This window comes from Apibacter sp. B2912, from assembly GCF_009827835.1.
In the GTDB taxonomy this organism is placed as follows: Bacteria; Bacteroidota; Bacteroidia; order Flavobacteriales; family Weeksellaceae; genus Apibacter.
In genome coordinates this window covers 289,970-347,640 of record NZ_WINV01000003.1, presented here as the reverse complement: position 1 = coordinate 347,640, position 57,671 = coordinate 289,970, and the positions used below count along the sequence as shown (strand labels likewise).

General features: G+C 30.9%; 44 protein-coding genes and 2 tRNA genes (1 of these 46 cut by a window edge). 35 read left to right on the top strand and 11 right to left on the bottom strand.

Annotated elements, in window-relative coordinates:
- From GFV01_RS07535 to GFV01_RS07520, 4 genes are all read left to right on the top strand, one after another.
- Positions 1-5,209: the 3' portion of a leucine-rich repeat protein gene (locus tag GFV01_RS07535; RefSeq protein WP_370513738.1), read on the top strand. 272 nt of this gene lie to the left of the window's left edge; 5,209 of the gene's 5,481 nt are visible here — the last part of the coding sequence; its start codon lies beyond the left edge, outside the window; it ends in the stop codon at positions 5,207-5,209.
- A gap of 796 nt (positions 5,210-6,005) precedes the next feature.
- Entirely contained in the window at positions 6,006-6,584 is a 579-nt protein-coding gene (locus tag GFV01_RS07530; protein WP_160566040.1) for a GNAT family N-acetyltransferase, read from the top strand.
- 583 nt (positions 6,585-7,167) lie between these two features.
- Positions 7,168-7,743 (top strand): GNAT family N-acetyltransferase, encoded by a 576-nt coding sequence (locus GFV01_RS07525; RefSeq protein ID WP_160566037.1) that lies wholly within the window; start codon positions 7,168-7,170, stop codon positions 7,741-7,743.
- A gap of 404 nt (positions 7,744-8,147) precedes the next feature.
- Complete coding sequence (locus GFV01_RS07520; protein WP_160566034.1) at positions 8,148-8,606, top strand: helix-turn-helix transcriptional regulator; 459 nt, start codon at positions 8,148-8,150, stop codon at positions 8,604-8,606.
- Between the two features lie 570 nt (positions 8,607-9,176).
- Here GFV01_RS07520 and GFV01_RS07515 read toward each other — a convergent pair.
- Positions 9,177-9,260 (bottom strand) — tRNA-Leu (locus GFV01_RS07515).
- A gap of 34 nt (positions 9,261-9,294) precedes the next feature.
- Positions 9,295-9,367: transfer RNA gene (locus GFV01_RS07510), tRNA-Gly, on the bottom strand.
- A 277-nt stretch (positions 9,368-9,644) separates the two neighbouring features.
- Here GFV01_RS07510 and GFV01_RS07505 point away from each other — a divergent pair.
- From GFV01_RS07505 to GFV01_RS07490, 4 genes are all read left to right on the top strand, one after another.
- A complete protein-coding gene (locus GFV01_RS07505) occupies positions 9,645-10,619 on the top strand; it encodes an MlaD family protein (RefSeq protein WP_160566031.1) in 975 nt (324 codons plus the stop codon).
- A 44-nt stretch (positions 10,620-10,663) separates the two neighbouring features.
- Entirely contained in the window at positions 10,664-11,983 is a 1,320-nt protein-coding gene (locus GFV01_RS07500; protein ID WP_160566028.1) for a (Fe-S)-binding protein, read from the top strand.
- A gap of 32 nt (positions 11,984-12,015) precedes the next feature.
- Positions 12,016-12,798, top strand: coding sequence for a (Fe-S)-binding protein (locus GFV01_RS07495; protein ID WP_160566025.1), 783 nt, complete (start codon positions 12,016-12,018; stop codon positions 12,796-12,798).
- Between the two features lie 305 nt (positions 12,799-13,103).
- Complete coding sequence (locus GFV01_RS07490) at positions 13,104-14,873, top strand: mechanosensitive ion channel family protein (protein ID WP_160566022.1); 1,770 nt, start codon at positions 13,104-13,106, stop codon at positions 14,871-14,873.
- Between the two features lie 53 nt (positions 14,874-14,926).
- Here GFV01_RS07490 and GFV01_RS07485 read toward each other — a convergent pair whose 3' ends face one another.
- From GFV01_RS07485 to fmt, 3 genes are all read right to left on the bottom strand, one after another.
- Entirely contained in the window at positions 14,927-15,646 is a 720-nt protein-coding gene (locus GFV01_RS07485) for a hypothetical protein (protein WP_160566019.1), read from the bottom strand.
- A gap of 194 nt (positions 15,647-15,840) precedes the next feature.
- Positions 15,841-16,650 carry an HAD family hydrolase gene (locus tag GFV01_RS07480; protein WP_160566016.1) on the bottom strand — a complete coding sequence of 270 codons (810 nt, stop codon included), beginning with the start codon at positions 16,648-16,650 and terminating at the stop codon, positions 15,841-15,843.
- A gap of 8 nt (positions 16,651-16,658) precedes the next feature.
- Positions 16,659-17,621 carry a methionyl-tRNA formyltransferase gene (gene fmt / locus GFV01_RS07475; RefSeq protein ID WP_160566014.1) on the bottom strand — a complete coding sequence of 321 codons (963 nt, stop codon included), beginning with the start codon at positions 17,619-17,621 and terminating at the stop codon, positions 16,659-16,661.
- A gap of 148 nt (positions 17,622-17,769) precedes the next feature.
- On the opposite strand from fmt, the gene rplU reads away from it, so the two are divergent.
- On the top strand, positions 17,770-18,162 hold the full coding sequence (gene rplU / locus GFV01_RS07470; protein WP_105297179.1) for a 50S ribosomal protein L21: 393 nt from the start codon (positions 17,770-17,772) through the stop codon (positions 18,160-18,162).
- A 20-nt stretch (positions 18,163-18,182) separates the two neighbouring features.
- Complete coding sequence (rpmA, locus tag GFV01_RS07465; protein ID WP_160542760.1) at positions 18,183-18,452, top strand: 50S ribosomal protein L27; 270 nt, start codon at positions 18,183-18,185, stop codon at positions 18,450-18,452.
- Positions 18,453-18,626: 174 nt separating this feature from the next.
- On the opposite strand, the gene GFV01_RS07460 is transcribed toward rpmA, so the two are convergent.
- From GFV01_RS07460 to GFV01_RS07445, 4 genes are all read right to left on the bottom strand, one after another.
- Positions 18,627-19,574, bottom strand: a complete 948-nt coding sequence (locus GFV01_RS07460) for an acyltransferase family protein (protein WP_160566011.1) — start codon at positions 19,572-19,574, stop codon at positions 18,627-18,629.
- 80 nt (positions 19,575-19,654) lie between these two features.
- Positions 19,655-20,425 carry a TatD family hydrolase gene (locus GFV01_RS07455; RefSeq protein WP_160566009.1) on the bottom strand — a complete coding sequence of 257 codons (771 nt, stop codon included), beginning with the start codon at positions 20,423-20,425 and terminating at the stop codon, positions 19,655-19,657.
- A gap of 29 nt (positions 20,426-20,454) precedes the next feature.
- Positions 20,455-21,450, bottom strand: a complete 996-nt coding sequence (locus tag GFV01_RS07450) for a GSCFA domain-containing protein (protein ID WP_160566007.1) — start codon at positions 21,448-21,450, stop codon at positions 20,455-20,457.
- A 5-nt stretch (positions 21,451-21,455) separates the two neighbouring features.
- Positions 21,456-22,427, bottom strand: coding sequence for a polyprenyl synthetase family protein (locus GFV01_RS07445; RefSeq protein ID WP_160566005.1), 972 nt, complete (start codon positions 22,425-22,427; stop codon positions 21,456-21,458).
- A gap of 165 nt (positions 22,428-22,592) precedes the next feature.
- On the opposite strand from GFV01_RS07445, the gene GFV01_RS07440 reads away from it, so the two are divergent.
- The 19 genes from GFV01_RS07440 (at position 22,593) to ribB (ending at position 49,084) form a co-directional block, all read left to right on the top strand.
- Complete coding sequence (locus GFV01_RS07440) at positions 22,593-24,029, top strand: ATP-binding cassette domain-containing protein (RefSeq protein WP_221411120.1); 1,437 nt, start codon at positions 22,593-22,595, stop codon at positions 24,027-24,029.
- Between the two features lie 1,654 nt (positions 24,030-25,683).
- Entirely contained in the window at positions 25,684-27,174 is a 1,491-nt protein-coding gene (locus tag GFV01_RS07435; RefSeq protein ID WP_105297171.1) for a 2-isopropylmalate synthase, read from the top strand.
- A 37-nt stretch (positions 27,175-27,211) separates the two neighbouring features.
- Positions 27,212-28,606 carry a 3-isopropylmalate dehydratase large subunit gene (leuC, locus tag GFV01_RS07430; protein WP_160566001.1) on the top strand — a complete coding sequence of 465 codons (1,395 nt, stop codon included), beginning with the start codon at positions 27,212-27,214 and terminating at the stop codon, positions 28,604-28,606.
- Between the two features lie 17 nt (positions 28,607-28,623).
- On the top strand, positions 28,624-29,220 hold the full coding sequence (gene leuD / locus GFV01_RS07425) for a 3-isopropylmalate dehydratase small subunit (protein WP_160565999.1): 597 nt from the start codon (positions 28,624-28,626) through the stop codon (positions 29,218-29,220).
- A gap of 81 nt (positions 29,221-29,301) precedes the next feature.
- Complete coding sequence (locus GFV01_RS07420) at positions 29,302-30,813, top strand: alpha-isopropylmalate synthase regulatory domain-containing protein (RefSeq protein ID WP_160565997.1); 1,512 nt, start codon at positions 29,302-29,304, stop codon at positions 30,811-30,813.
- Between the two features lie 210 nt (positions 30,814-31,023).
- Entirely contained in the window at positions 31,024-32,094 is a 1,071-nt protein-coding gene (gene leuB / locus GFV01_RS07415; protein ID WP_160542774.1) for a 3-isopropylmalate dehydrogenase, read from the top strand.
- Between the two features lie 586 nt (positions 32,095-32,680).
- Entirely contained in the window at positions 32,681-34,507 is a 1,827-nt protein-coding gene (ilvD, locus tag GFV01_RS07410; RefSeq protein WP_160565995.1) for a dihydroxy-acid dehydratase, read from the top strand.
- Between the two features lie 30 nt (positions 34,508-34,537).
- Positions 34,538-36,244: a biosynthetic-type acetolactate synthase large subunit gene (gene ilvB, locus GFV01_RS07405; RefSeq protein ID WP_160565992.1), complete on the top strand. Its 1,707-nt coding sequence runs from the start codon at positions 34,538-34,540 to the stop codon at positions 36,242-36,244.
- Between the two features lie 9 nt (positions 36,245-36,253).
- The gene (locus GFV01_RS07400) at positions 36,254-36,925 is read left to right on the top strand and encodes a class I SAM-dependent methyltransferase (RefSeq protein ID WP_160565989.1); all 672 of its coding nucleotides are present in this window, start codon (positions 36,254-36,256) and stop codon (positions 36,923-36,925) included.
- Between the two features lie 8 nt (positions 36,926-36,933).
- Positions 36,934-37,488: an acetolactate synthase small subunit gene (ilvN, locus tag GFV01_RS07395; protein WP_105297163.1), complete on the top strand. Its 555-nt coding sequence runs from the start codon at positions 36,934-36,936 to the stop codon at positions 37,486-37,488.
- A gap of 13 nt (positions 37,489-37,501) precedes the next feature.
- A complete protein-coding gene (gene ilvC, locus GFV01_RS07390; protein WP_105297162.1) occupies positions 37,502-38,548 on the top strand; it encodes a ketol-acid reductoisomerase in 1,047 nt (348 codons plus the stop codon).
- A gap of 76 nt (positions 38,549-38,624) precedes the next feature.
- On the top strand, positions 38,625-40,355 hold the full coding sequence (locus GFV01_RS07385) for a hypothetical protein (RefSeq protein ID WP_160565986.1): 1,731 nt from the start codon (positions 38,625-38,627) through the stop codon (positions 40,353-40,355).
- 68 nt (positions 40,356-40,423) lie between these two features.
- Complete coding sequence (gltX, locus tag GFV01_RS07380) at positions 40,424-41,932, top strand: glutamate--tRNA ligase (RefSeq protein ID WP_160565983.1); 1,509 nt, start codon at positions 40,424-40,426, stop codon at positions 41,930-41,932.
- 12 nt (positions 41,933-41,944) lie between these two features.
- Entirely contained in the window at positions 41,945-42,376 is a 432-nt protein-coding gene (gene rpiB, locus GFV01_RS07375; protein WP_105297159.1) for a ribose 5-phosphate isomerase B, read from the top strand.
- Positions 42,377-42,485: 109 nt separating this feature from the next.
- A complete protein-coding gene (locus GFV01_RS07370) occupies positions 42,486-43,217 on the top strand; it encodes a Bax inhibitor-1/YccA family protein (RefSeq protein ID WP_105297158.1) in 732 nt (243 codons plus the stop codon).
- Between the two features lie 149 nt (positions 43,218-43,366).
- Entirely contained in the window at positions 43,367-45,847 is a 2,481-nt protein-coding gene (locus GFV01_RS07365; RefSeq protein WP_160565980.1) for a DNA translocase FtsK, read from the top strand.
- A gap of 19 nt (positions 45,848-45,866) precedes the next feature.
- The gene (locus GFV01_RS07360) at positions 45,867-46,490 is read left to right on the top strand and encodes an outer membrane lipoprotein carrier protein LolA (protein WP_160557490.1); all 624 of its coding nucleotides are present in this window, start codon (positions 45,867-45,869) and stop codon (positions 46,488-46,490) included.
- A gap of 3 nt (positions 46,491-46,493) precedes the next feature.
- A complete protein-coding gene (locus tag GFV01_RS07355) occupies positions 46,494-47,957 on the top strand; it encodes an LptF/LptG family permease (RefSeq protein ID WP_160565977.1) in 1,464 nt (487 codons plus the stop codon).
- 2 nt (positions 47,958-47,959) lie between these two features.
- A complete protein-coding gene (gene ribB, locus GFV01_RS07350) occupies positions 47,960-49,084 on the top strand; it encodes a 3,4-dihydroxy-2-butanone-4-phosphate synthase (protein ID WP_160566077.1) in 1,125 nt (374 codons plus the stop codon).
- 46 nt (positions 49,085-49,130) lie between these two features.
- Here ribB and GFV01_RS07345 read toward each other — a convergent pair whose 3' ends face one another.
- Both GFV01_RS07345 and GFV01_RS07340 read right to left on the bottom strand, forming a co-directional pair.
- Complete coding sequence (locus tag GFV01_RS07345; RefSeq protein ID WP_160565975.1) at positions 49,131-50,198, bottom strand: helix-hairpin-helix domain-containing protein; 1,068 nt, start codon at positions 50,196-50,198, stop codon at positions 49,131-49,133.
- 240 nt (positions 50,199-50,438) lie between these two features.
- Entirely contained in the window at positions 50,439-51,146 is a 708-nt protein-coding gene (locus tag GFV01_RS07340; protein WP_160565972.1) for a histidine phosphatase family protein, read from the bottom strand.
- Positions 51,147-51,578: 432 nt separating this feature from the next.
- Between GFV01_RS07340 and GFV01_RS07335 the strand changes: the two genes are divergently transcribed.
- The 6 genes from GFV01_RS07335 to GFV01_RS07310 all read left to right on the top strand — a co-directional run bounded on the left by GFV01_RS07335 (position 51,579) and on the right by GFV01_RS07310 (position 57,634).
- The gene (locus GFV01_RS07335; RefSeq protein WP_160565969.1) at positions 51,579-52,241 is read left to right on the top strand and encodes a GNAT family N-acetyltransferase; all 663 of its coding nucleotides are present in this window, start codon (positions 51,579-51,581) and stop codon (positions 52,239-52,241) included.
- 13 nt (positions 52,242-52,254) lie between these two features.
- Positions 52,255-53,442 (top strand): argininosuccinate synthase, encoded by a 1,188-nt coding sequence (gene argG / locus GFV01_RS07330; protein ID WP_185150336.1) that lies wholly within the window; start codon positions 52,255-52,257, stop codon positions 53,440-53,442.
- Between the two features lie 65 nt (positions 53,443-53,507).
- Positions 53,508-54,488 carry an N-acetyl-gamma-glutamyl-phosphate reductase gene (gene argC / locus GFV01_RS07325; RefSeq protein ID WP_160565966.1) on the top strand — a complete coding sequence of 327 codons (981 nt, stop codon included), beginning with the start codon at positions 53,508-53,510 and terminating at the stop codon, positions 54,486-54,488.
- Between the two features lie 190 nt (positions 54,489-54,678).
- Positions 54,679-55,473: a pyrroline-5-carboxylate reductase gene (gene proC / locus GFV01_RS07320; protein WP_160565963.1), complete on the top strand. Its 795-nt coding sequence runs from the start codon at positions 54,679-54,681 to the stop codon at positions 55,471-55,473.
- Between the two features lie 63 nt (positions 55,474-55,536).
- Complete coding sequence (locus GFV01_RS07315; RefSeq protein ID WP_160565960.1) at positions 55,537-56,661, top strand: aspartate aminotransferase family protein; 1,125 nt, start codon at positions 55,537-55,539, stop codon at positions 56,659-56,661.
- A gap of 22 nt (positions 56,662-56,683) precedes the next feature.
- Positions 56,684-57,634, top strand: coding sequence for an N-acetylornithine carbamoyltransferase (locus GFV01_RS07310; RefSeq protein ID WP_160565957.1), 951 nt, complete (start codon positions 56,684-56,686; stop codon positions 57,632-57,634).
- Positions 57,635-57,671: the final 37 nt, after the last annotated feature.

Genomic DNA, 57,671 nt, shown 5'->3' with positions numbered 1-57,671 from the left:
GTTACAAGTTCCTAATTCTTCTCGTCAACTATACGCAAAAGCCGATCAATGGAAAGATTTTCAATTTAAAGAAGCTAATTTATTTATTTCTTTAAATTTACCCGATTCAGATTTCCCTGTTAATACCCCTTTTTTAGTTTCCACTACTCTTGAAAATAAGGGTAAATCCGAAGCTAATAATAATGGTGAAGTAGCTTATTTTTTATCTGAAGATGATCGTTGGGATGATAACGATTATTTACTTGCTAAACATTCTATCTCTGAAACTATACCTGCTAAGGATAAAATCTCTTTTACTACCTCAATATCTTTCCCTGATAAATTAGGTAATTTTTTCTTACTTGCTGTGATCATTCCTAAGGACTCAGCGGATATCCCATTGGAAGATTACTCAAGCTTTGCAGGAAAAATACATTTATCACCTGAATATAAAGTGAGCATAAACCCCTTAGATAAATCCATTTATTCCAGAGGGGAAAAAATAATTTTTAATGGTAAAGCCCGGTTGGCTGATAAAAGCCCTGCCATTGATAAAAATATTAAAATTAATTTAGTTACTGCAGGTACAAAAAGGGAGTTTTTTGCTAAAACTAATACCAAAGGTGAGTTTACCTACACTTTCACCCCTTTTGATGAAGAATTCGGTTTTTATCAAGTGGGAGCTTCTCATCCTGATATCTCTAATTCTGCATCGCAGACTGATTTTACTATTCTTGGTATAGACATTATCGACAGCGATATTATATTTAAAGGTATAGTAAACAATACTGTAGAAGGATCTATTGAAGTTAAAAATAAAACCCATCTTACTTTACATACTGTTACTGTCCATCCTATAGTTAATTCCGATAGTTATTCTATTTCTTTTGAACCATTGACCGTTTTAGAACCGGGTAAATCAGCTTTTTTAAAATACAAGCTTAACGCTAAAAAGGTTACATTGACTGATAATTACGAGTCTGCAGCCTTCGACATTAAAGCAGAGGAAGGTAATTTGGCTGAATTCTCCGCTAAATTTACCGCTACTACAGGTAAAGCTTATTTGGAGGTGAAAAAGTTTCCTAAAGATATTACTGTAACTAAAGGTAAAAAACGTTTGGTTGAATATACTCTTTTTAATTCCGGAAAAGAAAATACGGGCAAAATCTCTCTTTCTTTACCTTCTGAGGATTGGTTCAGAATTTTAAGTCCGGCCACTGCTTCAATTGATAATTTACCGCCGGGACAAACTGCTACCTTTACTATTGAGCTCACAGGTAGGCCGGATCTTCCTTTGAATTCACCATTCAAAGGCTCTATAGCCGTAAATACCGAAAAAGCCAATTCAATATTAATTCCTTTTGACATTGAGCTTGTTTCTGAAAATGTTGGATCTTTATGGGTGGATGTGGTTGACGAATATTCTTATAATACACCAAGTAAACCTCATGTTAAAAATGCTAAAGTGGTTATTTCACATCCATTTTCCGGTAAGGTGTTGAGCGAAGGATTAACCGACCAAAATGGATTGTATAAATTGGATAGTATTCCGGAAGGGTATTATACCGTTTCTGTTTCTGCTGATAAGCATGAAAGTTATAAAAATAATATTTTAATAAACGCCGGTAAACTCAATAATCAACGGGTGTTTATTTCTTACATGGGGGTTTCATATACCTGGGAGGTAACTCCAACAGAAATTGAAGATGAATATGATATCGATTTAAAAGTTGATTATGAAACCAATGTTCCTCAACCGGTGGTTATTATGGAATTCCCTAAACCCTTACCGGATCTTAAACCGGGTAATACGTACAGCTTTATGGTTACTTTAACCAATAAAGGACTTATCGCGGCAGAAAATGCTAAAATTCAATTTGATTCATATAATAATTACGTATTTACCCCTTTAGTTAATAAAGTAAACATTCCTGCTTTAACGGCTATACAAATACCGGTAGTAATGAGTATGAATAATTCAAATAATAATAGTTCCAATGGAAATAGTGAAGACAACAATAACAACAATGGTTCCAATGGAAATGGTGAAGACAACAATAACAACAATGGTTCCAATGGAAATGGTGAAGACAACAATAACAACAATGGTTCCAATGATAATAACAATAATTCAGATAATAATAATAGTAATAAGGATAAAAACGATGATAAGGTTAACAAAAATAATGGCTGCATAAGTTATGTTAAAGTTTTTTATGAATACAAGTGCGGTAACACTACAGTTAAAAAATCTTCTTACAAGATATCTCATATTAACCCAGGTTGCAATAACAATAATTCTTCGGGGCATTTGGATTTATCCAATGGAAGCGTGAGTACTGGAAGTGGTGGGTTTATTCCTATTGTTATATCGGGTGGCTGTACCCCTTTACCTCCATGCCTTATTGAAGCTGGTGGAGCAATTATAAGTTGTAACCCACTTCCTCCATATATAGGCTGCGCCTATAGTTTTATAACTTCAGGAGTAAATACTAAAAATATAATACTTTGCCTGATAGGTTTCTTAGAAAAAAAACCGAGTAAATTTGGTATAGGTATAAGCTGTGTTGTAGCTTTATATGACTTTTTTAATTGTGCGTTAGAAGATATTATAAATAAGTTTCAAAAATCTGGCTCAGACAAGATTCAGATTAATGATATGGAAGCTATACTTAATTTTATAAACACTGTAAATAGTTATTATGCTGAATATTATGGTAATTCAATTATGAATTCCTCTTCTTTTTTACAATTCGCAAATGCAACTGCTGCTCACTTAGGTGACAATAAACCTTTTACACCTCAAGATATTGCCAATATCAAAAGCCTTTTTGCTAATTCTGATATAAGCTCTTCTACCATGGATTACTTTTTTACTCGATGGAATTTAACTCTTCAAGCTTGGGATAATGGAGTTTATACTCCTAATGATAATTATCCTGACATAGTAAATAAAACTAAACTTAATGAATATTTGAAAACTATGATTTCTATAAAAGAATATGTAAGTTCCAGAGGATATGATTCTATAGATGAATTATATGCAGACAGGCTTAAAGAAGCTAAAGAATATTTTACTCGCAAACAAAATTCCGTTTGTGCTAAAGTTTCATTAGACATTAAGCAAAAAATGGTTATGACAAGAGAAGCTTTTGAAGGGAATTTTACTCTAACTAATGGTAGCCAACAAAAAGAGATTACTAATATTAAGCTTGATATAGAAATTAGAGATGATCAAGGCAACTTAGCTAATGACCTTTTCCAAATTAATATTAAATCACTTACAGATTTATCAGCCATTGATGGTACCGGATCTTTAGACCCGGGCAAAAAAGGTTTTGCCTCCATTTTATTTATTCCTACCAAGAAGGCAGCTCCTAATAAAAAGAAATCATATTCTTTTGGCGGTACTCTTTCGTATACCAATCCTTTGACTGATGAAGTAACTACGGTTAAATTGTTCCCATCTATTTTGGATGTCCATCCTAGTCCTGAAATTTATCTAGATTATTTTATGCAGAGAAACATTTTCGGGGATGATCCGTTAACTGAAGACATTGAACCTATCATCCCGGCTGAATTGGGTCTTATTATTCACAATAAAGGAATGGGAACGGCTAAAAATGTACATGTTAGTTCAGCTCAACCACAAATTGTTGATAATCAAAAAGGATTAGCTATTGATTTTGATATTATTGGTTCCAACTTAAACGGTAAAAAACGTCAATTGGGAATTACCAATATCGATTTCGGAACTATAGAAGGTGGTAAAACTGCGGTTGGACAATGGTGGTTTACCAGCTCCCTTTTAGGTCATTTTATAGATTTCGAAGCAAAAATTTCTCATTCTAATAGTTTTGGTAATCCGGACCTTAGCTTAGTAGGTGGTATTAAAATTCATGAACTGATCAAAAGTGTCCGAGTATATGGAAATCAGGATGATGGTATTAATGACTTCTTAGTTAATGATAGTAAAGATATTAGAGATTTCCCTGACTCGTTATTTTTATCTAGCGGTGGAACTAAGCCTGTGTTCCGTACAAAAAATATAGTAATTATAGATAAAAATCCCGATTCTATTGTATCTCAAATTGAAATTACCCCTTCCAAAGAAGGATGGAATTATGGTTTAATCAATGATCCTTGGAACGGTAAATATTTGATTACTAAGATAGTTCGTAATGATGGTGTGATTATTCCGTTGGATAACTTCTGGTTAACCCAATGTACACTACATGATAATGCGGATCCTGTTTATGAAAATAAGTTACATGTTATCGATAAATTTGAATCTATACATAGTGCTATCTACACCGTTTATTGGGAAATCAATAAAAATAATGCGGTGAGGGTAGAGGCTATTACTCATGTTCCTGAAAAAACTATCTTTGAAAGCTTGAATTATGTAGATGTTAAATTCAATACTCCTATTAATCCTGCAACTTTTACTTACAAAGATCTTTATTTGTCTTGCCAGGGTGGTAAAAATTTAATCGACTCAAGCATTACAATAAATAAAATCGATGAAAGAAACTATCGCGTGTATATTGGATCTAAAACTATGAAGTTTGGGTATTACAGATTCCGTGTATTAACCAATAATATTGAAGATGCTAACGGAAATAAAGGGACAACAGGAAAAGAAGCCAGTTGGACTCAATCTCCCAAAATTAATGTAATTAACGTTTCAGGTATTCTTAATGACGGAAAGCCTGTGGATAAAGTAACTATTCAATTTAATATGCCGGTGAATTTTACTAAGGAGGCCATTTATCTTAGAAAAGGTAATTCTGAAACAATACTTTTAGATAATGTAACTATATCCTATAGTGAAGATAAAACTATTTTTACTGTTCAAGGCTTAAAACAATATAATTATATGGATGGTAACTATTCATTAGTTATAGACCTGTCTAAAGTTACGGATACTAACGGCAACAAAGGTAGGGATAATCATTCTGAAAAATGGATGGTATATCCTGCTAATGCTAGCATTAAATTATATCCTAATCCTGTATTATATAACCTTACCCTTGAATCTAATATTCCTTTTAAGTGGTATCATATTGTCTCTCTTTTTGGTAAATCTGAATTTTACCAAACTTTCCCGGATCATACTTACAAGGCTATTATTGAAACCAATAATTCTTGGAATAAAGGAATTTATTTGATTTTCATTTATGACAGTAACAATAAATTAATTGCAGTTAAAAGATTTATTAAAATTTAACTGATTTAATCTATTTTAAGTATTTTATTTTTATATTATAAATCACGAGGAGAATTAACGTTCTCCTCGTGATATTTATAACTCGTTTTAAATTTATATCTAATTTATAATATGTTTTGAGTTTTTTATCTATGAAGAGAAAGATATATAAAATATACAATTTGACAATTTATTGATATGCTACGTTAATTTTAAAAAAGCAACTATACAATTATTCATTAAAAAAATAAATGCCAAAAATGTATTTTTTTGGCATTTGAAATTTATTTACTCATTGAATAAGTAAATCATTATAGAATTTTAGTGTTAATAAACCCTGATAACGAATTTATTACATCAAATGTAAGAAATTTAACCTTTGGCTGTTACCGAAATTCCATAATTAAAATAATTATCACATAATAGATAAATTATTCACAATACAAATCTTATATTATTTTTTATCTCTTAAAAAATAAGCAGAAAAAATATTAAGTACCAATAAGTATAAAATTTAAATTATTTATATTAAATAAATATTATGTTAAAATTTATTATTTTAAAAATAAAGCCAACATTTTATCCTTCATTTTGTTGAAAATCATTGTTTTATCCACCCATACAAGTTGAAACATGAGATTTTTAGCTTACTATTTCTTATATTTTTATGAAAATATATATTAATAAAATTTGTTAAAACTAAAATAAACTTAAATGAAAATTTGAGTTAATTTTAGTTTTTATCTTAAATTAGCTATCATGTTTATAAGTAATAATTAGTTTTCATTAAATATTAATTTTATGCTATTATAATAGAATGATAAAAGTAACAAAACAAGAAAAAGATATAGCTCTTGAAATATTACATAGTGCTTTCTTTAATGTACTTATTCCAAATTCAATTAACTTCACGATAAAAAAAGACCATAAGAGGCATGAAAGATTAATGGCTCTAATGGATTATCAATTTAAAATGTCAATGAAATATGGAGAAGTTTTTATTAGTGATGACAAAAATGGTTGTGTATTATATGTTGATAAAATATATTCCAGTTTACAAAAGATTAATTGGGAAATTAAACTTCTTTTTAAATGTATAGGCATTGAGAATACTTTTAAAACCCTGAAAAGGGAAAATCTTTTAAAAAAGTATCATCCTAAAGAACCTTTTAAGCATTTATGGTTAATGGGAGTTCGACCCAAATTTCAAGGCAAAGGGATAGGAAGTAAATTAATCAATGAAACCCTTAAAAGATATAAAGGAGATTTAATTTATGTGGAAACAACCATTCCCGAAAATATAAAATTTTATAAAAATTTAGGATTTACCGTTTTCCATGAAACACATGAGCTCAATTATCCACTTTATTTCCTTAAATTAAGAAATCAAATATAATTTTTTTTATTATACTTTCCAGTTCAAAAATACTAACTAACTATATAATTATTTAAAAATTATTCTAAGCTGCAAAATTTAAAAACCTATATTCTTAATGTTTTTAATAAAGATAATACTGAAGAGAAAAATATTGACACAGATTGGCTAAAGGAAAAAATTTATTTATTTTTTCAACGATCTAACTACAATGAAGCAGACAAAAAAGTATTTTTAAAGGACTAGCTAAATACAATTACAAAGAAGCTATCAAAGTAAGAGCTGGACCCTTAGACTATACCTATCAAATAACAAAGTTTATTTATAGTGCAAGAAATGAAGCCTATATTCAATTATTAGATAATGTGGGATGGTTGGTTTTAATCCATTCATCATTGAATTTTAAAACACAGTTTTATCCATAAAGTCAAAATAGAAAGAGAGTCACAGATATCTTTATACTCACAACTTTAGAAATATTAACTTCCTTAGAGTTTTACTAAATCCCAATAATAAACTTATTAATAAAATAAAATTCAAATAAAATAAAATTTATCTTAAATTAGCCTCTTATATTATTCTAATCATTTATAAAATTTGATTTATGAAAAAAGCAGTAAGTGAAAATTATACTAAAATTAACCACATACTAACAAAAGCTTTTGTAAATAATAATTCTGTAAATTTTGTTTTAAAACAAAAAAATGAAAAATATATTTCAAGTTTGATGGATTATTCTATATATATGGGTAAAAAATTTGGGGATATATTTTTAAATGAAAAAGAAACCGCCTGTGCAATACTCATAGATCATAAAAAAAAGAAAACTACATTAGGAACCCTTATACGGGATATTAAATTTGCCTGTTGTGTGAGTGGATTAAAAAATGCCTATAAAGTAGTGAAAAAAGAAAAGATTACTCATGAAACACTGCCTAAAAACATTGATTTTATTCAACTATGGTTTCTGGGGGTTGATGTTTTACAGCAGGGAAAAGGGAAAGGTACTGATTTTCTACAAGAGCTTATAGAATATTATAAAGGAAAAAAAGAAGCTATTGTATTAGAGACATCAACAGTAAAAAATATTAAATTTTATGAAAAAAATGGGTTTGAAATATATTGTGTGAATAAAGAAGATTTTGGATTTGATTTTTATTTTTTTATATATAGATATTAACAATGTTCGGAACTGAAATTCATTTTTGTACATTCATTTATATATGTATCGCTTTTATTAATTTATTTCCTGTATTACTAAACATTACTAAAAGAAAATATAAGAAATATCATATAAAATTTTTTATACTATCAGTATGTATCCTATTAAATAATTTATCATCAGGACTTCTGCCAGATAATAATTTGAAAATAAATATCCTTTCCCAGAATATATTGGCATATGTTATAGGATTAAGCACAACAATATATTATTTTTATTATATATACACTGAATATGATATTAAAGTCATTGAGTTTATAAATTTCTATTTTATACTAATAGTTTCAAGTCTTAGTTTAATACTTCTTTTTATACTTCCCTATAATATTACAAATAATCTTGTTTTATCCAGGAAAATATTTTTGATAATTCCACTAATTATTATTACAATAATTTTCTTCAATACCAGTCATCAGGAATTAAAAAAATGGAAAGTTACTTATGATAAAAAAAGTAGATTTAGAATTATTTCAGGAATAATAGGGTTATTCAGTATATATTCATTACCTATTGTTATGTTCATATTAGGAGACAATCAGGATGTAGAACAGAGTTTATACACTTTTGGATTTTTATTTTTAATGATTTCTTATTATTTATATGATAAAGATTTATCTTCTAATGGTAAAATTCTGAATTTAACCCCTAGAGAAAAAGAAATTTTTACAATTGTCGTTGAAAATCCTGATATAAAATATGTAGACTTAAGCGAACAATTGCATATTTCAGAAAAAACTTTTTCAGCTCATATGTCAAATATTTATAAAAAATTAAATATAAGAGGTAAAAAAGAACTATTGAAAAAATTTACAACAAGGTAATATTTTTTTTAGTTTATCTTCTTTAAATTCAGGATTATAAAAAAACCTTAGATTAAACCCTTAGACCATTTAAAGCCTTTTTAAATGCTTATTTCTTTTTTTATTTTAGCTTATTACTAATCTTTTAACATTTTTAGGTTTAAAGATTATGGATAATTTAAAATATCAGATTTTTACTAAATATAAAAAAGTTCTATTCTTATTTCAGTCCTTTTATTATATCTCATTCAGTAGAAAGTTTTCAATATTTTTTAAAAGCTATATCCAAACTAATACAAAATTACATTTTGATAAAAGGCATGTATCCAAAGAAGAGATTTTGTTTATTGAAATTATAGATAAAATTACAAAAACAAAATGAAATTTATCCTAAATTAGCCTTATTGTTTCTAATATGGAATACAAAATACATACTGTAAATGGAGAAGAAAAACTTTTTTCTATTGCTGAAAATATAAATGATTAATTTAGAAACTGATAATATTAAACTATTTCGAGGGATATATGGGGAATATTAAAAATAAAAAACCGCTAATCTTTTGAATTTCAAAATGATTAACGGTATTTGAGTACCCCAGACGGGACTTGAACCCGTACAGCCTAATGGCCACAGGATTTTAAGTCCTGCGTGTCTACCAATTCCACCACCGGGGCATTAGTATTTTTAGTATTTTAATTATCAAACCTGAGCGAAAAACGGGACTCGAACCCGCGACCCCGACCTTGGCAAGGTCGTGCTCTACCAGCTGAGCTATTTTCGCGCTTCAATTAACGTCTTTCTTGTAAATTGGTTTGCAAATATAGAATTGATTTTTCTTATCTGCAAACTTTTTTTTCATTTTTTAAACTATTTTTAATCTCTAATTATTTATACCATTAGAACTCAACCTATTAAAAAATTACTAATTTAGTAATGCTAAGGCTAAAAAGGTTTCAAAACTTCTATTTATATCTGATTTATGCATCTTCAACTTAAAAAAAAGAATAGAATTTTTATTAATTGTTTATATTTGTCGAAAAGTTATTCAAAATTTAAAAGTGAAAGCAAGAAAGGAATTTATAGCGGGTATAATAGTAATTGTAACTTTATTAGCCTTTTGGTGGTTGTTTAAATTTTTAAAAGCGCAAAACGTTTTTACAAATCAAAACACCTATTATGTAAAATATAATAAAGTAGAAGGCTTATCTAAATCCAAAAATGTAAATATAAACGGCTTAAAAGTCGGAATGGTGGAATCTATCATTCCTGTACCTACCAAAACAAAAAATATAAGCTTTATTGTAGCAATAAATGTTGATAAAGATTATCAATTTTCTAAAAATTCTGTAGCTCAAATAGTTACCAGCTTTATGAACGGTGCAGAAATTAACTTGGTTCTGGCTGAAGATCAAGCAGAAATAGCAAAAACTGGGGATACTTTGAAAGGAAGTTTATTGCCGGGCTTAATGGATTTAGCCGAAGAAAAGATAAAACCAATTAGTGATAATGCCAATAAAGTTTTATTAAGACTGGATTCTACTCTAGCTTCAACTAATAAACTTCTTAATGAAAAAAATCGACAAAATATAGAATCTTCTTTAGCAAATTTAAATCAAGCTATAGCAGAATTCAATAAATTAGGTAAAGGGGCTAACCAATTACTGGCTAATAATTCTTCAAAAATTAATTTAGCTATTGATAATGCCAATAAAATGATGGTAACAACCAATACTACGGTTGAAAAATATGGAATGATGGCTGATAAGATCAATAAAGCAGATTTAGATGTTGCCGTTAAAAAATTAGAATCTACATTAAATAATCTTAACGAAATATCCGGTAAAATAAATTCGGGAGAAGGCTCAATGGGCAAATTAATGAATGATCCCGGTTTATATACTAACTTAACTCAAGCTTCTAAAAATTTAAGCGTTTTATTGGATGATTTAAAAACCAATCCAAAAAGATATGTTCACTTTTCAATTTTCGGAGGTGGCGGAAAAAAGAGTAAACAAGAAGGAACAGCCAAATAATTATAGTATGTTATAAGGGTTGAATATCCACTAATACACTATTTATGGATTACATACAGAGCATCATATTCTTACTTCTTGCATTTGCAGGAATTGGATTGTTTGTTCGTAATATCCTTAAAATAAAAAGAAATATATTATTAGGTAAAGCAGAAAACCGTTCGGATAATCCCTCCAAAAGATGGAAATTAGTTTTACGTATTGCCGTTGGACAAGGGAAAATGATAGCCCGTCCAGTTGCCGGAATTTTACATCTTGTTGTATATATAGGATTTGTCATCATAAATATAGAATTAATTGAAATATTTGTTGATGGTATATGGGGAACCCATCGGTATTTCGGAAAAATTCTTCCCTCTCCTCTTTATAATTTGACAACCGGAACGGTAGATATTCTATCATTTTCTGTTTTAATTGCGGTAACCCTATTTTTTATACGGAGAAATATACTCAAAGTTCCAAGGCTTAATTCCAAAGATTTGCTGGGTTGGCCGCATATGGACGGAAATCTTATTTTGATTATTGAGTTCTTAATGATGCTTTCTTTGCTCATTATGAATGCTGCCGATTTTACTCTTCAAAAAAAAGGTATTTTATATTCTTGCGGATTTTTTCCTGTAAGCAATTTCATATTTAATAATGTATTTTCGACCTTTTCAGTTGAAAGTTTGTATATAATGCAAAAATCAGCCTGGTGGTTTCACTACATCGGAGTTCTCTTTTTTTTAAATTACTTATATTTTTCCAAACACTTACATATCCTATTTGCTTTTCCAAATACTTATTTTGCTAACCTTCACAATCAAGGTCAACTTAATGATTTGGACACTGTAACTAAAGAAGTAAAATTATTATTAGATCCCAATGCTGATCCTTATCAAGCATCAACGGAAGAATCAGTACCTGAAAAATTCGGAGTCAGTGACGCTACTGATTTATCTTGGATCCAATTATTGAATGCATATACCTGCACTGAGTGTGGAAGGTGTACATCAAGTTGTCCGGCAAACTTAACCGGAAAAAAATTATCTCCAAGAAAAATCATGATGGATGTTCGTGATCGTATCGAGGAAATCGGTAGAAATATTGACAAAAACGGGAATTTTTTAGATGATGGCAAACAACTTTTAGGTAACTATATTACTCCTGAAGAGATTTGGGCTTGTACAACTTGTAATGCTTGTGTGGAGGCTTGTCCATTATTGATAAACCCTCTTTCCATACTAATTGATTTGCGCAGATATTTAGTAATGGAGAAAACTGCTGCTCCTAGCGAATTAAATTCTATGATGAGCAATATTGAAAATAATAATGCCCCTTGGCAATTCAGTCAAAATGATAGAGCCAATTGGACTAAAGAATAATTTTAATTTATTTTTGTAAATAAACGTAAAATATGGATCGACCTATTAAAACTATGGCAGAATTTAAGGCAGAAGGAAAATCCCCTGAAATACTTTTTTGGGTGGGATGTGCCGGAAGTTTTGATGATCGAGCCAAAAAAATAACAAAATCATTTGCTTCTTTACTTCAAAAGGCCAATATTGAATTTGCTATTTTAGGGCAGGAAGAAGGTTGTACCGGAGATCCGGCCAAAAGAGCCGGAAATGAATTTCTATTTCAAATGCAGGCCTTGATGAATATTGAAGTTTTGAATTCATATGAAATAAAAAAAATTGTTACCGCTTGTCCTCATTGTTTTAATACTCTAAAAAATGAATATCCTCAATTAGGAGGAACATATGAAGTTTTACATCATACACAGTTTTTAGTTTCTCTTTTAAATGAAGGAAGAATAAAAGTTAAGGGAGGAATTTATAAAGGAAAAAAGATAACTTTCCATGATCCCTGTTATTTGGGAAGAGCTAATGATGTGTATGAAGCTCCTCGTGAATTGTTGGCCCAATTGGAAGTTAATTTGTTAGAGATGAAAAGATGTAAACAAAACGGTTTATGTTGCGGTGCAGGTGGAGCACAAATGTTTAAAGAACCGGAACCCGGTATCAAAGATATCAATGTTGAGCGAACAGAAGAGGCTTTACTACTTAATCCCGATATAATAGCAACGGGATGTCCTTTTTGCAATACGATGCTTACAGACGGTCTTCAATCAAAAAATAAAAAATCTCAAATCTATGTTAAAGATTTAGCAGAGTTGTTAAATGAAAATTTAAGCTAATCTTATCCACCTCTCCTACTTATAAATCTTTTTTTATTATAACTGTATCTTATTCAGCTAAATATATCATAATCTGTCTTAAATATTTATTTTTTATTTTGAAATATTATTAGTTTATTTGCTTTAAAATAAAATATTTATTCCATTAATTACTATTTATATTATATAACAAATTTGAAAAAAACTATTATATTGTATTAAAATTATAGTTCTTGAATAGTAATCTTTAGTAGATCAATTTCTTTAAATTTATCATAAATCATTTAAAAATTAATTACGTACACCAAGCCAATAAAAACCACCTCATGAGAAAAACTAACCGAAAAATATATTTTGTTATCCTATATTTATTTACAGCGATAGGTATATATGCTCAACATATTAATGAAAAGAATAACATACACGAAGATTCCCTTTTATCCAAAGAAAAAAAAGATTCGCTTAAGATTCAAGAACTTAAAATGCAAGTTCAGGAATTAAAATTAAGCCAGATTGCCCTTCTGAATGAAAAGAAAAATATGGGAAAAACTGATTCCCTAAAAAAAGCATTACAAAAAAAACAAATTGATTCATTACGGGCGATCACCAAAGGGTATCCTGTTGTAATTGATAATGACACTTTATTCAATTTATATGCTCGGAGAGGCGGCGTTATGCCCGCAGACCGGGCAAGTAAGGTAAAGGAAGTTATAATAGCAGAAGGAAAAAAACTAAAGCTTAAGCCCGATTCCATATACATGTTTGAAACCGAATACGTTACAGATATTATGTCCGGAGACAAGGTTATAATTACTTTATCGGATCAAGATGGTTTATGGCAAAATACCACTCGTCAAGATCTTGCCAAAAAATATACAGCAATTATTTCCAAAAAAATATCTGAATTACACTCCAAATATGGTCTTCAACAAAAAATTAAGTCATTTTTAATTTTATTTTTAGTCATTATTGCTCAAATAATTGCCATATACTTTACCCAAAAATTATTTATAAAAATTAAAAGTCGCCTCAAGAAAATAATTAATGAGAAATTCAAAGCAAATAAATTTCTTACGAATGATCGACAGGAAGTTTTATTAGTTTCTATTACAAAAGTTACCAAATACTCATTTATCATTGTCCAATTAATTATATCTATTTTTATCATATTTTCGATTTTCCCTGAAACAGAAAAATATGTATATCACATGTTTACTTTTATGGGAAATCTTGCTAAAGACATGGGTAATACCATTATACATTATATTCCCAATTTAGTTAAGATAATTTTTATATACTTAATTTTCAAATACATAATAAAAATATTAAAGTATTTTTCAGGAGAAATAGCTGAAGAAAGAATTAAAATCAAAGGTTTCTATCCGGATTGGGCGCATTCAACATTCAACATACTTCGATTTTTACTTTATTCTTTTATGTTTATTATGATTTGGCCTTTACTTCCTAATTCTAATTCTCCCGCCTTTCAAGGGATTTCCGTATTTATCGGTCTTATTATATCATTAGGATCTACTACCGTAATAGGAAACTTAATGTCCGGATTGGTTATTACTTATATGCGTGCATTTAAAATCGGAGATCAGATTAAGCTGAATGATACGATTGGTAATGTCGTAGAAAAAACACCTTTTGTAACGAGAGTTAGAACTTCAAAAAATGAATTGATTACTATTCCTAATTCTTTTATTCTTTCTTCTCAAACAGTTAATTATAGCGCTTCGGCAAGAAATTACGGGATTATTATATATTCAGATATTACGGTGGGTTATGATATTCCCCGCAAACAAGTAGAAGATTTACTTATTGAAGCGGCTACTAATGCAGAAGGAGTGTTAAAAAATCCTGCTCCATTTGTATTGGTGAAAGAATTGGAAGATTTCTATTGCTGTTATCAGATTAACGCCTATACGGATCGGGATTTGGCTATGCCTAAAGTTTATTCAAATCTTCATAAAAATATTATGGATCGTTTTCATGAAGAAGGAATTGAAATTTTATCGCCTCATTTTTATGCAGAACGCGATGGAAATGAAATTGTAATGCCCTCCCAATATAAACACCAATCCAATGATTGAATTGATACAATATAATAAAAAAGGCCTTTTTAAGGCCTTTTCTTCTTTTATATTTATAGTTTAAATTGGGAATCGTCTAGTTTAGGATTTATTTTATAGCTGGTTATCGTTTGAACCGCTGTTTGACCGGGTACTTTGGTTTTTATTTTGGTGGAGAACTTATATCCTTCAAAATCTTTGTAATCTGAATATTCTTTTGATACAACTTCATTTTCTTTAATAGTTTCTTCTTTTACTTTAAATCCCGTTTCAACATCGAAATAAAGAATAGTTTTAATGGTTCCTTCTGTAACCGTGATTTTATAAACTTCTTTACCGTCTAAATTTTTCTTACCGTCTAACACCGCATTATCTTTGGTAATATACAATTCTGAAAAAATCCCTTTCTTAACTTTCATTTCATTTAATTCATCTTTTTCACCGGTTGCAGGTAAATTTGAAAATAATTTTTTCCCGTCAAAACCTTTAATAATGGTTTGACCCATGATTGATATTTTAGATACAAATTTATTAGGTGCTTTATATTTAATTTCTAAGTCAGCAGGTTCCGGCAACTGAGCAAATGTTATTTTGCCCTCAGAAATCAAAGTGGTTATTTGTTGTAATTTTTCTTTACTGCCGGCCACAGCAACGTAATAATGATTTAAAACGGATTCCAACGTTGGTTCTTTTTCAATCTTTTCGGATAAAACTGTACAATGGGTACCGGTTACTACATTTGCTTTCGCTATAAAAGAAATAACCAGTAATAAGGTAAGTATTTTTCTTTTCATTTTATTTAATTATTTAAAAAATTAATATGTATTATTAAAAATTGATAATTTACAGAGTTACTAATAAAACAGCCATTGAATTCGACCGGTATATTCAACTGTTTTCTTATTCATAATTTCTTTTCAGAATTATTCTTAAATAACGATCCTATTTCCAAATATTCGTAACAATTAGAGATTTAGGCTTACATGTATTATCTTTCCCTTTGTGCTATTACTTCCTTTAAAATATTTAAAACCCCATCTTCATCATTGGAATCTGTTTTAAATTTGGAAATTTCTTGTAATTTAGGATGTGCATTTCTCATTGCATAACTAAAATAACTTTCCTGCATCATTCCTATATCATTTAAAAAATCTCCAAAAGCCATAGTTTCTGCTTTAGATATGTTTAATATTTCTTGAACTTCTTTTAAAGCAAATCCTTTATCGGCATTTTTAACAGAAATATCCAACCAAAATTTACCTGATACAACTACTTGGTAATTTTCGCTAAGGTGTTTCACATAAGGTAAAATATTTTCTTCCGAACCTACACTGTTGTATATCGCCATTTTAACAATTTGATCATCAATAGGCTCCTGAAAGCTCGGAATAATTTTTCTTTTAGGATAATAGGGAGCTATTTGTTTTTCAAATTTCGAAAATCCTTCTTCAATATATGCACTTTTTATACCGCATAAAAGCATCTGAGTATCGGGTAAGAGACGTATCAGTTGGGCTACTTCATGGATAACATTTTGATCCAATTCATGGATAAATAACTGCCTTCCTCTATGTACTACGTTTCCTCCATTTTCAGCAATAAAATATATTTCATTCTTAATTTTTTCAAAAACCCCTAAGAGACTTTCATATTGTCTTCCACTTGCTACTACAAATTTTATATCCAACTTTTTCAGTTTTTCATATATTGTAAAGAACTCTTGATTGAGTGTATAATCTGAATGAAGCAGTGTTCCATCCATATCTGTAACTACCAGTTTTAACTTACTATAGTCCATATATTATTTTAGTTAGCTTTTAAATTATGTTTTATTGTTAATCCGTTTATAAAATCTGAAATTCCCATTCTTTTCTTTCCTTCTAATTGAACTTCAGTTAAAAAATAGAATCCATCGGCGGCTGCAATTTTAAATGTTTTTTTGCCTTCAATACATACAGTTCCAATATCTAGAATATGTTTTTCAATTTTATAATGTCCCTTGTAAATTTTTAATATTTTAGACTCTCCATTTATCGACAAATGGGTGAAAGCAGCAGGATAAGGACTTAAACCTCTTATTAAATTGTGTATATTTTCTAAAGGTGCATCCCAATGTATTTGACAATCTTCTTTAAATAATTTAGGAGCATATTTATATTCAACCCCCTCTTTTAAAATTTGTTTTTGAGGTTTTAATGTTCCTTCTGAAAGGCCTTCAAGAGTTTTTACTACTAATTGTTTTCCTAAATTTTTTAGTTTATCATGTAAAATTCCGGCGTCATCGGAATCATTAATTTCTGTCTTAGCTTGCAACAAAATTTCACCGGTATCAATTTTATCATCAATAAAAAATGTGGTAACCCCCGATTCTTTATCCCCGTTGATAATAGCAAAGTTAATAGGTGAAGCTCCTCTGTACTGAGGCAATAAGGATGCATGTAAATTAAAAGTTCCTAATTTTGGAATAGACCAAACTTCTTTAGGCAATAAACGAAAAGCTACAATAACGATTACATCCGGATTTAATTGTTGAAGCTGATTTATAAATTCGGGATCATTCATTTTTACGGGTTGGAACAAAGTCAAATCTTGACTTACTGCATATTTTTTAACGGCTGATTCAGCCATTTTTTGTCCTCTTCCTGCCGGTTTATCTGGGGTAGTTACTACTCCCACTACTTCATATCCGGATTTTATTATTTCTTCTAAAGGAGCTACAGCAAACTCCGGAGTTCCCATGTAGACTATTCTTAGAGCTTTTCTTGTCATGTAAAATTCGCGTATAAATTTTGTATAATACAAAGGTAAACATTGTATTTTTTGTATTGTACATTTATCACTTTTTTATATTTATACATTTTACATTTTTGTTCTGAAAAAAATCATTATATTTGCAGTTCAAAAAAACGAAAATTTTATGTATGCAATTGTAGAGATAGCAGGGCTTCAATACAAAGTTGAGCAAGACCAAAAATTGTTCGTAAACCGTTTAAAAGCAAATATTGACGACGAAGTAACTTTTGACAAAGTATTGCTTACCGATAATGGTTCTGTAACAGTTGGCGCCCCGGTTATTAATGGAGTGACAGTAGTCGCTAAAGTTTTAGATCAAGTAAAAGGAGACAAAGTAATTGTTTTCAAAAAGAAAAGAAGAAAAGGTTACAAAGTAAAAAACGGTCACAGACAACAATTTACTCAAATTCAAATTGTTTCCATAGGTGGTGCAGAAGCTCCTAAAAAGGCTGCAAAAAAAGCAGCTCCTAAAAAAGAAAAAGAAGCGGAAGTTAAAGAAGTAAAAGCAGAAGATTAATTTAATAAAGTAATTAAAGCATGGCACACAAGAAAGGAGTTGGTAGCTCCAAAAACGGTAGAGAATCACATTCCAAAAGATTAGGAGTAAAGATTTTCGGTGGTCAAGACGCCAAAGCAGGTAACATCTTAGTGAGACAAAGAGGAACAACTCATCACCCAGGTGATAATGTTGGAATGGGAAAAGACCATACTTTGTTTGCTCTTACAGATGGGGTAGTAGTTTTTAGAAAAAAACAAAATAATCGTTCTTATGTTTCAATACAACCTAGTACTGAAGCTCAAGCTTAAAATTTAATACGATTATTTTAAAAATATGAAAATCCGGTAATAACTACCGGATTTTTTTTATTTACTAACTTTTAAATAAAAATCGAATTTATTGGTTTAACTTTAAATCAACAACAACCAAAAATTATGAATAAATAACCCTTAGGATTGATTTTTTAATTAGTTATCAATTTACTATGATTTTTTTAAATAATCTAATGGGGACATTATAAATTTAACAATTTTAAATGTTGCCAAATATAAACAAGTAATAACAATTATAGCTGTAACACCTAAATTTAATAGTATGTCAGGGTTAAAATTCAATAGAGGAAATAATCCAACATATAAAAAATTTAAAATAATGTGATGCATCAAGTAAATTTCCAAAGTTTTAGAACCATATTTACCCAGGGTATCCGGTATTATATTTATAATTCCAATTGAAACCGTTATTGCTAAAACATACGCTAAGATCCTATATAAGAACCCTTCATATCGGGTATTATAATTTTTTATGTAGGGATCTTCCCCAAATAAAGAAATCAAAAATTCTCTATTTACAATGAAGTAAATACTAATAAGTATTATAACCAAAAAAATTATTGTATATAATTTATTGATATTTCTTATCCTTACAATACTGACTTCCTTACAAAAGGCGCCGAGTAAAAAATAAGGAAAAAAGGTAAGTATTCTGAACATGAATATTTCGGAATCTAAGAATCCTATGCCCAAAGGGAATAAAAAAGAGATTAGTAAAAAAGAACCTTTTGAAACCTTATCTTTTCCAATTAAAAATAAAAAACGCCATACTAATAATCCAATGATATACCATCCTTTGGGTTTAATAAAAAAAATTATCCAATTTTTAAATCCTGTAAAAATTATAGGAAATGAATAAATAAATTGGAATATGGTAAAAGTAATTATTAATGATATAAAAGATTTTTTATATTTTTCCCAAGTAATATTTTTTGAAAAATAACCGGATATAAAAATAAATAATGGCATATGAAAGGTATAAATAAAACCAAAGATCGTATCCGCCATATGCCCGCTATTATATTGCAAGGTATGTCCATAAACCATTAAGAAAATTAATACTAATTTTAATGAATCAAAGAGCTTATTTCTTTTCATAAGAACTATATTTCATTTCCGAAGAATGTTATTATCTTTTAGTAACCATAGCAGTTATATTAATAGAGTTTTATTTATTGTTATAATTTAAAAATTTTTCTGGCATTTTCAGAGGTTATAGTTCCTATTTTTTCAGGCAACATCTCATAGATATCTGAAAGTTTATCGGCAATAATTTTTAAATAAGATGATTCATTCCTTTTGCCACGAAAAGGAGAAGGTGCCAAATATGGAGAATCTGTTTCCAAAACAATCTTTTCTATAGGAATTTCTTTTAAAAACTGATCTATTTTTCCGTTTTTAAAAGTAACAACTCCTCCGATTCCTAAATAAAAGCCTAAATCTACAAACTCTTTTGCCTGTTCTAAGTTACCCGTAAAACAATGAATTATCCCATACAAATTTGCATCTTTTTCTTTTCTTACGATTTCCAATACTTCATTAAAAGCTTCTCTAATATGAATAACGATCGGAAGTTTATATTGTTTAGCTAATTGAATTTGTTTTATAAAAGCATACTTTTGAATTTCCAAAGTCGAAGTATCCCAAAATAAATCCAATCCTATTTCTCCAATAGCCGCAAATTTTTCCTCGGAAAGTTTATTTTCAATAAAGGCTAACTCCTTTTCGAATGAATCTAATTTTACATCGCAAGGATGAAGCCCCATCATTAAAAACATGTTTTCAGGATATTTATTTTTAAGTTCTTCCATCTTAGGGTAATAAGATGAATTTATTGAAGGTAAGTAAAAACGTTGTACTCCATGACCCAGGGCTCTTTGAATCACTTCTTCTCTATCGTGATCAAACTGTTCAGAATATAAATGGGTATGACTATCTATCAATAGCATTATTTAATTTGGATATTTTTTAATTAATCTTAATAAGAATCATTCATTTTTTTTCTTAATTCTTGATATTCTTCTTTAAAAGCACCCGGTGGTAAAAGAGGCTCTAAATTCTGAATATTTTTTGCGATGCTATATAAAAATTTTTTATAGGCTATCGTGTGAGTATTTTGAATTTTGTGTTGTAAAGAAGTGTTTACTTTTTTCACCATTTGCATGGTTGAAAATTCATCAGGTGAAATATGGGCATTTTTAAATTTCTCCCATATATATTTTATAGCTACATCATTTGGATGTATTAAATCTTCTTTATAAAAACGATAATCCCGTAAATCATCCATCATAAATTCATACGATGGGAAATACTCACAATTATCATATGATTCGACCACCGAATGGATGGCACATAAAAGTTTGGATTTACTTATATTATTTTCAACCATACCATCTTTACTATGTCTTACCGGACTTAATGTAAAAAAAATCTTCATGTTTTTCTTTCCCATATCCGTCAACATTTCAATGATGTTTTTCAAAGAAGTTTTTATTTGATGTTCTGCCAATAATAATTTAGAAAAATGTGTATTTGGAATTTTATGACAATTAGCTACTATTATATCAAATTGATTTAATTTGTATACAAATGAAGTTCCTAAAGTAATTATAACCATATCGGTCTCTTGAAGAAACTTATTAGCTAAATTTATGTTCTGATTGATATGAGATAACACCCTATCTTTTGATATATCATTAAAAGAAGAATGATGATCCCAACTTAAATATAATTCTTCATATTTGAAAAGTTCTGATGATTGATATTCTTCCTGGGAATAAATTCTCATGATTGCATTTTCAACAGCTAAAGGATGAAATATAACACCAAAAGGATTATGAAATACTGAAAACTTATACTGAGATAATTTATTGGAAATTTCGGTAGCGAAACAGGAACCTATAGTAAATATTTTACTTTTGTAATCAAGTTTAATTGAATTAGGATTATATGGTAATTCTGTTCTAAATATCATCTTTATTAACTTTCCCTAACTAATAAATAATCGATCAGTTTATAAAAAAACTGTTTTTTGGTAGCATCTGCTTTAACTTTATCTAAATAGTTTTTTGATTGATCTGAATAGGTTTTAATTAATTCTAAACATGAATCCCCTACATTCAAATCATTAAAAATAGCTAAAACTTCATTTACTTTGTTTATATTTTCTCCTGTAATAGTATACCAACCATTTAATTTTTGTCTCTGTTCTTCATTTGCTTTTTGTCGAGCTAAGATGTATAAGATCGTTTTCTTATTTTCAACAATATCTCCTGCATGTTTTTTTCCTACGGATTCTTGATTTCCAAATACATCCAAATAATCATCCATTAATTGAAAAGCAATCCCCAACGATTTGCCAAATTCATACATATTTTTTGAATCCTCTTCATCTGCTTCTGCTAATAATGCGCCCATTTGAAAAGCACAAGCACACAATACAGCCGTTTTACCGGTAATCATGTTTATGTATTCTTCATATGACACATTCGATTGTTTTTCAAAATTCATATCATACTGTTGTCCTTCACAAACTTCTAAAGCAGTTTGGGAAAACAAATGAAAACATTTTTTAAATAATTGAGGTTCTAAGTCCTCTAACATTTGAAAAGACTTAACCATCAACGCATCTCCCGATAGAATTGCTACATTTTGATCATATTTAACATGAACGGTTTCTTTGCCTCTGCGTAAGGAGGCTTTATCCATAATATCGTCATGCATCAAAGAGAAATTGTGAAAATACTCTATCCCTAAAGCAGGTTTTTCGGCTCTTTCAATACTTCCTTTAAACAGATCACACGACATTAATAAAAATATAGGACGTAATTGTTTTCCGCCTATTGATAAAATATAATTGATGGGGTCATAAAGTTGATGGGGAGGATTTGTTAATTTATGTTTATTTATAGCATCTCTAATAATTGATCTATATTTATCTAAAAAAGGCATTTTTTCGTATTTTCCTATATATATTGTTACAAAGATAAGGTTTTGTAAAATATTCTTCCTACCCTTGTGAATAAATTTACTGTCAATATTTTACATTTGATAGGAATAATTAATTTTTTTATAGATTATAAATATAAATAAATAGGTATTTTTAAAATGAACACTATGGTAGAATTGGATAACATAATCCCACAAAAAGAATTTGCTAAATTTTCTACTCCTATAAATTGGAAAATAACACCTGCCCAACATTGGGCTGTCATTGGGCCAAATGGAGCAGGAAAATCATTATTAATTGATATTTTATTAGGTAAATATGCTTTACAAGAAGGTAAAATTAGTTATACTAAAAAATTTAATCATCTCTCTGATTTTATAAAAATAGTTGCTTTTAAGAATATTCATGCCTTTTCCAAGACTCAAAACAGCTACTACCAACAAAGGTGGAACAAAGGGTTGGAAGATGAAACGCCCAAAGTTAAGGATCTATTATTCAAGAATACTGATTTACAATGGATGGAATACCTCATTTCCATTGTTGGAATTGAAGACTTAATGGAGAAAAATATTGATCTCCTTTCGAGCGGAGAACTCAGAAAATTTTTAATTATTCAATCTTTATCTACTAAACCCGAGATTCTAATATTAGACAATCCGTATATTGGCTTAGATACTAAAGCCAGACAAGTTTTAGATCAGGTTTTACTCAACCTTAAAAATTTACAAAACTTACAGGTGATAATACTCATCTCAAACTTTGCAGATATTTCTCCAATTATTACTCATGTTTTACCCATAAACAACAAAACATTATTCCCAAGTAAAACCTCTCAAGAATTTTTTGAAGATAAAAAACTGCAAAATGAATTGTTTCCTCATTTTAATTATGAATTAAAAAAACTTCCATACCCCTCTAATCAACCAAAGGAAATTAGTTATAACTATGCTTTACAATTAAATAATATAAATATTCAATATGGCAACCGAACCATTTTGAAAAACATATCTTGGAAAGTTAAAAAAGGTGAAAAATGGGCTTTATCCGGTCCTAATGGCTCCGGAAAATCAACTTTATTGAGTGTAATTGCTGCCGATAATCCTCAAGCGTATGCCAATGACATTCTCCTTTTTGATAAAAAAAGAGGAACAGGAGAAAGTATTTGGGATATTAAAAAGCATATAGGATATATATCACCGGAAATGCATTTATATTATCAAAAAAATGTAACATGCTTGGAAGTAGTTGGATCGGGATTTTTTGATACTATTGGTTTATACAGAAAATGTGATCAAGAGCAAATAAAAGTATCCTTGCAATGGATGGAAATTTTAGGAATTGAAAAACTTAAAAATTCTTCTTTTCTCTCTATTTCGACAGGAGAACAACGTTTAATTTTATTAGCTCGTGTATTTATTAAAAATCCTTCGCTTGTTATTCTTGATGAACCCCTTCATGGACTGGATATAAATAATAAATTTCGTGTTCTGCAAATTATCGAAAAATTTTGCGATTCAAGCAAAGCATTGATCTACGTGACCCATTATAAAGATGAACTACCCTCTTTAATAAATCACGAACTCTCCCTAACTAAAATACAATAAAATTCTATTTCCAAAATCAAAAAGGTATTTTATAGGCATAGTATATATAAACTGTGTTGGAGACCAGCTGCCCCCTAAGGGCAACCCAATAAATAAGATAATATATTTATTAGCAGAATATATCCTATTCGGTAATTCAAAATTTATTCTTGTAAAAAAACTGTTAGATGATTTCACATAAATTAATGTAAATATAGTTATCATATTGGATAACCAAAACCATCTAACATAATCAATAGCAATCAAGCTTATTAAAAGAATAGCTATATATTGACATATTAAAAATGAAAATATATTATTTGATTTAAATCGAAAATTTTTTTTCAAATAAATAAACATACATAAAAAAATTAAACATGCATTTAAAAAAAAGCCTAAGAGATAAATTGGATGTTTTTTAAAAATTGGAATTTTCCACATAATTATTTCATCAGTTGATTTATATACCCAATACATATCACTTATAGTTTTCATATGTTCTATTCCAAATTCTTTCCAACTATTAATAATAATATTTATATCCATATTACGCCCATTAAAACATATCCCTACTATTATAAATACTATAAAAGAGGGTAGAATTAATACTATTTTTTTCAAATTTTTGGCTTTCAAACTACTTATATTAAGCAAATAAAGCAAAGGGAAAAATGTAAAAACAAAGTATGCCTCATGAATAAGTATCATGAAAATACTCATCAAATTACATATCAAAATTTTTAATCTAAAAGTTTTTATTTTGCTAATAACATATAATTGGAAAAGAAAATAAACAATCAACAAAACATCTAATGTAAAAAACATTCTACGAGCAATAATATTTATAAGCATAAAGCTACCAAATAAAATATAAGGTTCTAACTTATTTTTGTAAAATTCCTTTATTATAAAATATACTAAAAGAATTATTAATATAATTTCAAAAATAATTTGAAATTTAAATGGATTAATAGGTGTGTTATTAGCTAAAAAAAATAAAATACTCCCAAATAATCCTCTTCTAATAAAACCTGCTTCATAATTTATATAAAACCCTTTAATAATCAACCACTCATTTGTATAATAGCCTATAAATCTTAGTATAACTTCAATTAAAATAATTAAATATACTAATAAAAGAATTTTCTTTATCATATTCATATATTTAAATTAATTATATAAATGAACAAAAAAAACTATAAATATAATTTATTTAAAGTAAAAATACAATATATATATATTGTATTGTTCGCTAAATTTAAATAACTAATTAAAAATATTATACGATTATTAGTTTAATAATGTTTTGAATAATGGATAAAACAATAAGATATGAACTCGTTTTTTATTACATTTTGATAAATTTCAGATTTATAATTTCACAAATCCAAAGAGTAATGCCTTAAAAAATTACACAAATCAATATAAAGTAAAAATATTTTTTATTAAATTTATTTTGGCAATTAAAAAAATTATCATAATTTAGCGCCCAATTATAATTAATACAAAGAATGTCATTGTTTACTAACATAATTAGCATTGTTCTGATTCTGGGTCAAGCTCAGGGTGAGTAATGCTTGTGTTGTAAATTATACAAAATATAAAAAGCCTTTCTCACTCTAAGGAGAAAGGCTTTTTAATGTTTTTTAATCACAAAAAGAAAACGATATCAAGGATGGATAAATTATTCATTTTCGACACTACTTTAAGGGATGGAGAACAGGTCCCGGGGTGTCAATTAAATACAATTGAAAAAATTGAAATTGCTAAAGCATTAGAAGAATTAGGAGTGGATGTTATAGAAGCCGGTTTTCCCATTTCAAGTCCGGGAGATTTCACTTCTGTAGAAGCTATTTCCAAAGCTGTAACAAACCCTACCATCTGCGCTCTAACCCGTGCTGTAGAAAAAGATATAGAAGTAGCTGCCGATGCTCTCAAATATGCCAAGAAAAAAAGAATACATACAGGAATCGGAACTTCTGATTTCCACATTAAATATAAATTTAACTCTACCAGAGAAGAAATCATAAAAAGAGCCGTTGCCGCAACTGCATATGCAAAAAAATTCGTTGAAGATGTTGAGTTCTATGCTGAAGATGCGGGAAGAACTGACAATGAATACTTAGCCCAAGTGGTCCAGGCAGTTGTAAATGCAGGAGCAACAGTTATCAATATCCCTGATACCACTGGATACTGTTTACCTACAGAATATGGCGAAAAAATAAAATACTTAATTGACCATGTAGATATGAAAAATGCCATCTTATCTACTCATTGCCATCAAGATTTAGGAATGGCAACAGCCAACTCACTTATGGGAGTTATCAATGGTGCCAGACAAGTAGAGGTAACCATTAACGGAATTGGTGAGAGAGCAGGAAATACATCACTTGAAGAAGTTGTTATGGCTATAAAAAGTCATAAAGAATTATCTATTGACACAAATATTAATACAAAGAAAATATACCCGGTAAGCAAAATGGTTTCCAGCTTAATGAATATGCCTGTTCAACCTAATAAAGCAATAGTAGGTAGAAATGCTTTTGCCCATTCTTCCGGAATTCATCAAGACGGAGTATTAAAAAATCTCTCAACATACGAAATCATTGATCCTAAAGAAGTTGGAATAGATGACAATGCTATAGTGCTTACTGCCCGTAGTGGTCGTCATGCCCTTAAAAGCAGACTGAACTTACTAGGAATTAAAGTAGAAGCGAATGAATTAGCCAATATATACGAACGATTTTTAGAACTTGCTGATAAAAAGAAAGATATTAATGACGATGATCTTTTAATATTAGTAGGAAAAGAACCTAATGAAAGTAACCGTATAAAACTCGATTACTTACAAGTTACTTCCGGAAAAGGAATTAAAAATGCTGCAATTGTTACCCTAAATATAGCCGGCGAAAAGTTCACTTCGACTTCTTTCGGAAACGGACCTGTAGATGCAGCAATTAACACCGTAAGAGATATTCTTAAAAAACAAATGACTATTCATGAGTTTTTAATTCAGGCTATTAACAAAGGAAGTGACGACTTAGGAAAAGTTCACATGCAAGTTGAATATAAGGGTAAAAATTATTACGGATTTTCAGCAAATACAGATATTGTGACTGCTTCCGTTGAAGCTTATCTTGATGCAATAAATAAATTTACCGTTTAACACTATATACAAAACCAATTAAAAAAGAGAATATACCATGAAAACACTTTTTGACAAAATTTGGGATGCTCATACGGTTACGTCTATACAAGATGGGCCCACCCAATTATATATAGATAGGCATTTTTGCCATGAAGTAACCAGCCCCCAAGCCTTTAACGGACTAAGAGAAAGAGGATTAAAAGTTTTTAGACCTTCTCAAACAACGTTAACTGCCGACCACAATACGCCCACTTGTAATCAAGATCAACCGGTAAAAGATCCTATATCCAAAAAACAATTAGATACTCTTTCTAAAAATGCGGAAGAATTTGGTCTTACCCTTTATGCTCTTGGAAATGAGAGAAACGGAGTGGTTCACATTATTGGTCCTGAAAACGGCTATACCCAACCGGGGATGACCATCGTTTGTGGAGATAGTCACACTTCTACACACGGTGCCTTCGGAGCTATTGCATTTGGAATCGGAACCAGTGAGGTTGAAATGGTTTTGGCTACTCAATGTATTCTTCAAAGCAGACCCAAAACAATGAGAATTAATTTTAACGGAGCCCTAAGTGAAGGAGTAACGGCTAAAGATTTAGCATTATATATGATATCTACCCTTACCACAGGAGGAGCTACCGGTTATTTTGTTGAATATGCAGGAGAAGCTATTCGAAATCTTAATATGGAACAACGAATGACTCTTTGTAATTTAAGTATTGAAATGGGCGCACGAGGCGGATTAATTGCACCGGATGAAACTACATTTAAATATCTTAAAGGTAAAGACTTTGCTCCTAAAGGAGATAAATGGAAGGAAGCAGTTGAATACTGGAAAACGTTGAAAACCGACGAAGGAGCCCAATTCGATAAAGAATATACTTTTGACGCTACTAAGATTGAACCTATGGTTACCTACGGTACTAACCCGGGTATGGGAGTATCTATAACCGGATCTATACCTACTTTAGACGGATTGGATGAAACCGGTAAAATATCTTTCAAAAAATCATTGGATTATATGGGCTTTAATCCGGGAGAAAAAATGGAAGGAAAACCTATTGACTATGTATTTATTGGAAGTTGTACTAACGGAAGAATTGAAGATTTTAGAACCTTTGCGAATTTTGTAAAAGGCAAGAAAAAAGCAGAAAATGTAACCGCTTGGTTAGTTCCCGGAAGTCATCGTGTAGCTCAACAACTTATCGACGAAGGATTATATAAAATATTAGAAGAAGCAGGATTCGAAATTCGTCAACCGGGTTGTTCCGCTTGTCTAGCTATGAACGATGATAAAGTTCCGGCCGGGAAATATGCCGTTTCCACCACTAACCGAAACTTTGAAGGAAGACAAGGTCCCGGAGCCAGGACAATTTTGGCCAGTCCTTTAGTAGCTGCTGCTGCTGCTGTAACCGGAAAAATAACCGATCCTAGAAAACTAAACTAATCCTCTAAAAAAACAAAATGGAAAAATTTAAAACGATAACATCAACCTATGTTCCACTACCAATTGAAAATGTGGATACAGACCAAATCATACCCGCACGTTTCTTAAAAGCTACTAATAAAGAAGGTTTCGGAGATAATTTATTCGCTGATTGGAGATATGATAAAACCGGAAATCCAAAACCGGATTTTGTATTGAATAATCCAACATACAGCGGGAACATATTAGTTGCAGGAAAGAATTTCGGAAGCGGTTCCAGTAGAGAACATGCTGCTTGGGCAGTTTCCGGATATGGCTTCCGTGCAGTGGTTTCCAGCTATTTTGCTGATATTTTTAAAAATAATTCCCTTAACAACGGATTACTTCCGGTAGTAGTAAGTCCTGAATTTTTATCGGATCTTTTCGAAAATGTACATTCAGATCCTAACAATACTATTACTATTGATCTGGAAAAGCAAACAATCACCAATAATAAAACGGGAAAAACGGAAATTTTTGACATTAACTCTTATAAAAAAGAGTGCCTTCTTCATGGGCTTGATGATATAGATTACTTATTATCTAAAAAAGATAAAATTGAAGAATATGAAAAAAACCGTGTTTTTCAATACTAAATTAGATACGATTTTATCATCTCATTTTTCTAAGTAAAGGTCCCATTGGGTCTATCACGTATCATTAATAAAAACAACAGTATGATAGAAATTATGGATACCACTCTCCGCGATGGGGAGCAAACTTCCGGGGTTTCATTTTCCATGCAGGAAAAGCTAAGCGTTGCCCGTCTACTCATAGATATGGGATTAAATAGATTGGAAATTGCTTCTGCTAAAGTTTCTGAAGGAGAATTTTTAACTGTTCAAAAAATAGCCTCTTGGGCAGAGAACGCCGGACACTTAGATAAGTTAGAAATATTGGGATTTGTTGACAAGGGGGTGTCCTTAGATTGGATAAAAAGAGCCGGGTGCAAAACAATCAATTTATTAACCAAAGGCTCTCTTAAACATGTAACAGAACAATTACGTAAAACACCCGAACAACATGTAAAAGATATTAAGCATGATATTTCACTTGCTGAATCCATGGGGATTTCGGTGAATATATATTTGGAAGATTGGTCTAATGGTATGATTCATTCAAAAGACTATGTTTTTTTTATGATAGATCAATTGAAAGACCTTCCTATCCAACGTTTTATGCTTCCTGATACTTTAGGAATTCTTAACCCCCTTAACACAAAACTTTTTTGTACGGAAATAATTCATCGTTACCCGAATATTCACTTTGATTTTCATGCGCACAATGATTACGATTTGGCTGTTGCCAATGTAATGGCCGCAGTAGATTCCGGAATTCAAGGAATTCATGTTACCATGAACGGATTAGGAGAAAGAGCAGGAAACGCTCCATTACCCAGTGTAATTGCTGTTCTCCATGATCAGATGAAGATAAAGACTTCCGTAAAAGAATACATGTTAAATAAAGTAAGTCGAGTGGTAGAAACCTATTCAGGACTGAATATTTCATCCAATCAACCGGTAATCGGAGAAAATGTTTTTACCCAAACAGCTGGAATACATGCCGACGGTGACAATAAAAACAATTTGTATTACAATGATTTACACCCGGATCGATTCGGTAGAGTTCGAGAATATGCCCTGGGTAAATTATCCGGAAAAGCTAATATTAAAAAAAATATTGAAGCTTTAGGAATCGAATTGGATGAAAAAGATATGGTTAAAGTAACCAACCGAGTGATTGAATTAGGAGACAGAAAAGAAATTATTACACAAGAAGACCTCCCATTCATCATTTCGGATGTTTTAAATACCAATGAAAATGAAAAGAAAGTGAAAATACTTTCTTATGCTTTAGTTTTAAGTAAAGGTTTGCATCCAACAGCATCCATCCGTATGGAAATTGACGGAAAAATGTATGAACAAACAGCATCAGGTGATGGACAATACGATGCATTCTCTGAAGCTATCAGTCTCATTTATGAAAAATTGAACAAGGCTAAACCTATTCTTACTAATTATAAAGTAATTATTCCACCCGGAGGACAAACGGATGCGCTTGTACAAACGGTCATATCTTGGAAGTTAAATGATTACGAATTTAAAACCAGAGGACTGGATGCTGACCAAACAGAAGCTGCTATAAAAGCGACTGAAAAAATGCTGAATATAATTGAAAACCTTCATTAAAATTGGTAATTATTTAAGGAAATCAGGTTTTCAACTTATTTTATTTAAAAAATTTAAATCGTTTATATAATTTTAATGAGGAAATTATTTCCAAACTAAAATGTACTAACGCTTTAAATTCAGGTATGATGAAAACTTTTTAATCCTAAACTGGTATAAGGATTAAAAAAGCATAACAAATAAAGAATATAAATATAAAGAATATAGAAAATGAAATTAAATATAGCCGTATTACCCGGAGACGGGATAGGCCCTGAAATCATAGCTCAAGCCTTAGAAGTAACTAAAGCTATATGCACAAAATTTAATCATGAGCTTACTTTTAAAGAAGCTTTAGTTGGAGCAATAGCTATAGACAAAACCGGAAATCCATATCCGCAGGAAACCCATGATTTATGTATGGATTCAGATGCCGTTTTATTTGGAGCTATCGGAGACCCTAAATATGATAACAATCCATCTGCTAAAGTTCGTCCGGAACAAGGTCTATTAAAAATGAGAAAAGAACTTGGGTTATACGCAAACCTTCGTCCTATAAATACCTTTCCATCCTTACTACATAAATCTCCGCTTCGTCCTGACCTTGTGGACGGTGCAGATTTTATGTGCGTAAGAGAATTAACCGGAGGTTTATATTTTGGTCGTCCTCAAGGAAGAAGTGAAGATGGTAATACCGCATACGACACTTGTGTATATACCAGAGAAGAAATTGAAAGAATTGTTAGGCTGGCTTATAAACTAGCAGGACAAAGAAATAAAAAACTGACTATAGTTGATAAAGCAAATGTACTTTGCTCTTCTCGCTTATGGAGACAGGTATCTCAAGAAATTGAAAAAGAATTTCCCGATATCGAAACTGAATATATGTTTGTAGATAATGCTGCGATGCAAATTATTCAATGGCCTAAGCGTTTTGATGTTTTAGTTACAGAAAATCTTTTCGGAGATATCCTTACCGATGAAGCTTCCGTTATAACCGGATCATTAGGAATGTTACCTTCTGCCTCAATAGGTATTCATACTTCCGTTTTTGAACCCATACATGGTTCCTACCCGCAAGCTGCCGGAAAAAATATAGCAAATCCACTAGCTACTATACTTTCTGCGGCATTAATGTTTGAATATGCTTTTGATTTAAAAGAAGAAGGAGCTCTAATCAGAAAAGCGGTGGACGCTTCAATGGAACAAAAAATAGTTACCGAGGATATCGCATTCGATGGTAAAGCTTATTCAACTTCTGAAGTTGGTAATTGGATTGTAGAATATATTAAAAATTCATAGTTTAGTTAATATAAAAGGGCTTTCATATAATGAAGTCCTTTTATTTCTTATTTGATTTATAAAACTTTAAAATCTAGTTATAAGCAAAAGAAATTCTACTTTAAAGAATAACTGCCTTTTTCAATTAAAAATTACCTGTTTACCTTACTAATTAGATGAATTAAATTATTTAGATTACTTGTTTTTTAATTAATTATTATAAAAAGATTTATAAATTTCAGAGTATATCCAAAATACAAAAAAAATCACCATTGAATAAATCAATACAATATAAATAGCAAACTTTAATTTATGTTTTTAACATTAAATTATAATTTAATTTCATCAAATATTATTTTATTTACAAATAATATTTGGACATAACAAAAAACAATCTTAATTTTGTCCCATTATTATAAAATTTATACTTAAAACCAATGTATCAACATAACTACATACTATTACTTCTTCTCGTTCTGGTCAATATATATTAATTAGAGAAAGGGATATACGTAAAATCAATTGTAGTTATTAAAAATATTCATAAGCCCTTTCTCTTATTAAGGAAAGGGCTTAAATTTTATAAAAAATAAAATAAACTAAAAAAATGAAATACCAGTTAAGAAGTCACACCAGTACACATGGTCGAAGAATGGCTGGAGCCCGAGCTCTATGGAGAGCTAACGGTATGCGCGAGGAACAAATGGGGAAGCCTTTAATCGCAATTGTCAATTCATTTACTCAATTTGTACCCGGACACGTGCACTTGCATCAAATAGGTCAATTTGTAAAATCAGAAATAGAAGCTTTAGGCTGTTTTGCTGCCGAATTCAATACCATTGCCATTGACGACGGAATAGCCATGGGACACGATGGAATGCTATATTCTCTTCCTTCCAGGGATTTAATTGCCGATAGTGTTGAATATATGGTAAATGCGCATAAAGCAGATGCCATGATTTGCATAAGTAACTGTGATAAAATTACTCCGGGTATGCTAATGGCCTCCATGCGCCTGAACATACCGACTATATTTGTTTCCGGAGGTCCTATGGAAGCCGGAGAATTAAATAATCAACATTTAGATTTAATCGATGCTATGATTAAATCTGCAGACTCGACGGTTTCAGATAAAGAGGTGAATGCCATTGAACGATCTGCCTGTCCAACTTGCGGTTCATGTTCCGGTATGTTTACGGCTAATTCCATGAATTGTTTAAACGAAGCAATTGGATTAGCACTTCCCGGAAATGGAACTATAGTAGCTACTCATGCAAACAGAAAAAAATTATTCAAGGATGCAGCTGCCCTAATTGTCAAAAACGCTTATAGATATTATCAAGAGGGAGACGAAACGGTTTTACCTAGAAATATTGCAACGAAACAAGCTTTTTTAAATTCAATGGCGCTAGATATAGCAATGGGTGGTTCTACAAACACTATTCTTCATTTATTAGCTATCGCCAATGAAGCTGAAGTAGATTTCACTATGGATGATATTGATGCATTATCAAGAAAAACACCATGTCTTTGTAAAGTTGCTCCTAATACAACTAAATATCATATACAAGATGTAAATAGAGCGGGAGGAATTATGGGTATTTTAGGAGAATTGGCTAAAGCTGATTTAATAGATACATCTACCCACCGTATCGATGGTTACACTTTAAAGGAAGCAATAGATATATACGATATTACTAAACCAAACCCTACTCAAGAAGCATTGGATTTATACCAATCGGCACCGGGGAATAAATTTAACTTAGTAATGGGATCACAAAATTCAACCTATTCTACTCTGGATACCGATCGTTCCGAAGGATGTATTCGAGATTGGAATCATGCCTATACTAAAGATGGTGGTTTAGCAATATTAAAAGGAAACATTGCCCTAAACGGCTGTGTTGTTAAAACCGCAGGTGTGGACGAAAGTATATTTAAGTTTACAGGAACTGCCAAAGTATTTCAATCTCAAGATGCCGCTTGTGAAGGTATTTTATCGGGAAAAGTTCAATCGGGTGATGTAGTAATTATTACTTATGAAGGACCTAAAGGAGGACCCGGCATGCAAGAAATGCTCTATCCTACTTCATACATAAAATCTAAGCACTTAGGAAAAGAATGCGCCTTAATTACAGATGGTAGATTTTCGGGAGGAACTTCCGGTTTATCTATAGGGCACGTTTCTCCAGAAGCTGCAGCCGGAGGAGCCATCGGTTTAGTTGAAGACGGAGACATCATTGAAATCGATATTCCTAATCGAACCATTAATGTTAAAATATCCGATGAAGAATTGAAATTCCGAAGAGATCAAGAAATTTCCAAAGGATCAAATGCATTTAAACCGCAAAGAGATCGAAAAATTTCGAAAGCTTTAAAGGCTTATGCTAGTATGGTTAGCTCTGCTGATTTAGGTGCAGTAAGAATAATATAATAAAATGACTAAACAATAAGAATAAAGACTATGAATACTAATATTTCAGGAAGTGAGGCTTTAATACAATCCTTGCTTAAAGAAGGGGTAGATACCATATTCGGATATCCGGGAGGCGCTATTATGCCGGTATTCGATGCTTTATACGATTATAAAGATAAAATCAATCATATTCTTGTACGTCATGAACAGGCGGCGGCGCATGCTGCACAAGGCTATGCCCGTGCAAAAGGCAAACCCGGAATTGTTTTGGTAACTTCCGGTCCGGGTGCCACTAACACAGTAACCGGGATAGCAGATGCCATGATTGACAGTACTCCCCTGGTAGTAATTTCGGGACAAGTATTTTCCGGTTTACTGGGAAGTGATGCTTTTCAAGAAGCTGATGTAGTAGGAATAACTAAGCCGATCAGCAAATGGACGTATCAGATACGAAATGCTGAAGATATTCCCTGGGCTGTAGCCAGAGCTTTTTATATAGCCGGTAATGGTCGTAAAGGTCCAGTAGTTTTAGACATAACCAAAGATGCTTTGCAAGGACAAATCGAATATGCCCCTGCAAAAATCAATTTTATAAGAAGTTATCAACCCATTCCGGATTTAAAACCGGAAGAAATCCGTGAAGCTGCCAAACTTATCAATGAAGCTAAAAAACCGTTAGCGTTAATCGGTCAAGGAGTTATCTTAAGCGGAGCGGAAGAAGAACTTAAAAAGTTTTTGGAAAAAGCTGATATTCCCGGCGCATCCACGATGTTAGGTTTATCAGCCATTCCTACTGACCACCCTTTAAATGTGGGACTTTTAGGTATGCATGGTAATGTAGCCCCTAATGTGAAAACTAATGAATGTGATGTTTTAATAGCTATAGGTATGCGATTTGATGATCGGGTAACCGGTGATTTAAAAACGTATGCTAAACAGGCAAAAATTATTCATTTTGATATTGATCCTTCCGAAATTGATAAAAACGTAAAAACTCATGTAAAAGTTTTAGGTGATGCTAAAGCAACTTTAGCTGAGGTAACCCAATTAGTAAACGAAAATAAACACACCGAATGGTTAGACAGTTTTAAAGAATATTACGAGAAAGAATACGATGCTGTAATTGAAAAAGAATTGTATCCTGAATCCGGGAGCTTAAAAATGGGAGAAGTCGTAAGAAAAGTATCGGAAGCTACCCATCATGAAGGTATTTTAGTTACCGATGTTGGACAAAACCAAATGATGGGCGTTCGGTATTTTAAATATAAACAAAGCCGAAGTGTTATTACTTCCGGAGGACTTGGTACTATGGGATTTGGTTTGCCGGCTGCCATTGGTGCAAAAATTGGTGCACCCGATCGAACCGTTTGTTTATTTGTAGGCGATGGCGGAATTCAAATGACGATTCAAGAATTGGGAACGATCATGCAATATGACATTGATGTAAAAATTATCATATTAAACAACCATTTTCTAGGTATGGTGCGTCAATGGCAAGAATTGTTTTTTGACAAAAGATATTCTGAAACTCTTATGAAAAATCCAAATTTTGAAGCTATTGCTAAGGCCTACAATATTAAATCTAAAACCATAAGTAAAAGAGAAGAGTTGGATCAGGCAATTGAAGAAATGATTAATCATAAGGGATCTTACTTGTTAGATGTTCAGGTTGAAATTCAGGGTATGGTATATCCGATGATTCCGGCCGGTTCGTGTGTAACTAACATTTTATTAGGAGAAACTAACCAAATATAAATCTATGTTATGGAAACTATTGAAACTCAATTTAACTCTGTCGCCCAACAATACGATAAACAGCGAAGAAAATTAATTCCCTGTTTTCAAGATTTTTATAAAATAGCGGTTGAAAATATAAACCTTACATCATCTTCTCCTAAAATTTTAGATTTAGGGGCCGGTACCGGATTATTATCCGAATTTGTTCTTCAAAAATATCCAAATGCTCAAATTACTTTGGTTGATCTGTCAGAAAAAATGTTAGAAGTTGCTAAAAATAGGTTTGAAACTAATACCTCTATCCATATAATTCGACAAGATTTTACCACATATACATCGACACAACCATTTGATGCCGTCGTGTCCTCATTGGCTATTCATCACTTGGAAGATTCGGATAAAATTAAACTATATAATTCCATTTTTTCTTATCTTAAAGAAGAGGGAACATTTATAAATGCAGATCAAGTTTGCGGTGAAGATGATTATTTTTCAAAATTTTATGATACTCGTTGGAGATATCAAATTGAAAACAGCGGACTTACCGCTGATGAAATTAATGCTTCGTATGAAAGAATTAAATTAGACAAAAGAAGTCCCATACTTGCCCAATTAAAATGGCTGAAAGATGCGGGTTTTAAACATGTTGATTGTCTTTATAAATATTATGACTTTGCTGTTTTATATGCTAAAAAGTAGAAATAACCATGAAAAATAAAACGTTATATACTGTAACTATATTTTCTGAAAATACTGTAGGACTTTTAGGTCAAGTAACCAGTGTTTTTACCAGAAGATTTTTAAATATTGAAACTTTATCGGTATCGCCGTCAGCTATTGAAGGCATACATAAATTTACCATTACGGTACTTTGTGATAAAGAAATGATTGAAAAAGTAGTAAAACAAATCGACAAATGCGTGGATGTGTTGAAATCTTACTATAATACCGACGATGAATTAATTCATCAGGAAATTGCTTTATATAAATTACCCACTCCTGAATTTTTAAAAATTGGTTCGGTGGAAAATTTAATTAGAAAATATAATGCTCAGATACTTGAAATTAACGAGATTTGTGTTGTCATTCAAAAAACAGGGCATTACACCGATACGCAAGCTTTGTTTCAAGAATTGAGTGAAAATATTAAAGTATTGCAATTTATTCGTTCTGGAAGAATAGCTGTAAATACTTCAAAAATAGAACGCTTAAGTGATATGTTAAGTGAATTAAAAATAAAAGAATCTTTAATAAAAAATTAAAAATACTAACAAAATGGCACAAATGAATTTTGGTGGAGTAATTGAAAATGTAATTACTCGTGATGAGTTTCCTTTAGAAAAAGCTAGGGAAACATTAAAAGATGAAACCATTGCTGTTATTGGATATGGAGTACAAGGTCCCGGACAAGCATTAAATTTAAGAGATAACGGCTTCAATGTAATCGTTGGACAACGTAAAGGAGGTAAAACTTGGGATAAGGCTATAGCAGACGGTTGGGTTCCGGGTGAAACTTTATTTGATATAGAAGAAGCAGCATCAAAAGGAACTATTATTCAATATTTATTGTCAGATGCCGCACAAATTGAGGTTTGGCCTAAATTAAAACCTCACTTAACTGCCGGTAAAGCTTTATATTTTTCTCATGGTTTCGGTATTACTTTTAACGACCGCACCGGAATTATACCTCCTAAAGATATTGATGTAATTTTAGTTGCACCTAAAGGATCAGGAACCAGCTTAAGACGTATGTTCTTAGAAGGAAGAGGGTTAAACTCCAGTTATGCAATTTTCCAGGATGCTACCGGTAAAGCTAAAGACAGAACTATCGCTTTAGGTATTGGTGTTGGTTCAGGATATTTATTTGAAACTGACTTTAAACGTGAAGTTTATTCTGATCTAACTGGGGAAAGAGGTACTTTAATGGGGGCTATTCAAGGAATTTTATTAGCTCAATATGAAGTGTTACGTGAAAACGGACACACTCCATCTGAAGCTTTCAATGAAACAGTAGAAGAACTTACACAATCTTTAATGCCTCTTTTTGCTGAAAAAGGTATGGACTGGATGTATGCAAACTGTTCTACTACTGCACAAAGAGGTGCATTAGACTGGATGACTCCTTTTCATGATGCCACTAAACCTGTATTTGCTAAGTTATATGCAGAAGTAGCTTCAGGAAATGAAGCTCAAAGATCGATCGATACCAACTCTAAGCCTGACTATCGCGAAAAATTGGAAGAAGAACTTAAGGCTCTTCGTGAAAGCGAAATGTGGAAGGCCGGAGCTGTTGTTAGAGAATTACGACCGGAAAATAACTAATTAGTATTATATAAAAAAAGGAATATGCAAAATACGTATTCCTTTTTTTATATTTACAAATTAAAATTACATTTAAATGTTTATAATTACTAAAAAATCTACTCTTCTAAATTCATCCGCATTAATTTTTCTTTTACTATCTCCCCTTTTCATAACATTATTTTTATCAAATCTATTATTTATATGTAAAATCAGCCTCTCTGGATCTACAATACTTTTTTCGTTTATATTATCTTATTTCATCCTTTTTTTCTTAACAAGAAAAACTCATTGGTACGAATGGATTTTAACTCTTTTATTTTACCTTATATCATATTCACTTAGTATATTTTTCTATGATCTATCTGCCGATGGTCAATGGTATCATTTAGAAAGTATTATAAATCTAAAGAATGGATGGAATCCAATCTATGAAATATCAAAAACTAATGTTGCACAAATATATGTTCAATCCTATCCAAAAGGATATGAGATTATAGCCGCTTCTATTTACTCTTTTACTCAAAAAGTAGAATCAGGAAAGCTAATCAATATAATTGTTCTGATAGCTTCTCTAATATATGTTTTTAAATTGCTTAAACAAACTCAATTAAGCAAGTTGAAGAGATATCTATACACTTTTCTTATCTGTATAAATCCAATAGTAGTTACTGAACTATTTACGCATTATTTAGACGGTTTCATGTATTCTTGCTTAATTATACTAATTTGTTCTTTTAGTTGCCTATTAAAAAGATATAACAAAATTGATTTAACGACTTTTATATTTACATTATCAATTTTCTCATCATTGAAATTTACTTCTATTTTATTAGTTTTTATATTTGTATTATTTTCTTTTATATACTTATGGAAAAATCATAAATTTAAATTAAAATATATATTTCCATTTTTAATATCAGGAATAATTATCTTTCCTTTAACCAATATAAATCCCTATTTCACCAATTTAAAAAATAATCATCACGTTTTTCATCCCGCATTTGGAAAAGAAAAAATAGAAAACTTATTATCCTCTCATGTAAATTATGATTTTTACAAAAAAAACAGAATTGAAAAAGCCTTTATATCATATTTTTCTTATACCGGTAGCAGCAAAAAAACAACAAATTTAAAAATACCTTTTTCATTAAAACTATCCGAAATTAAAGTACTTAGTGATGTAACCATTACTTATGGGGGATTTGGACCTTTCTTTGGAGGAATTGTTATTCTATCGACCCTTCTTTTCATTATTTCATCCTTTATTCCTTCTAAAGCTCCTTCAGGATTGTACTATTTAATTTTAGGGGTTATTGCAAGTATTTTATCATTTCCGGATTTTTGGTTTGCCAGAATGGTTCCGCAACTTTACTTATGCCCTGTTTTGATTCTTTTACTAATGGAATATAAATCAATAAATTCTAAATATCTAAAATTCGGAACTCTTATAACTCTATTATTTATTAGCACTAATACGTTAATGTTCATCATAATTTCGTTTACCTTAAATTTTTATCTTAGTCTAAATACCCATTATCAAATTTCTCAAATGAAAAAGCTTGGGAACAAATCCCCTATTCTTATCGATTATTTTTTTAAATCAAACGTAACTAGATTGGAAGAAAATGACATTACTTATAAAGTGACCAAGATTCCTTATTCTGAAGATGATAAAAATCTTCAATTTTTTGGTGCTAAAGGAAAAAATACAACCCGATTTATAGCCGAATTTAATGAAAAAGATAAAAGTAATTTATTACGATATTTAGATAATCAATATAATAAGATTTTCAATTACTATCAATCTTATAAAAAAATTAAGTGAAATTTAAGTTTCAATTCTCTATAATATATATTTTTTCTTTGTTACTTTTGCGTAGAAAAATATAGAAAATGTCAGAAATCAGAGTTCGATTTGCACCCAGTCCTACCGGATATTTACATATTGGAGGAGTAAGAACTGCTTTATATAATTATCTCTTCGCAAAAAAAAATAAGGGAAAATTTATCTTGCGCATTGAAGATACCGATCAAAACCGCTATGTTGAAGATGCCGAAAAATACATAAGTGAATCGCTGAAATGGTGTGGCTTAGAATTGGATGAAAGTCCGGAAAAAGGAGGACCCTATGCTCCATATAAACAATCTGAAAGAAAAGACATCTATAAAAAATACATCGAAGAAATACTTAAAACAGATTTCGCTTACCTGGCTTTTGACACGCCGGAAGAATTAGAAAAGTTACGAAAAGAATATGAGGAACAAGGCAAAGTATTTTCTTACAACCATGAAGTCAGAAATCAACTCAATAATAGCCTCTCTTTATCGCCTGATGAAGTCCAAAAAAAATTAAATGAGGGAGTTCCTTATGTGATCCGATTTAAAATACCAACACACAGAACTTTGGTTTTAAAAGATATTATTCGAGGCAACTTTTCCATAGATACATCTATTTTAGATGATAAAGTTTTAGTTAAGACTGACGGAATGCCTACCTATCATTTTGCCAATATTGTAGATGACCATACCATGAAAATTACCCATGTGATAAGAGGAGAGGAATGGCTTCCTTCCCTGGCCTTACATGTATTGCTCTATGAAGCATTGGGATGGAAATCACCGGAATTTGCCCATTTGCCTTTGATTTTAAAACCGGAAGGTAAGGGTAAATTGAGCAAACGAGATGGAGATAAATACGGATTTCCTGTATTTCCTCTTGCTTGGAAAAATGAAAAAGAAGGTACTTCTTCCATAGGATACAGAGAAGAAGGTTACCTGCCTGAAGCTTTTATAAATATGTTGGCATTACTAGGATGGTCACCTTCCGATGACAAGGAAATACTATCTCTAAACGAAATGATTCAAGAGTTTGAATTGGAGAAAGTCCATAAAGCAGGAGCTCGTTTCAATCCTGATAAAGCAAAATGGTTTAATCATGAATATATTATAAAATCCAAAGCCTCTGACTTACTCCCTGAATTTCAAAAAATTTTGAAAGAAAAAGGTATTAAGACAGATGATACTAAAGATATTCGAATCATCGAACTATTAAAAGAAAGAGTTAATTTTGTAAAAGAAATATGGGAAGTAGGTTCTTTTTTCTGGATTACGCCTTCAACTTATCAAGAAAAAAGTTATAAAAATGTTGTTAAAGACGATACAAAAGCAATACTTACTCAATTAATTTCTAATCTGGAGTCTGTTTCATTCACCGAAAAAGAATTACATGACAAGATTCATGAATTTGTGGAAAACTCAGGATTGGGATTTGGAAAAGTAATGCAACCCTTACGTTTAGCTCTAGTTGGTGATCTTAAAGGACCGGATATTCCGGTTATTATGGAAATAATAGGAAAAACAGAAAGCTTACAACGTTTAAAAAATTTAGAATCAAAAATTTAAAAATAATAGGTCATGAAAATCGCATTAGCTTCAGATCATGCAGGATTTGAATATAAAAATTATATATTTAAATATCTCACTGAAAAAGGAAATCAGGTACATGACTTTGGAACCTATTCGGGAGAAAGTGTAGACTATCCGGATTTTGTACATCCTTTAGCTATTGCAGTTGAGAAAAATGAATTTGATTTCGGCATACTTTTCTGCGGCAGTGGCGAAGGGGTATCCATAACCGCAAATAAACATTCCGGAATACGTTGTGCTCTATGTTGGCAAACAGATATTGCTCGTTTAGCCAGACAACATAATAATGCAAATGTGCTTTCCATTCCTGCGCGTTTTATTGCCAAAGAATTAGCTCAGGATATAATTGATACTTTTTTATCCACTCAATTTGAAGGGGGAAGACATCAAATGCGTGTAGATAAGATATCCAAATGGTAAAGCGAATTTTATAAATATGACAAAATTTCATAAATAATTTTTGGAATAGATATTGACTTTTTATGTAATACAAAATATTGTATATTTGAAATAATAAATAATTAAGCAAATGGATTATAAAGATTACGGAAACACACTTGAACCATCGTTTCAAAAAAATGCCATAGCTAAACAGCAAGCTACATTTATATCTAAAGTATATATGTGGATGAGCTTGGCTTTATTTATAAGTGGTTTTACTGCTTATTTTACAGCTAATTCTCCTGGATTATTAAGCTTAATGTTTGGTACTACCGGCCCTACTTTCTTATATTATGCTTTAATTTTAGGCGAATTAGGATTAGTATTTGCTTTAAGCGGAGCAATCCATAAAATGACTTTAGGATTAGCATCGGCAGTCTTTTTGTTTTATTCTTTTTTAAACGGAATGACTTTGGCTATGATTTTCTTGGCTTATACCTTTTCATCTATAGCTACCACATTTTTTATTACTGCCGGTACATTTGCTATAATGAGTTTATATGGTTATTTTACCAAAACAGATCTTACAAAATTTGGAAGAATTCTATCCATGGCTTTACTAGGTGTACTATTAGCCATAGTTGTCAATATTTTCTTAAATAACTCCATGTTGGATTTAATTATTTCAGTGGTTGGAGTTTTAATATTTGTGGGATTAATTGCTTATGATACTCAAACTCTGAAAAATATAGGATCACAAATAAACTCTGAAGATGGAGAAAGTTATTCTAAAATAGCGATTCAAGGTGCCTTGTCTCTCTATTTAGATTTTATTAACCTTTTCTTATTTTTACTTAGATTTCTTGGTTCAAGAAGATAAATTTACTTTTTGAAAACGTTAAAATATTTTATAGGTGAATAAAGTTTTTATTCACCTATTTATATATAATAAAATACCATTATTAAAACAAAATATAAATCTAATAGAAACTATAAAATTTGTAATTTTAAATTTATTTATAAATAAATATGGAGAACAATCCACAAGATAATAAAAATAATAAAAAAAAGCCCTTATTAAAAACAATCCTTGGTTTAGTTTTATTTAGCTTTTCCATCATCTTATTTATTTCATTCCTCTCATTTTACTTTAATTGGAAAGAAGATCAAAGCCAATTAACTTCTTATCTAAATAAAAATATTACAGCGCAAAATATAATCGGTAAAACGGGCGCTTACTTAGGGGAAATATTTATTTTTGACGGTGTAGGAATTATTGCATTTTTTATTCCGTTCTTCTTATTTATTTTATCTTTTAAAGTATTATTTAATAAAGAAATTCTAAAAATTTGGAAACTCCTCTCTCATGGAATTTTCTTTATTATTTGGACCCCTATATTTCTAGCTATGATTTTCGGATCTAAATGGTTGCTTTCCGGTTTGATAGGCTATGAAGTATATGATTATTTAAAATCATTATTGGGCAGTGTGGGTACAGGTATTATATTGTTACTGACCTTGTCAATATATTTTATCCTTGAATTTAATTTGAGCGTGGATCATGTAAAATCTAAATTGCATTCAACACCTTCTTTCAAACCGTCTAAAAAAGAAAAAGAAAAGGATGTTTTAAAAGAACCTTTTGAAGAAGACCAAATTTATGAGAAAATAAAAGATCCTAAAACCGTTCAATCTGAGACTGTTATCGCAAAAGTTCCAACAAAAAATGAAATTCAAGAAGAAAATTTAACAGGTATACAACAAGCCGAATCACTAATAGAAGAGGAAAGTAATCCTATAAATTTATCCAATACCAATATATCGGTAGAAGAATCTTCCCATCCTGACACAACCACTCATTCTACAGAATTAGAAATTGATATTCCTACTACAGAAGAAACGGTTGAAGATGATATTTCGCTGACTATAGAAGAAACTAAAAAAGAAGAAATTTTATCTGAAAATGAGCCTAATAAAAATATTTATGACCAATTCGGACCTTATGATCCTAAATTAGATTTACCTAAATATAAATACCCTACTCTTGACCTTTTAACCAATTATAATACGAATAATAATATTACGATAAACAGTGAAGAGTTAGAAGAAAATAAAAATAAAATTGTAACAACACTTGCAAATTATGGCATTGGAATTTCAAGTATCAAAGCAACGGTCGGCCCAACAGTAACTTTATATGAAATTATTCCTGAAGCAGGTATCCGTATTTCCAAAATTAAAAATTTGGAAGATGATATAGCCCTTAGTCTCGCAGCTTTAGGAATTCGTATTATTGCTCCGATACCCGGAAAAGGAACTATTGGTATTGAAGTACCCAATAGCACCGCAACGATGGTTTCCATGCGTTCGGTGATCGCTTCTCAAAAATTTCAAAAAATCGATATGGAACTACCTATTGTTTTTGGAAAAACCATATCTAATGAAACTTTCGTTACAGATTTAGCTAAAATGCCTCACATGCTCATGGCCGGGGCTACAGGACAGGGAAAATCGGTGGGATTAAACGCCATTATAACTTCTCTGTTATACAAAAAACATCCTAGTGAATTAAAATTCGTTTTTGTAGACCCTAAAAAGGTGGAACTTACCTTATACAACAAAATTGAACGTCATTTTCTTGCAAAATTACCGGATACGGATGAAGCCATTATTACCGATACGACTAAAGTGATTAATACTTTGAATTCACTTTGTGTGGAAATGGATAATCGTTACAAGCTTCTCCAATCAGCTTATGTAAGAACTATCAAAGAATATAACCAAAAATTTAAGGAACGTAAATTAAATCCTGAAAAAGGTCATCGATTCTTACCGTATATTGTTTTGGTTATTGATGAATTTGCTGATTTAATTATGACCGCCGGAAAAGAAGTAGAGCTCCCTATCGCCAGATTAGCTCAGTTGGCCAGAGCCATAGGAATTCATCTTATTATAGCTACACAAAGGCCTTCCGTAAATGTTATTACCGGAATGATTAAAGCCAACTTCCCCGCTCGTGTTGCATTCCGCGTAACTTCAAAAATAGATTCAAGAACAATTTTAGATGGAAATGGTGCCGATCAATTAATCGGGAAAGGAGATATGTTGTTTACCACCGGTAATGAGTTGATACGTATGCAATGTGCCTTTGTTGATACACCCGAGGTTGATAAAATAACAGAATATATTGGTTCTCAACAAGGATATCCGGATGCTTATTTATTGCCGGAATTTTATGAAGAAAATTCAAGTGTAAGTTCAAACGATGCGGTTGAAGCAAAAAGAGATGAGCTTTTTAATGATGCTGCTCGAGTAATTGTAACCGCTCAACAAGGATCCACCTCTTTGATTCAACGTAAATTATCATTGGGTTATAATAGAGCCGGAAGAATTATGGACCAACTTGAAGCGTTCGGCATTGTTGGGGCTTTCGAAGGAAGTAAGGCACGTAAAGTTTTGGTTTCTGACCTGGTTAGTTTGGAACAATTATTGGAAAATTTAAACCCCTAAAAAAACATTACCTAATCATATGAAAAAGATATTTGCATTCTTATTTATTTGTTCTTCATTTTTAATATGGGCTCAAAAAATTGATCCGGAAGCAAAAAGACTTTTAGATACAGCTAGTGCGAAACTCAGCCAAAATTCAACATTTTACGTAAAATTCAATTATTTATATTCTATACCCGGACATAAAAGTATATCTGAAATTGGACAGGTTTATGCCGCTAAAGAAAAGTATCATTTAATTCTGCCCAGTATTACCCAAATTTATGACGGAAATAAGATTTACTCTATTTCCAAGGAAGATAAAGAAATCACTTCTTCTGACAAAGAAGACGGTGAAAGCCTATCTCCTACCAATATTTTAAGTCTTTATAAAAGCGGTTTTAATATTACTTTTGAAGGAAATACAACTATTAATAATGTTAAATGTTCCGTTATTAAATTGGTTCCTATTGATACCAAAAAATCAAAATCTATACTTCTTGCTCTTTCTAATAATAAGATATTAAGAGTATCTGAAAATTATAATGACGGAAGTTCTTTAATTTTAATGATTATTGATTTTAAAGAAAATTTAATTGTAAATAAATCTTTACTTACATTTGATAAAAATAACTATAAAGATTACACACTAACAGAGTTATAAAAGATGATTAAAAAGTTAGACTGGTATATTATCCGCACTTTTTTTGGTCCTTTTTTATTTATATTTAGCGTTTTAATGTTCATATTTGTAGTTCAGTTTGCCTTTAACCAAATGGATAAATTTTTAGGTAAAGGACTGAACTTATGGGACATATCTAAATTATTGTATTATCTGGGCTTGGATGTGATTCGTCTCGTTTTACCTTTAACTATCTTGTTGTCATCAATTATGACATTTGGTGGTTTCGGAGAGCGTTATGAACTAGCTGCAATGAAATCAGCTGGAATTTCATTAGCCCGAATAATGTATCCTCTTTTTAGTCTTGTAGTCTTACTGGCCATCTGGTTATTTTATTTCTGTAACACCACACTTCCCGAAAACCAACGAAGAGCGCGAAATATGCTCATCAATATTGCACAAACAAGACCTGCGCTGAATTTTGAAGAAGGACGATTTATTAAGGAAATGAATCCTTTAAGCATTAAAATTGGCAGGAAAAGTGGTAAAAATGATAGTGAATGGGATCAAGTATTTATTCATAAAAATGCATCCCCTTTTGAAGATCAACAAACCATTATAGCAGATAAAGGAAATATAATTTCCAAAGATAACCATTACTTAAAAATTGAACTATATAACGGGTATATATATCAAGATAACATTAAAGGTAAAAATCTAAATGAACTAAAAAAGCAACCGGGTAATTCTATTAAGTTTGACACCTTAACTCAATATTACGATATTTCGGATATAATTAAAAAATCACTAGACAAACAATCCGAAGGGGATAATTTTAGATATAAATCAGTATCGGAATTAAGCACTTATATAGATTCCATCAAGACTTCCAATACTGTGTACTTTAAAGGGCTTGGAGAAAATGGCATGAAACTTTTATTAGGAGAAACAAATTCGTTGGATTCCCTAGATTATAGTCATTATAATGAAGATTTTCCGTTTGAATGGTCCAACTTAGATGAAAACACTAAATATAATTTAGTTAAAGCCGCCATAAATCAGGTTACTCTGTCTAAGTATGAATTAGGTTCAAAAGCCACCGAAATGAAAGCGGTAGAAAAATTTATAGCTAAAATGATTTTATGGCAGCAAAAAAATATTATTTCATATTCTGTTACCTGTATTGTATTTTTCTTGATAGGAGCTCCGCTAGGATCAATCATTAGAAAAGGGGGAGTCGGTTTGCCTGTAGTTGTTGCCATAATAATATTTATCATTTTTTATATTTTAGGTCTTTATATGGAAAATTTGGCAAAAAATCAGGTAATCAACGCCTATTGGGCTTCTTGGATTCCTAATGCAATATTTCTACCTGTTGGAATTTTTCTAACTATAAAATCCATGAGAGATTCTGAACTATTTGACGTGGATAATTATTTAAAACCTTTTAAAAGATTTATTAGTAAATTTATCAAACAAAAAAAATTAGAACACAGTAGATACCAATGATTATTACAGACTTAAAAATGAATACCATATCAGAAGCTCTTGAAGAATTAAGACAGGGAAAGGTAATTATAGTTGTTGATGATGAAGATCGTGAAAACGAGGGTGATTTTGTTGCTGCAGCTTCAACTATGACACCTGAAACTATAAATTTTATGACTAAGTACGGAAGGGGTTTGATTTGCACGCCTTTAACTCAAAAAAGAGCTGAAGAACTGGACTTGGAATACATGGTCGGAAAAAATACTGATCCTAAGCAAACGGCTTTCACTGTTTCAGTAGATTTACTTGGACATGGGATTACCACAGGTATTTCCGCTTCTGATCGATCCAAAACCGTTAAGGCTCTTGTCGATGAAAATATCAAGCCAAGTGATTTTGCACGTCCGGGTCATATTTTTCCTTTAGTTGCAAAAAAAGGAGGAGTACTTAAAAGAGACGGACATACTGAAGCTACAGTCGATTTATTACAATTAGCGGGACTTCCTTCTACCGGAGTTTTAGTTGAAATCATGAATGAGGATGGAACAATGGCTCGTTTGCCTCAATTAATGGAAGTTGCTAAGAAATTTGATTTAAAAATTATAACTATTAAAGACTTAATTTCATATCGACTTAAAAATGATTCTTTGATCGAAAAAATCGACGATGAAGTAATTAAAACCCATTATGGAGAATTACGATTTGTAACGTATAAAGATAAAACCAACGATCAAATTCATTTTGCCTTAGTGAAGGGAGAAATTAATGAAGATGAAATCATACCTGTAAAAGTTTGTGCTAATAATATATATTTGGATCTTTTCAAAACCCTTGCTCAAGGAGAAGAAACCATTGTAAATAAAGCTATTAATTTTATTAATGAAAATGGCAAAGGAGTAATTATTTTTATAAACAATCCTTCCAATACAGAAGTAATTGAAAATCATCTGAGCGAACTCAAAAAATATATATCGGGAGAAATAGCTGATTTTGGCATACAATCAGACGAAAGAGATTTAGGAATCGGTGCACAAATAATTAAAAATTTAGGAATTAAAAATATCAATGTCTTAACAACCAATCCTAACAAAAATTTCCCTTTAAGTAGTGGATATGGAATTAAGATTGTAAATGAAATTAAAATTTAAATTTCATTCTCATAAATTATAAATAAAGAAGCTAATAGTAGCTTCTTTATTTAACCAAGTATTGAATTATAAAATGATATTTTGGATCTGATTCGGTAATGACACGTAAAGGATCTTTCTTCTTATTTCTTGCTTCTATAATTTTATTTTTATACTTCCTTAAATAAATATGTTTGTGTAAATCTTCTTCTGAGGCTGTTTGTAAATTTATTTTAAGAACTTGGGATGGATTTAAGACGAAAGAATCAAAAATTCTTGAGACCATTTCAGAAGTTATATCATAAACATCTTTAATTTGTTCCATCGACACAAAACCACCTAATCCTTTTCTAAAACTCAATATTCTTTTAGTTATGATTTCATTTTCAATTACGGAATTTATATCGTTAAAAGATGCTGTATTAATATCCTTTTTTTCATTGGAAATTTGAAGTACTTTTATATTTGATGTATTTTCAATATTTTGAGAAGGAAGCTTAATGTACGATTCCAATTCATGATATTTTACAGTTGATATAATATAACATTTTTTTAAATCCTCTTTGGATTTGAATTTTCCACCGATAGAATTTTTATATCTTATAATACTTTCCGCTTGTTTTTCTGAAAAACCTATACGCATCCAATCGTTTACATTATATGTATTCGGGTCAAATGTTAATAACCGATACTTCTTTACTTTACTAGAATTAGTAGTTGGTTCATTCAAGCCGTTCTCCGGTAATAACAAAAAAGGAGATATTTTAGCATACATTTCCTCGGAGATTACATAGCAAGATTTAAGCTGTTCTTTAGAAGTAAATTTACCTCCAAGCATAGCCTTATAGTTAATAATTACCTGTGCTTGTTTTTTAGAGAAACCTAAACTCTGCCATTCTTCTGTATTATAATCAGTTGGATTAAAAGGTTCTATAAATTTATCTTTTTTATCCTTTACCTTAAAATTCTGTTCATTAATTTCTTCAACAAATTGAAAAGGAGTAGCATTATTATTCTCAAATATCGAAGAAATTAAAGCATTCCTATGAATTAATAATTCTAAAATACATATAATTATGAGCAACAAAAGAACACCTATACGTTGCTCTTTTATCATTTTAAGGCGTAAATTCATAAAAGTTAATATAAATATATAATTACAAGAGCTTAATTTTTAAAATGTTACCATTTATTATGGTAACGTAAAAAAATTATATTTTTATATTAAAAAAATGAAATACTATTTCTTTTAAATCGCTGTAAAATAATAACCTAAGATTCAAAATAGCTTAGAGGAAGTTAGCAATCCCTTTAAAATTGCGAACTCAATGGATACTTTACAAAACTATTATGTGAAAATTTAATTCAAAAATATTTAGCTATTTTTTCCTTTTTCTGCATAGCTCATATCATTAACCGATTCGATGATATATTTTCCATCTTCAAATACAACTTTACATACTGAAGCATTTTCCAAATCCTTAACAAATAACCTTTTACCTCCCAGATTATGAAGCATTAGAGTTATACTTAATCCGTGAGATACGATCAGAACGTTTTTATTTTCCTTATTCTTACTTTCGATCTGTACCATATCCGATAAAGCTTTATGCGTTCTTTTTTCAACTGTATTAAAATCTTCTGCCATTTTCATAGGATCTAAAATACTTATGGTATTTACCGCTTCTTTATAAGTAATTTCTTTATTCTTGTCAAAGATATCATTGAATAAATCCTGAGCATTAGTGTAATGAAGATATAAAGCAACATCCTTAAACATTTCGGTAGCTAAGGCAGTTTCATACGCTCCAAAACAGATTTCTCTTAATTCAGGTTTTTCTGTAACCGGAAGTTCTTTTTGATCTGAATTTTTTAAAATTATATTGATAGTCTCTCTGGTTCTCCTTAAATCACTGCAAAAAGCTGAAGAAAATTTAACATCTTTCAATCCTTTACCCAAATTTTCTGCCACCTCAATCCCTTCTTTTGTTAACGGTGTATCACTCCAACCTTGAACTTTGTTTAATGTATTTAAAATTGTCTTACCATGACGTACTATGTAAAATGTAATCTTAGATCCCATATAAAAAATATTAGCATTTTAAATACAAAATTAGAAAATTTTGTTTGTTATAAGTATAGAATAATCATTATAGTTCACTAGTATTTCATACTGTTGATTTAATTAAACTTAAAATTAAAAAACAAAATATATCTGAAAAATAATTATTTTTAATCGTATAATTTTTAAAAAATTTTATTCGTATAAAAAAATAATTATTATTTTTGTTATGTTAATTTAGATTTTAAAAGTTAAAAATCTTAGTTATGTTATTACGCAATTTAACATTGCCGGTTAATAAAATTACCCTTTTATCTTACCCTATCTACTTCAGTAGGCAGGTTAGGCTTTGATTTTCAATTTTTCCAAAGCCGACACTTCCGTTTTTTATACAGTAATTTATCTACTACTGTTTTTTCAATTTATCCATTTACTATATTATTTATAAATAAGATGAATATTAATATTGTTGTTGCAACAGAAGAACATTATCAATACGCTGAAGAAATATGCGAAACTATTTACCAATCGGCTATTGTAAGGGGTACAGGTATTGCTAAAAGAACACCTGAATACATCCAAAAAAAAATGGATCAAAGACAAGCTATTTTAGCTCTTGATAATACAAAATTTGCAGGTTTTTGTTATATAGAAAAATGGCAGAACGGAGAATTTGTCGTCCATTCAGGATTAATTGTTCATCCTGACTACAGAGGAATAGGTTTAGCCAAAAAAATTAAACATTTTATTTTTGATTATACCCGCAAAAAATTTCCTGAAGCTAAAATTTTCGGTATAACTACCGGTTTGGCTGTAATGAAAATTAATTCGGAATTAGGATATAAGCCGGTACCCTTTTCTGAACTGACAGAAGATCCTGACTTTTGGAATGGCTGTAAAACGTGTACGAATTTTAATATTCTACAAAGTAAACAAAATAAAATGTGCTTATGTACCGGAATGTTATTCGATCCTAAAGATCAAAAAAAAGATAAGAATATATCCCATAAAAATAGTTTCGATAAAAAGGTCATTACTCATCTCAATAAAATAAAAGAAGTATTTCACTTAAAATCTAAAAAGGATTGTAATAATTCCCAAATTAAAACCATCTAAAAAAATCTTGATTATGAAAAAAGCAGTTTTAGCATATAGTGGAGGACTAGATACTTCCTATTCTTTGGTTAAACTAACTAAAGAACATGATATGGAAGTTCATACAGTTATAGTAAACAGCGGAGGATTTTCTGAAGAAGAATTAAAACAAATTGAAAAACGAGCATATGAGTTGGGTTCCAATCATCATATAACCATTGATATTACTGAAAAATTTTATAAAAATTGTTTACGCTTTCTCATTTATGGAAACATTTTAAAAAACAATACCTATCCCTTATCAGTTAGTGCAGAAAGAATATTTCAGTCACTGGCTATAGCGGAATATGCAAAAAAAATAAATGCGGAATATATAGTTCATGGAAGCACGGGAGCCGGTAATGATCAAATTCGATTTGATGTAGCCTTTGAAGTCATTTCCCCTAAATCAAAAATAATTACACCGATTCGTGATGAAAATATTTCTCGTCAAGAAGAAGTTGACTACTTACAAAAAAACGGAATAAACATGAATTGGGAAAAAGCAAAATATTCCATCAATAAAGGAATATGGGGAACTTCTGTAGGAGGTGTTGAAACACTTTCCTCTGATCTCCCTTTACCGGACGAGGCCTACCCTACTCCCCTCTCTGAAACCACTCCTTCCATAATTGAACTTGAATTTTCTAAAGGAGAACCTATCGGATTAAATGGAGAAAAAATGAATCCGGTGCCATTAATTCAACAACTGAATGAAATAGGAGGAAAATATGCCATTGGGCGAGATATACATGTGGGAGATACCATTTTAGGAATTAAAGGAAGAGTAGGTTTTGAAGCTCCTGCTCCTATGTTACTGATTAAAGCGCATCATCTGCTGGAAAAACATACCCTATCCCGTTGGCAACTCTTACATAAAGATTCATTGGCCAATTGGTATGGTACTTTATTGCATGAAGCTCAGTATTTAGACCCTGTAATGCGTGACATTGAAGCATTTCTTACGTCCTCTCAAAAACGGGTTAGCGGAACCGTAAAGATTCAGTTGTATCCCTATTATTTCCGTATGATCGGTATAAAATCTCCTTATGATATGATGCAATCTAAAGTTGCTACTTACGGTGAAGAAAATGAAGCTTGGGACTGTAGAGATGCCCGAGGATTCATTAAAATTTTTGGAAATCAATTAAAAATTCATCATAGTTTCAATGATTTAGAATAATTTACGAACTTTATCTTGAATTAAAGTAAATAAAAATTGAAAGTATAGTTTAGTTTAAAAAACCAATGAACAAAATAAAAGCTAGTATTGTGGGAGGGGCAGGATATACTGCGGGAGAATTATTGCGAATCCTCATTAATCATCCAAAAATAGAACTCACATCCGTTTACAGCACTTCCAATGCAGGAAATCCTGTCACAACGGTTCATGAAGACCTTATAGGTGAAACCGATTTAATTTTTTCTGATCGCATTGATCAAGAGGCAGATGTTGTTTTTTTATGTTTGGGACATGGTAAATCCAGGGATTTTTTGACAAAAAATGTGTATTCTAAAAACACAAAAATTATAGATTTAAGTAATGATTTCAGGGTTAAACCTCATCATGTATTTCAAGACAGAAAATATATTTACGGTCTTCCCGAATTACAAAAAGAAGAAATAAAAAAGGCAAAAAATATTGCTAATCCCGGATGTTTCGCCACCGCCATACAATTAGCTTTACTTCCCTTAGCAAAGAAAAGTTTATTGTCCCAAGATATTCATATCCACGCAGTAACCGGCTCTACCGGTGCAGGGCAATCACTTTCAGCAACTGCTCATTTCAGTTGGAGAAATAATAATGTTTCCTTTTACAAAGAATTTAGTCATCAGCATGAGGCAGAAATTTCACAAAGTATTCATCTTTTAGGATCCAACCGACATCAACTCTATTTTTTACCTATGCGGGGAAATTTTACTCGAGGGATTCTTGCCGGCATATATTTAAAATGTGAAATTACAAAGGAGGATGCTTTTTCTTTATATCGTGAATACTATCAGGATCATCCGTTTACCTTTGTTTCGAACACTCCTTTATCTGTAAAGCAAGTAGTCAACACAAATAAATGTATGTTAGAAATACAAAAACATAAAGATACCCTTTTAATTACTTCGGTGATTGATAATTTAAGTAAAGGTGCTTCGGGTCAAGCCGTACAAAACATGAACCTTATTTTCGGATTTGAGGAATCGGAAGGTTTACATTTAAAACCGGTGGCATTTTGATAAAATTAGAGTTATGAATTCACTATTTTTCTCTTAATATGATTAACTAGAAAAACTAAAAATACAATATCAGTTTCCTTAGTTTATTTAGAAAGTTCTTATGGTTCTTTTAGAGATGTTAACTAAAAAAAGGATAAATTACTGATTTTAATGAATAATAAAAATTATATAATTAGTACAAAATTATAATATGAAAATAGCAATTATTGGAGCCGGAAATTTAGGTCTGGCAATCGCAAAAGGAATTATTAACAGCAATTTTGCTGAATCATTATATATTACTAAGCGAAATATTAAAACCTTACATGAACTGGAAAATAAACAAAATATAGTTCTTACATCAGATAATAACGAGGCAATTAAAAATTCAGAGATTATACTGTTTGCGGTTCAGCCTAATGTCTTAACCAATGTTTTACAAGAATGCCGGCATTTATTTACGGAACATCATACTTTACTATCAGTAGTTGCCGGATTTGATTTAAGTAAACTAGAAGAAATCATAGGCAGTCATTTTCCAATTATTAAGGCCATGCCTAATACTGCTATATCGGTGAATAAATCCATGACCTGTCTTTGTTCCAATAAAAAAGGAAAGGATCGGATCAATATCGCGTTGGAAATCTTTAATCAATTGGGACATGCTGTAGAAATCCCTGAAGAGCAAATGCAAGCGGCAACAATTATTTGTTCCAGCGGTATAGCTTTTTGGCTGAGAATCATTCGTGCACATATGTTGGGAGCTATAGAAATGGGACTGGAGGCGCAAGAAGCCCTATCCATGATTACTCAAACTTGTATGGGAGCGGCACAATTAATTGAGTCTAAAAAAAGTCATCCCGAGCAAGAAATTGATAAGGTCACAACTCCGGGCGGATGCACCATAGCCGGAATTAATGAAATGGATCATCAAGGAGTTAACTCAGCCATTATTAAAGGGCTATTAGCTTCCTATACCAAAATCAACCAATTGACTAAGAAATAAATGGTAAAGTATCACATGAATACCACAAAGAAACAATAATAAAAATTTATAAAGGATACTAATATGAGTCTATTCAATGTATATCCTATCTACTCTGTAACCCCTGTTAAAGCATCAGGTTGTACCGTATGGGATGAAAAAGGAGATGCTTACCTTGACTTTTATGGTGGGCATGGGGTTATTTCCATCGGTCATTCGCATCCGACATATATCAAACATGTAACTGAACAAATCAATTCCATCGGATTTTATTCCAATTCAATTATCAATCCTGTTCAGGAAAAACTGGGTAATTTATTACCTCAAATTTGCGGATATCCCGACTATTCGTTATTCCTCTGCAATTCAGGAGCAGAAGCTAATGAAAATGCTTTAAAATTAGCCTCCTTTCATACTGGAAAATCAAAAATTTTAGCCTTTAAAAACAGCTTCCACGGGCGTACTTCCGCAGCAGTTGCCGTGACCGATAATCCAAAAATTATTGCTCCTATCAACGCTCAACAGGAAGTGGTATTTTGCGAATTAAACGACATTGAAAGTGTTAAAAAAGAGATTGCTAAAGGGGAGGTATCTTCCGTAATTATCGAAGCTATTCAAGGAGTGGGTGGATTGGATGAAGGAAGTACTGAATTTTTTCGGGAATTGGAAAAGGTTTGTAAAAATAATAAGGTAGTTCTAATTCTGGATGAAATTCAATGTGGATATGGACGATCCGGTAAATTTTTTGCCCATCAACATCACGGAATCAAAGCAGATATTATATCGGTAGCGAAAGGGATGGGAAACGGATTTCCTATCGGAGGGATCTTAATTTCTCCTGAATTTACTTCTTCTTTTGGATTATTAGGAACTACTTTTGGCGGAAACCATCTCGCTTGTGCCGCAGCATTAGCGGTTTTAGAAGTAATGGAGGATGAAGATATTTTAAACAATGTTCAAAAACAATATGAATATTTCATTAAAAAATTTTCTTCTCTATCGCAAATTAAGAAAATTAAGGGTAAAGGATTAATGCTGGGATTAGAATTTGATTTCGAAGTCGCATATCTCCGTAAAAAATTAATCTATGAAAAAAAGATTTTTACGGGTAATTCCAATAATAAAAATCTACTGCGTGTGCTTCCGCCGTTATCTATTTCCAAAAAAGAAATTGATATGCTTTATGACAGTTTACAGTCTTGTCTTTAACAACCTTATAAAATAAGAAATAATGAAAAAGTATACTTCTGTCGATGATATTACAGACCTAACCGAGATGTTAAACTTGGCTAAGAAGATTAAAGCTGCTCCTTTAGCCAACCAAATTTTGGGAAAAAATAAAACTTTAGGGCTTTTATTTTTTAATCCGAGCTTAAGAACGCGATTAAGCACGCAAAAAGCAGCTCGCAATCTGGGTATGGATTGTATGGTTATGAATTTAAACACAGAAGGCTGGACATTAGAATTTGAAGATGGAACGGTAATGGATGGTTCTGCTTCCGAACATATAAAAGAAGCCGCTAAAGTTATATCAGTTTATTGTGATATAATAGCCATTCGAAGCTTTCCCACTTTAAAAGATAAGGAAAAAGACGAAGCGGAAACAGTCATTTCTTCTTTCGTTAAATACGCCACCGTTCCGATCATCAGTTTAGAAGGGGCTACAGAACATCCTCTACAAGCTTTGGCTGATGCGTTGACCATTGAAGAATACAAAAAAACGGAACGTCCTAAAGTGGTATTGAGTTGGGCTCCACACCCAAAAGCCCTTCCTCAATCTGTTTCCAATTCATTCGTGAAAATGATGAAAAAAATGGAGGTGGATTTTATTATTACTCATCCGGAAGGATACGAGTTGAACCCTGAAATTACCAAAGGTGTTCCCATTGAATATAATCAAGAAAAAGCATTTATAAATGCTGATTTTATATATGCTAAAAATTGGAGTAATTACAACGATTATGGTAAAATATTAAATGAGGACCCTCATTGGACCATTGGAAAAAGACAAATGGAATTGACAAATCACGCTAAATTCATGCATTGTTTACCGGTACGAAGAAATATGATTGTAACTGATGACATATTGGACAGCGATGCCTCGATAGTTATACCTGAAGCAAATAATCGAACGTATTCTGCTCAAACCATTCTTACTCGAATTCTGGAAGGGCTCACATAAATATTAATTATTTGATTTTTTGGTAAAAAACAGGTAA

Bases quoted from the DNA above. Each gene is read 5' to 3' on its own strand.
- GFV01_RS07385 (WP_160565986.1), top strand. From the start codon at position 38,625: ATGTTTATAATTACTAAAAAATCTACTCTTCTAAATTCATCCGCATTA.
- leuC (WP_160566001.1), top strand. From the start codon at position 27,212: ATGAAAACACTTTTTGACAAAATTTGGGATGCTCATACGGTTACGTCT.
- GFV01_RS07420 (WP_160565997.1), top strand. From the start codon at position 29,302: ATGATAGAAATTATGGATACCACTCTCCGCGATGGGGAGCAAACTTCC.
- leuB (WP_160542774.1), top strand. From the start codon at position 31,024: ATGAAATTAAATATAGCCGTATTACCCGGAGACGGGATAGGCCCTGAA.
- GFV01_RS07500 (WP_160566028.1), top strand. From the start codon at position 10,664: ATGGATTACATACAGAGCATCATATTCTTACTTCTTGCATTTGCAGGA.
- GFV01_RS07495 (WP_160566025.1), top strand. From the start codon at position 12,016: ATGGATCGACCTATTAAAACTATGGCAGAATTTAAGGCAGAAGGAAAA.
- rplU (WP_105297179.1), top strand. From the start codon at position 17,770: ATGTATGCAATTGTAGAGATAGCAGGGCTTCAATACAAAGTTGAGCAA.
- GFV01_RS07335 (WP_160565969.1), top strand. From the start codon at position 51,579: ATGAATATTAATATTGTTGTTGCAACAGAAGAACATTATCAATACGCT.
- GFV01_RS07360 (WP_160557490.1), top strand. From the start codon at position 45,867: ATGAAAAAGATATTTGCATTCTTATTTATTTGTTCTTCATTTTTAATA.
- GFV01_RS07315 (WP_160565960.1), top strand. From the start codon at position 55,537: ATGAGTCTATTCAATGTATATCCTATCTACTCTGTAACCCCTGTTAAA.
- GFV01_RS07445 (WP_160566005.1), bottom strand. From the start codon at position 22,427: ATGCCTTTTTTAGATAAATATAGATCAATTATTAGAGATGCTATAAAT.
- GFV01_RS07455 (WP_160566009.1), bottom strand. From the start codon at position 20,425: ATGCTATTGATAGATAGTCATACCCATTTATATTCTGAACAGTTTGAT.
- rpmA (WP_160542760.1), top strand. From the start codon at position 18,183: ATGGCACACAAGAAAGGAGTTGGTAGCTCCAAAAACGGTAGAGAATCA.
- ilvB (WP_160565992.1), top strand. From the start codon at position 34,538: ATGAATACTAATATTTCAGGAAGTGAGGCTTTAATACAATCCTTGCTT.
- GFV01_RS07525 (WP_160566037.1), top strand. From the start codon at position 7,168: ATGAAAAAAGCAGTAAGTGAAAATTATACTAAAATTAACCACATACTA.
- fmt (WP_160566014.1), bottom strand. From the start codon at position 17,621: ATGACAAGAAAAGCTCTAAGAATAGTCTACATGGGAACTCCGGAGTTT.
- GFV01_RS07490 (WP_160566022.1), top strand. From the start codon at position 13,104: ATGAGAAAAACTAACCGAAAAATATATTTTGTTATCCTATATTTATTT.
- ilvD (WP_160565995.1), top strand. From the start codon at position 32,681: ATGAAATACCAGTTAAGAAGTCACACCAGTACACATGGTCGAAGAATG.
- leuD (WP_160565999.1), top strand. From the start codon at position 28,624: ATGGAAAAATTTAAAACGATAACATCAACCTATGTTCCACTACCAATT.
- ilvN (WP_105297163.1), top strand. From the start codon at position 36,934: ATGAAAAATAAAACGTTATATACTGTAACTATATTTTCTGAAAATACT.
- GFV01_RS07480 (WP_160566016.1), bottom strand. From the start codon at position 16,650: ATGGACTATAGTAAGTTAAAACTGGTAGTTACAGATATGGATGGAACA.
- GFV01_RS07460 (WP_160566011.1), bottom strand. From the start codon at position 19,574: ATGAAAAGAAATAAGCTCTTTGATTCATTAAAATTAGTATTAATTTTC.
- GFV01_RS07365 (WP_160565980.1), top strand. From the start codon at position 43,367: ATGGAGAACAATCCACAAGATAATAAAAATAATAAAAAAAAGCCCTTA.
- ilvC (WP_105297162.1), top strand. From the start codon at position 37,502: ATGGCACAAATGAATTTTGGTGGAGTAATTGAAAATGTAATTACTCGT.
- argG (WP_185150336.1), top strand. From the start codon at position 52,255: ATGAAAAAAGCAGTTTTAGCATATAGTGGAGGACTAGATACTTCCTAT.
- rpiB (WP_105297159.1), top strand. From the start codon at position 41,945: ATGAAAATCGCATTAGCTTCAGATCATGCAGGATTTGAATATAAAAAT.
- proC (WP_160565963.1), top strand. From the start codon at position 54,679: ATGAAAATAGCAATTATTGGAGCCGGAAATTTAGGTCTGGCAATCGCA.
- argC (WP_160565966.1), top strand. From the start codon at position 53,508: ATGAACAAAATAAAAGCTAGTATTGTGGGAGGGGCAGGATATACTGCG.
- GFV01_RS07310 (WP_160565957.1), top strand. From the start codon at position 56,684: ATGAAAAAGTATACTTCTGTCGATGATATTACAGACCTAACCGAGATG.
- GFV01_RS07440 (WP_221411120.1), top strand. From the start codon at position 22,593: ATGGTAGAATTGGATAACATAATCCCACAAAAAGAATTTGCTAAATTT.
- GFV01_RS07450 (WP_160566007.1), bottom strand. From the start codon at position 21,450: ATGATATTTAGAACAGAATTACCATATAATCCTAATTCAATTAAACTT.
- gltX (WP_160565983.1), top strand. From the start codon at position 40,424: ATGTCAGAAATCAGAGTTCGATTTGCACCCAGTCCTACCGGATATTTA.
- GFV01_RS07435 (WP_105297171.1), top strand. From the start codon at position 25,684: ATGGATAAATTATTCATTTTCGACACTACTTTAAGGGATGGAGAACAG.
- GFV01_RS07485 (WP_160566019.1), bottom strand. From the start codon at position 15,646: ATGAAAAGAAAAATACTTACCTTATTACTGGTTATTTCTTTTATAGCG.
- GFV01_RS07370 (WP_105297158.1), top strand. From the start codon at position 42,486: ATGGATTATAAAGATTACGGAAACACACTTGAACCATCGTTTCAAAAA.
- GFV01_RS07530 (WP_160566040.1), top strand. From the start codon at position 6,006: ATGATAAAAGTAACAAAACAAGAAAAAGATATAGCTCTTGAAATATTA.
- GFV01_RS07340 (WP_160565972.1), bottom strand. From the start codon at position 51,146: ATGGGATCTAAGATTACATTTTACATAGTACGTCATGGTAAGACAATT.
- GFV01_RS07400 (WP_160565989.1), top strand. From the start codon at position 36,254: ATGGAAACTATTGAAACTCAATTTAACTCTGTCGCCCAACAATACGAT.
- GFV01_RS07355 (WP_160565977.1), top strand. From the start codon at position 46,494: ATGATTAAAAAGTTAGACTGGTATATTATCCGCACTTTTTTTGGTCCT.
- GFV01_RS07345 (WP_160565975.1), bottom strand. From the start codon at position 50,198: ATGAATTTACGCCTTAAAATGATAAAAGAGCAACGTATAGGTGTTCTT.